This window comes from Streptomyces microflavus, assembly GCF_014650075.1.
Lineage (GTDB): Bacteria > Actinomycetota > Actinomycetes > Streptomycetales > Streptomycetaceae > Streptomyces > Streptomyces microflavus.
The window spans coordinates 625757-682738 of record NZ_BMUG01000002.1 but is presented as its reverse complement, the minus strand read 5'-3'; the positions used below and the strand labels follow the sequence as shown (position 1 = coordinate 682738).

The following is a 56982-nucleotide window of genomic DNA, read 5'->3' as shown; positions in this document are numbered from 1 at the left end:
TACGCCCCCTCGGCGCCGGGACGGCACATCCGCGCGGTACCCGCATCCAACTGAAGGACTTCACCACCAGCGCCTGCCCCGCCCCTGACGGCCAGGTCCTCCCCGTCACCGACTGGCCGACCGCCGTGCAGGAGACGTTCGCGCCGTTCGCCGAAACCATGGCGGGCGATGGTCTGGTCTTCCTCCACACCCAGATGCAGGCCGGCCAGTGCGGCCCGGTCCTCGCCACGGTCATCGAGGACCACGTCGTGGGCGCGATCGGCCCCATGGACGTACGTCCTGACGCCATCGGACGCCCCCAGCTCATGCCCCAGTACTTCGCTGTCCTGCCCGAGGCCCGAGGCCAAGGGCTGGGCAGGCTCCTGTGGAGGGCCGCGATGCACTGGGGTCAAGGCCACGGCGCCGCCTACCAACTGCTCCAGACCGAGGTCGGCGGCCCCTCCGACAAGCTGTGCCTGTCCGAAGGGCTGACCTCCCTCGGCTTCAGCCATACGACTCACGTGTAGACGCTGAGACGGTCGCTGTACTTCGCTGCGGTACGGGCAACGCGAGAGGCCCCCAGGATTTCTCCTGAGGGCCTCTGGCTTGATGTGCACTCGGCAGGATTCGAACCTGCAACCTTCTGATCCGTAGTCAGATGCTCTATCCGTTAAGCTACGAGTGCTTGGCGTTCCGGGCTTTTCTGCCTGGTCGGCGTTGCGAGAACAACATTACATGACCTGCGCCGTGACGCGAAATCCATTGCCCGCACCGCATCTGACCTGCGGAAACACCCTTCTGGGGCAATTCTCGACCGCCCCCTTGACCACCCTCCGCCCCGCGGCCCGCGCCGGGAACGGCCGAAGCCCCGTGCCAGGGGCACGGGGCTTCGGGGTGGAGCGGAGGCGGAGGGATTTGAACCCTCGATGGGCTTTAAGACCCAAACCGCATTAGCAGTGCGGCGCCATAGACCGGACTAGGCGACGCCTCCTCCACACACCTCGCGCGGACGCGAGTGGTGCGTGCAGATGATGACACAGTCGAACGGCGTGCCACCAATCGCCGCTCACGTTACTAGCCATGCGGGGGCCAGGGCAAAGCACTTCGGCGTGGTGGCGCAACGTCCGGGCGGACGGCGCGTTAGAGAGGCGTGGGGGCTTCCGCCTCCGTCGGTCGGGAGCGGCCGGGAGCGGTCGGAGGGTTCGGCCCGCCGCCCGCCACCCCACCGTCCGTCATCCGTCGCATCCGCCGCATCCGCGGTCGCCCGCGATGGCCCGTGATGGCCCCAGATGGCCCGCGGTCGTCTGCGTTCGCCCGTGATGCAGAGATACAGGAGCCCGCATGCTGCGCCGTCTCGCCCTCACCGCCGTCGTATCGCTCGCCGCACTGTCCACCACCGCGCCCGCCGCGACCGCCACCGGTCCGGTGCCCTCCGCCCTGCCCACCGCCGGGCCCCTCTCCGCCGTCCAGCCCGCCCTCGGGCCGCTGCCCGTGCCGCTGCCGCCCCTGCCCTCGTTCCTGGACGGCGGCAGCGGTGTGGGCCAGGAGAAGCCTGCCGAGCGGACCCGGCTCACCGTGACCGTGGAGCGTTCCGGGATCGTCGGGGCCGACGGGACGTTCGAGCTGACCTGCGGGCCGACCGGGGGCACCCACCCGGAGCGGCAGGCCGCCTGCGACCGGCTCTCGGAGGTCGGCGCCACCCGGGCGGGGCAGGAGCTGTTCCGGGCGACGCCCGAGGGCACGATGTGCACCATGATCTACGGCGGTGACGCCTCCGCCCGCATCGTCGGAACGTGGGAGGGCCGGGCCGTGGACACCACCGTGACCCGGGGCGACGGGTGCGAGATCGCCCGCTGGAACAACCTCGTGCCGGTCCTCCCCGACCTCCGCTAGGGCTCTGGCAGGACCCGCTCCGCTTCGCGTCCGCGCACGTCACAGGGTGCGCGGACGCTCACGTCATAGGCCGGTGGCGTACACCGCTTGCACAGAACCTTGGTGAGAGCTCCCCCTCATCCGCCGCCCCTGGGCCCTCCCCTGGCCTTAGACTCCTCCAGTGACAGTCTGCGGCCCGAGGGGCGAGACGGGGCCCACTGTCGGCAAGGTGCGGTAACCAGGGAGGAAGCGTCGTCGTGAGCAGCAGGCCATCCCGAGGCACTGCTCGCCTCGCAGCCATACTCGATGCCCTTCCGGACGGGCTTCTGCTCGTCAATTGCAACGGCACGGTCGTCAACGCCAACGCCATCGCCCTCGAAATGTTCGAGACCCCGGGCACCGCGCTCGTCGGTCGCGGACTGCTCGATCTGCTGCCGGAGTTCGACTCCAAGCTGATCCCGGGATCGATGCGCCGGCCCGAGGCTGCGGACGAGCAGGGCAGGACCAAGCCGACGCGCATGATCGCGCGGCGCACCGACCGGCACGAGTACCCCGTCGAGGTCACCAGCGCCAGCCTGGACAGCGGCCAGGCCGCCTACAACGACATCCACTCCAGCTACACCGGCGACGAGCTCCTCATGATCGTCGTACGGGACCTCTCCGGCACCGTCGACACCGAGGCCGAGCTGGCCCGTTCGCAGCGCCAGACCGAGATGATCCTGCGCGCCGCATCCGAGGGCGTCGTGGGCACCGACACCGACGGGCGCGTCGTCCTCGTCAACCCCGCCGCCGCACAGATCCTCGGCTTCCGGGCCAGCGACCTCGGCGGCCAGGAGCTGCACCCGCTGATCCTGCACTCGCGGGCGGAGGGCGAGCCGTTCCCGTACGAGGAGTCACCGCTCGCCGACACCCTCAAGTCCGGGCGCAAGCACCGCGTACGCGGCCAGGTGCTCTGGTCCAAGAGCGGCGCCCAGGTCCCGGTGGACCTGACGACCGCGCCGGTACGCGACGGGGACCAGCTCGTCGGCGCCGTGATGACCTTCACCGACCGCAGGCCGTACGAGGAGCTCTCCGCCCAGCACACGTCCGTCGTCGCCGAGCTGACCACGAGCCACTCCGACGAGGTCACCGCGCTGAAAGAAGCGCACGCCACCGAGCTGGCGGCGCTGAAGAAGGCCCACGCCACCGAGGTCGCCGAACAAACCGAGCGGTACGAGACCGAGCTGGCCGACCGCACCGAGCGGTACGCCGCCGAGCTGGCGGAGCAGGCCGAGCGCATCGCCGCCCTGGGCGCCCAGCACTCCCAGCTCACCGCCGTCCTCGGCGGTTCGCTGCGCGGGCCCCTGGAGGAGCTGCGCGGTGAGCTGTCCATGCTCGCCGCCGACCCGGCCGGGCAGCTGTGGCCCGAGGCCAACCAGATCCTGCACCACCTCGCCGCCGGGTACGCCCGGATGACCACCCTCGTCGACAACGTGCTGGGGTACCAGCGCCTCGACGCGGGCGTGGAGGGGCTGCACAAGGCTCCCGCGCTGGTCGACGGGATCGTCACGGGCGGTATCGACGGGGCGGTCGAGCTGATCGGGCCCGGACGCGCCCAGTTCGCCGTGCACGCCCCGCCGATCGAGGCCGAGGTCGACGCGCGTCAGCTCGCCACCGCCCTCGCCCACCTGGTCGCGGATGTGGCCGGGGTCGACTCGACCGGCAAGACCCGGGCCGTCCCCGGGGGCGGATACGTCGACTCGACGGTCGTCGTGGCCGCCGCCCAGCGCGGTGACGTGGTCCGGATCGAGGTGCGCGGGCCGTTCGCCGGGGGAGACCCGGTGCACGAGCCGATCGTGCGCGGCATCGTCCAGGCGCACGGCGGAGTGCTCCAGACCCACGAGATGCCCGGGATGAGCGGCAGCGCGTACGTCCTCGACATCCCGATCGGCGCCGGTTCGGGCGCCATCGCGCCTCCGGAGGCCCCGGTGGACCCGGCCCCGGCCCCCTCCCCCGAGGGTGTCGGCGCGCCGGGCGTCACCAGTGGCGGGCGGCGCCGGGCGCGCCGGTCGTCGACCGACGCGTTCCTGGACAGCCCCGGCGGTGCGCCCGAGGCCGAAGGTGCGGCCGCGGCCGATGCGGTGAGCCAGGGCGACGGTCCCGCCGCCGAGCCGACCGGGCGGCGCCGGGCGCGCCGCGGGCCCGCCGCCCCCGAGGAGCAGGCGGCTCCCGAGCTGATCCCGGCCCAGCAGGGCGAGGGCTCCGGCCGCAGGCGCGGACGTCCCAGCCCGGCGGAGACCGGGGCGGGGGCTAGCGGGAACGGGCCGGCGGAGATCGGTCCGCCGCAGATCGGGCCTCCTCAGGCCGGTGCGCCGCAGATGAGTCCGCCGCAGGCCGGTGCGCCTCAGATCGGTCCGGCCCAGATCGGTCCGGGCGGGCCCGGAACGTCGGGTGCCGGCCAGGGTGCCGTTCAGCAGCAAGCCCAGCAGCAGCCGCAGCGGCAGGCCCTCGCGCTGACTTCTGCCGCTCCCTCCGCACCTTCCGAAGGGTCCGTCGTCACCGCGGCCGAGGGCGCCCAGGGCGCCGGCGGCCGTCCCCAGCGCGGGCAGACCGTGCCGCCGCAGGGTGTCCCGGCGGACCCGCAGCAGCCGGTGCCGCCCACCGGGCGGCGGGCGCGGCGCGAGGGGGAGCACCGCCCGGCGCTCCCCGCCCTCGCGGCCGGCAACGGCAGCACGGGGCCGGAGCAGGGTCAGAACGGCCAGGGCGGCCAAGGCGGCCCGAACGGCCAGGGTCGGCCCCAGGAGGAGGCGCACGCCCTCAGCCCGGCCCAGCAGCCCGGTGGGCGTCGGGCCCGCCGAGCGCTGGCCGCGGCCCAGGAGCGCACGGCCGCCGACGCCGGTCCGCGTACCGCCTTCGCCCTGCCTCCCGCCGACGCGGACCGGGCCCCCGACGCATCCCTTCAGGCGCCCGGCACCGCACCCGTGCCCGTACAGGCGCCCGGGTCCGTTCCCGTACCCCCGGCCGGCGACGAAGGCCACCACGGGCGCACCGCTCCGGAGGCCGGTCACACACCCCCGCAGCCCCACCCCGTGGCCGCGCACGCCCCGGATGCCCCGCACACCGACTGGCCCGTCCCGGCCCCGGGCGACCGGGACGGCGTACCGCACTCCGGCCCCGGCGCGGTGCCGGACGAGCAGCCCTGGGGCGCCGTACCGCAGGGCCCGGACGCTCAGCCGCCGGGCGCACGGCCCGCGCCGGACGACCGTTCCTGGGGCGGCAACGGGCAGACCGCCCACACCACCGGCACCGCGGCCGTCCCCTCGGCGCACCAGCCGCTGCCCGCCGAGGAGCCGATGCCCGGCGGCAACCCGGACTCGACCCAGGGGCGGGCGTTCAGCGTGCGGACGCTGGGCCAGGGCGTGCCGTTCGCCCAGCACCTCGCCCAGCAGCAGAACCCGCAGCCCGGTCAGGCCGGTCAGGCCAACCCGCAGCACCAGAGCCTCGGCGGTGCCGGCCGGCGCCGTAAGCTCGCCGCCCCGCCGGAGGGCGAGCGCGCCACCGCCGCGGGGGGCACGGACTCCGACGCCCCGGACCGGCAGCAGGGACAGCACGGCGCCCCGGCGCCCCAGCAGCCCACCACCGCGGGTCCCGGCTCCGGCCAGCTGATGGCACCGGCGGTGGCCGAGGGGCGCGCGTACGCCATAGGGGCGCCCGACGAGGGCGCCGAGGGTCCGGAGCCGCTGGACGGTCCCGGTGGCGCGGTCGAGGTCGCCAACCGTCCGCAGCCCCGCCCTCTCGACGACGAACTGCCGCCCGAGCCGCTGGACAACCCGCGCAGGCTGCTCGTCTGGCCCGCCCCCGACGTACCGACCCAGCAGGCGCTCAGCGACCGGGGTTACCGGCCGGTGATCGTCAACTCCCGTGAGGAGGTCGACGCCCAGATCGCCGCGTTCCCCGCCGCGCTCTTCGTCGACCCGCTGACCGGGCCCATCACCCGTACGGCGTTGCAGTCGCTGCGCCAGGCGGCCGTCGCCGCCGAGGTCCCGGTGCTGGTCACGGCCGGTCTGGGGCAGGCGACCCGGGAGGCCGCGTACGGCGCCGACCCGGCCGTCCTCCTCAAGGCCCTGGCCCCCCGCGACAGCGAGCAGCACCCGCCCCGCGTCCTCCTGATCGAGGAGCACGAGGAGATCGCGGCGGCGCTGGCGCAGACCCTGGAGCGGCGCGGGATGCAGGTCGCCCGGGCCGCGACCGACAGCGAGGCCGTCGATCTGGCGGGCCGGATGCGGCCGAACCTGGTGGTCATGGACCTGATGCAGGTACGCCGTCGGCGCGCCGGGATCATCGACTGGCTGCGGTCCAACGGGCAGCTCAACCGCACCCCGCTGGTCGTCTACACCTCGGCCGGGATGGACCCGTCGGAGCTGCCCCGGCTCGCTTCCGGGGAAACCGTTCTCTTCCTGGCGGAGCGGTCCACCAGCGACGAGGTGCAGTCCCGCATCGTCGACCTGCTGGCGAAGATAGGGACCAACTAGAACAACACGTGCAGCACAGCACGCGGAACAGGGCGGGGGCGGTACGGGAAATCCGTACCGCCCCCGCCCTGTCCACTCCTGCGCCCTGTTTCACGTGAAACACGCGGCGCAGGGCCTCAGAGCGCGGTGCAGGGCCTCAGAGCTGCGTGACGTCCAGCTCTCCGGCCGCGTACTGCTTCCGGATCACCTTCTTGTCGAACTTGCCGACGCTCGTCTTCGGCACGGCGGCGATCACCGACCAGCGCTCCGGCAGCTGCCACTTGGCGATGCCCGACTCGGCGAGGAACGCCTTCAGCGCCTCGTAGTCGGTCCCGGTGGTGCCCTCCTTGAGGACCACCGTCGCGAGCGGGCGCTCGCCCCACTTCTCGTCCGGTACGGCGACGACGGCCGCCTCCGCGACGTCCGGGTGGGCCATCAGCGCGTTCTCCAGCTCGACGCTGGAGATCCACTCGCCACCGGACTTGATGACGTCCTTGGCCCGGTCGGTGAGGGTGAGGTAGCCGTCGGTGCTGATCACGCCGACGTCACCGGTCTTCAGCCAGCCGTCCTCGCTGAACTTGTCCTCGGGGCGCAGGTGCTCGCCGTCGGCCCCGCCGTAGTACGCGGCGGCGATCCAGGCGCCCCGGACCTCCAGCTCACCGGCCGACTCGCCGTCCCACGGCAGGTGCTCGCCCGCCGGGCCGACCAGCCGCGCCTCCACACCGGCCGGGAAGCGGCCCTGGGTGATGCGGTACGGCCACTCCTCCTCGGCGCTCAGTCCGGCGGGCGGGTGGGCCATGGTGCCGAGCGGCGAGGTCTCCGTCATGCCCCAGGCGTGGCAGAGCCGGACGCCGAGCTTGTCGTACGCCTCCATCAGCGAGGGCGGACAGGCTGCGCCGCCGATGGTCACGTTGGCCATGGAGGTGAGGTCGCGCGGGTTGGCGGTGACCTCGGCGAGGAGGCCCTGCCAGATGGTGGGGACCGCGGCCGCGTGGGTCGGGCGCTCGCGCTCGATCATCTCCGCGAGCGGAGCGGGCTGGAGGAAGCGGTCCGGCATCAGCATGTTGACGCCGCTCATGAACGTGGCGTGCGGCAGCCCCCACGCGTTCACATGAAACTGAGGGACGACAACGAGCGTGGTGTCCTTGTCCGTCAGCCCCATCGACTCCGACATGTTGACCTGCATGGAGTGCAGGTAGATGGAGCGGTGGGAGTAGACGACGCCCTTGGGGTCCCCGGTGGTGCCGGAGGTGTAACACATGGCGGCGGCCTGGCGTTCGTCCAGCTCGGGCCAGTCGTACGTGGTCGGGCGGCCCGCGATCAGCTCCTCGTACTCATGCACGCGCGGCGCGACCCCGGCGAGCGCCGAGCGGTCGCCCGGCCCGGAGACGACCACGTGCTCGATGCCCGGCAGGTGGGGCAGGAGCGGCACGAGGAGCGGCAGCAGCGTGCCGTCGGCGATGACCACCTTGTCGTCCGCGTGGTTGACGATCCAGGCGAGCTGCTCCGGTGGCAGCCGGAGGTTGAGGGTGTGGAGCACGGCCCCCATGGAGGGGATCGCGAGGTAGGCCTCCACATGGACGGCGTTGTTCCACATGAGGGTGGCGACCCTCTGGTCGCCGTCGATGCCCAGCTCGTCGCGGAGCGCGTTGGCCAGCTGGGTCGCGCGGGTGCCGATCTCGGCGAAGGTGCGTCGGTGCGGCTCGGGTTCGCCGGTCCAGGTCGTGACCTGCGACTTCCCATGGATCGTCATCCCGTGGTGCAGGATGCGGGTGACAGTCAGCGGTACGTCCTGCATGGTGCTCAGCACGGCGTCCTCCCGGTGGGCGCTACGCGGCAGTAAGGTTGCGCTGATTCTGCGCACATACCAAGCGGTATGTCACTACTCGCGGGAGAAAATTCCTGTCCGGGGGCCGTGTGGGGGACTCTTCCGGATCGGTCGGCTTCAGCGGACCGGTGTCAGCTCCGGGTCCTCGCGGAGCTTGCCGAGGGCGCGGGAGACGGCGCTCTTCACCGTACCGACCGACACACCCAGCACCTCGGCCGTCTGCGCCTCGCTGAGGTCCTCGTAGTACCGCAGGACGACCATCGCGCGCTGGCGGTCCGGGAGCTTGAGCACCGCGCGCCACATCGCGTCGTGGAGCGACTGCTGCTCGGCCGGGTCGGGCGCCGGGGCGCCGCCCTGTTCGGGCAGCTCCTCGCAGGCGAACTCGTCGACCTTGCGCTTGCGCCACTGCGAGGTCCGGGTGTTCAGCAGCGCCCGGCGGACGTATCCGTCCAGCGCCCGGTGGTCCTCGATCCGCTCCCAGGCGACGTACGTCTTGGCGAGCGCGGTCTGCAGCAGGTCCTCCGCGTCGCACGGATTCGCGGTGAGCGAGCGCGCGGTGCGCAGCAGGACCGGGCCCCGGGCCCGGACGTACGAGGAGAACGACGCGTACGGCGTGTACGCGTGGTGGCCGGCGGCGGTGGCGGTGGCCGCCCTGGAGGCGCCCGTGCAGACTGGCGTGGTCATGTACTCAACGCTAGGAGCGGAGCCCGCCCGGGGGATCGCCCCCAGGTCCCGAAGCGCCGTCCGCCTCAGGTTGTAGGGGCGGCTCACCCTCCACCTCCTGAAGGTGGACGGGCCGTCGTCCGGCCTTAAGGGTCCCGCCGCCCCTCCGTAAGGGTCCGCGCCCGGCTCCGTCCGGGACGGTCACCCGTCCGCCCCGAGGATCAGCCCGGACGTCGGCACCCCCGTACCGGCCGTGACCAGGGACCTCGCCGCCCCCGCCACCTGGTTCACCGACGTACCGCGGATCTGCCGGACGGCCTCCGCGATGCCGTTCATACCGTGGAGGTAGGCCTCCCCCAGCTGACCCCCATGGGTGTTCAGGGGCAGCGCGTCCGCCGCGACGAACGCCCCGCCCTCCCCCGGACCGCAGAAACCGAACTCCTCCAGCTGCATCAGGACGAACGGGGTGAAGTGGTCGTAGAGGATGCCCACATCGATGTCGGCCGGGGCGAGACCCGAGCTCTGCCAGAGCTGCCGGGCGACCACACCCGTCTCCGGCAGGCCGGTCAGCCCGTCCCGGTAGAAGCTCGTCATCTGCTCCTGCGACCGGCCCGCCCCTTGCGCGGCCGCCACGACGACGGCGGGCGGCCGGGGCAGGTCGCGGGCGCGCTCCACGCTGGTGACGACGAGGGCCTGGCCGCCGTCGGTCTCCTGGCAGCAGTCCAGCAGCCGCAGCGGTTCGACGATCCAGCGGGAGGCGGCGTGGTCGGCGAGCGTGATCGGCTTCCCGTGGAAGTACGCCGCCGGGTTCCGCGCCGCGTGCCTCCGGTCGACCACCGCCACGTGTCCGAAGACCTCCGGTCCGAGGCCGTACGCGTGCAGATAGCGCTGGGCCGCCATCGCCACCCAGGAGGCGGGGGTGAGCAGCCCGGACGGCAGGTTCCAGCCGAGTGCCGCGCCCTCGGCGGTGGGCTCGCGCCGCTGGACACCGGAGCCGAAGCGGCGGCCGGAGCGCTCGTTGAACGCCCGGTAGCAGACGACGACGTCGGCCACCCCGCTCGCCACCGCGAGGGCGGCCTGCTGGACGGTGGCGCAGGCCGCGCCGCCCCCGTAGTGGATGCGGGAGAAGAACGACAGCTCCCCGATGCCCGCCGCCTGGGCGACGGTGATCTCGGGGCTGGTGTCCATGGTGAAGGTGACGAGGCCGTCGACGTCGGCGGGGGTGAGACCCGCGTCGTCGAGGGCGGCGCCGACGGCTTCGACGGCGAGCTTCAGTTCGCTGCGGCCGGAGTTCTTGGAGAACTCGGTGGCCCCGATGCCGACGACGGCCGCCTTTCCGCCGAGCGTGTCGGGCCTGCGGATGCTCATGCGCCGCCTCCCTCGGTGATGGCGACGGTGACCGCCCCGGGGATCGCCCCGGGGATCGCGACGGGGATCGCGACGGTGACCTTTCCGGTGACGTGACGCCCTATACGGTTGTCGCCGGTGACCGCGACCTCTATAAGGGAGCGGTTTTCGCCTTCCAGGGCCACGTCTTCCAGGGCCACGATCCGGCCGGTCAACCGGAGCACGTCCCCCGGGTAGTTGGGAGCGCCGAGCCGGATGGCGACCTTGCGAAGGACGGCGGCGGAACCGAAGTGGTCGGTGATGTAGCGGCCGACGAGCCCGTTGGTGGTGAGGATGTTCATGAAGATGTCGGGTGAGCCCTTCTCCCGGGCCAGTTCGGCGTCGTGGTGCACGTCCTGGTAGTCGCGGGAGGCGATGGCGCCCGCGACGATCAGGGTGCGGGTGACGGGGATCTCCAGGGGCGGCAGCTCGTCGCCGACGCGGTACGCCTCCGTCATGACGTGCCCTCCGTCCGGCCGCTCCCGATCAATCGGCCCAGCTCCTCCAGTAGTTCGGCCCCGCCCCCCAGGTACGCGTCGAGCTGACGCCCCCAGAGGAAGTGCCGGTGGACCGGATGGTCGAGGTCGGCCCCGGTGCCGCCGTGCAGATGCTGCCCCGCGTGCACGACCCGCCGGCCCGCCTCCGATGCCCACCAGGCGGCCGTCAACACCTGAGCCTCGTACTCCAGTTGCTGATCCCGGCGCCAGGCCGCCTCGTACGCCGTGACCCGGATCGCCTCGGTGTCCATGTGGGCGTCGGCGGCGCGGAGCAGGACGCCCTGGTTGGTGGAGAGCGGGCGGCCGAACTGCTCCCGGGTGGTGGTGTGCTGGACCGCACGGGCTAGGGAGCCCGCGCAGACGCCCGCCTGGAGCCCGGCGAAGGCGGTGCGGCTCGCGGCGAGGACCGCGGCGCAGGCCCCCGGGCCCGTACCGAGGGACTCTCCCCGTACGCCGTCGAGGACGAGCCGCCCCGCCGACCAGGGCGCGGTCGTCTCCACGGGCACCACGGTCACCCCCGGCGCCCCCGCCTCGACGATCCACAACTCCCGCTCGGCGTCCGCGACCAGCACATGGGTGGCGTCCCGCAGCCACGGCACCCAGGGCACGACCCCGTACAGCGCCCCGTCCACCGCCTTCACGCCACCCCGCGCCGGGAAGGCCCCGGTCGCCACCGTCGTACCGTCGCGCAGACCGGGCAGCAGGCGCTCCCACTGCTCCGCCGTACCGTGCTCCGCGACCGCGAGGAGCCCGTACACACAGCTCACGGCCAGCGGGACCTGCGCGGTGGTGCGGCCCTGTTCCTCCAGGAGCAGGACCAGGCCGAGGAGCCCGATGTCCTCGACCGCACCGGGCAGCCCGGCCGTGCACAGCTCTTTCCACAGCCCCGCGTCCGTCCCCGTGCCCGCCGCCACCAGCCGCTCGTGCGTCGACAGGTCACCGAAGATCCGCGCGGCCAGACCCTGCGCCGCGGCCTGCTCCTCGCTCGGGGTGAAGTCCATCTCAACCGCCTTCGCTCGCCCGGAAGACCGGAAGTTCCAGATCGGGGTCCGTACGGAGGAACTCCAGCCGTACGGGCAGGCCGACGCGGACCTTGTCGTACGGCACACCGGTCACGTTGCCGACGATCCGGACGCCCTCGGCGAGCTCGATGAGCGCGACGGCGTACGGTCCGCCCTCGCCCGACGGGTCGAAGGCGGGGAAGGACGGGTGGTGCATCACGACATGGCTGAAGACCGTGCCCTCGCCGCTCGCCTCGACCGTGTCCCACTCCTGGCCGGCGCAGGCGTTGCAGCCGGGGAGCCAGGGGAAGCGGAGGGTGGCGCAGCCCGTGCAGCGCTGGATGAGGAGGCGGTGCTCGGCGACCCCGGCCCAGAAACCGGCGTTGTCGCGGTTGATTACGGGGCGGGGGCGGAGGGCTGGTTCTTTCTCCACCTCCGCAGTTCTCCGTTGCGCGGATTTTCGCTGCGCGGATTTTCGCTGCGCGGGGCGGTACTTGAGGATCCGAAAGCGGTGCGTCCCGGCGAGTTCACCGTCTGCGCGGACGTCCATGCAGGTGGTGACGAAGTACCCGGTGCCGAGCTTGGTCGTCTTGCGCCGGGAGACGGACTCGATGACGGCGTCGAAGGTGATCAGGTCGCCGGGGCGGAGCGGCCGCAGGTACTCCTGCTCGCAGTCGGTGGCGACGACGGAGGTGTACCCGGCGCCGTCGAGGAGCCCGAGGAGTTCGCCGTACGCCGCCGAGCGGCCCGTACCGTCGTCGGGCTCCGGGTCTGCGGAGAGGCCGCGCATCGTCCAGGCCTGGAGCATGGTCGGCGGGGCGACGGCGTCGGGCCCCCGGTAGGCGGGCGAGGTGTCGCCCATGGCCTCGCACCAGTGGCGGATCATGGGCGCGTTGACGGGGTCCCGGCCCGTGCCGGCGGTGGCGGCGGGTCGGCCGGCGTAGGCGCTGAGCCGTTCGTACAGCTGATCCGAGGCCTCGGCCCCGTGCGACGGGGAAGCTTCCTGCGCATCGGCCTGCCCCGCCCGGGTGCCCGGCTTCACCGCTTGCCCCGCGTCATCCCGAGCCGCATGGTCGCGACGATCTCGCGCTGCACTTCGCTGACGCCGCCGCCGAAGGTGTTGATCTGCGCGGCCCGGTTCATCCGCTCCAGCTCACCGCCTCCGCCACCACCACCCCCGCCATCACCTCCACCGCCGTCCGCCCCGAAGCAGCCGGGCGACCCACCCCGGAGGAGGGCTGCCTCCCCCACCACCTCCTGGCACATCCGGTAGACCTCCACGGCGCTCTCGGTCCCCGCGAACTTCACGCCGCTCGCCTCGCCGGGGGCCAGCGCGCCCGCCCCCACGGCGCCGACCAGCCGCCAGTTGAGCAGCCGGGTCGCCGCGAGCCGGGCGTACGCCTCCGCGAGCCGGGCGCGTACCCACGGCTCGTCGATCCGGCGGCGCCCCGTCGCGGGGTCGGGGGTACGGGCATGGGCGAGGGCCTCCTCGTAGAAGTCCTCGGCCTGCATGCCGATGGCGGCCAGGGCGACACGTTCATGGTTGAGCTGGTTGGTGATGAGCCCCCACCCCTCGTTCTCCGCACCGACGAGGTTCGAGGCGGGGACGCGTACGCCGTCGTAGTACGTGGTGGTCGTCGTCAGCCCGCCCACCGTCTCGATGGGCGTCCAGGAGAAGCCGGGATCGTCGGTGGGCACGAGGATGATCGAGATGCCGCGGTGCTTGGGGGCGTCGGGGTCCGTACGGCAGGCGAGCCAGATCCAGTCGGCCTGCTGGGCGTTGCTGGTGAAGATCTTCTGCCCGTCGATGACCCAGTCGCCACCGTTGCCGTCACCGTTGTCGCCGTCCCGCACGGCACGGGTCCGCAGGGCCGCCAGGTCCGTACCGGCTTCCGGCTCGCTGTAACCGATCGCGAAGACGAGGTCGCCGCTGAGGATGCGGGGCAGGAAGTACGCCTTCTGCTCCTCGGTGCCGTACTTCATCAGGGTCGGGCCGACGGTGTTGAGGGTGACCATCGAGACGGGGGCGCCGGCCCGGTACGCCTCGTCGAAGAAGACGAACTGCTCGTCGGGGCCCCGGCCCTGTCCGCCGTACGCAGCGGGCCAGCCGAGACCGAGCATGCCATCGGCGCCGATCCTGCGCAGCAGCCGCCGCTGTTCCTCCGGATCGTCACGCCACTGCCCTCCGCCTCCTGCGGGCAGCACGGCCGCGAAGTACGCGCGCAGTTCGGTACGGAGGTGCTGCTGGCGCTCCGTCGGGGCGAGGTGCACGGCGGGCCTCCAGGGGCACGGATCACGACAACCGAACAGTTTCTGACTGTCCGTCAGATCCACTCTCCCTGTCAAGGGTCGAGGGCAACGCCGACAGCCCGCGCGGAGCACCGAAGTGCCGCCGCACGGGCTGCTGTTCGACGTCCGGGGCCCACCCCCCGGAAGGTCCCGGACGTCTGATCACCGAGGAGGCGTGGCCGCCGGGATCATCACCAGAAGAACGGGGTGAAGTTCACGTCGACGCTGTGGTCCGACTGGTCGATGGCGGTGAAGGCCGAGCCGCTCACCTGGGCCGAGGTGTTCTGGTTGGACGCACCGGAGCCGACGGCCTGCTGCTGCGTCGTCGAGGAGTTGCCGGTGTTGTTGCCGCCGACGCCACTGCCGCCGATCGTCGCCACGGCCGCGTTCGATCCGTCGTTCGCGAAGGAGCCGTTGTCCGCCAGGGCCACTCCGCCGCAGAGGGCGATGGTGAGGGGCAGCGCGGCGACTGCGGCGAGAACACGAGCGGTACGGATGCTTGCCATGTCAATTCCTCCAGGAACCGGAAGTCCGGCTTCAGTTGGTTCATGTGCGGCTGGTTCCGGGGAAGTTGGCCGACCGCCCCGGTGCTGGTCACGACGTCGCGAGACCAGAGTTGCCCAGCACATCCGCGTCGAACCATGCCGTGCCACCTGATTCCCCCGCAAGCATGAAGAAGAGGCGACAAACCTTCTATGGGCCGGAAATGCCCAGTCGGGCGATATGGCCACACCACCCGCTGACCCGCAAGGGAGGGAGCACCACCTTGGCCCCTCCCGGCAGCCGGACCAGGACGATGCCGTGTTGATCGAATCGTTGCCCCGTCGCGTACAACCGCGCACCGCCCTCCCCTGTCCCACAGTCAGCCGTGAGGATCAGCCTCTGGCCGGTGCGCCGACGCGCGCCCGGTCCTGGCTACAGGGGAGAGGGCGGGGTTCAAGGGGATGGGGAAGACGATGTGGAGAGCGGCGGTGGCCGGTGGAGCGGCGGCCGTGCTCACAGCGATGGCGGCCGTGCCGGCCGGAGCGGCGGAGGGCGGGGTCGCCTTCTCCCGGGTCACGGTGAACGGCGGAAAGCCGATCGTGATCGGAGTCAAGGAGGAGGTCAAGGTGTACGTGACCTTCCGGATGACGACCAAGCTGAAGTACGACTCCGGACCGACGGTGTTCCCCTACCGGGGCAAGACCGACTCCGGGGACGAGTTGTGGAACACCATCTACGGCAGTGACTGCAAGGTGGTGAACAAGGCGAAGGGCATCTGCGACTTCGACGAATGGCTGCACATCGAGCCCCGGCACATCGACTTCGGGAACGAGGACGCCGGAACCTGGAAGACCGCCGCGCGGGTCTACCTGCCCGGCGACGCTCACGACACCGATGACAAGAACCTGCCGTTGCAGGTCAAGCGGGCCACCCGCGTCACCGTGAACGCCTCGCCGGAGCCGGTCAGGAAGGGCAAGACCATCACCGTGACCGGGCGGGTCACCCGGGCGAACTGGGACACCCACACGTACCAGGGTTACGCGGGCCGCTCGGTGAGCCTCCAGTTCAAGGCGGCGGGCTCCTCCTCGTACAAGACGATCAAGAAGGTGAAGTCGAGCGGCTCGGGCGCGCTCAAGACCACGGTGAAGGCGACCGTGCCCGGAACGTGGCGGTGGACGTACTACGGGAACACCACCTCCGGAGCGAAGTCGTCGACCGGGGACCACGTCGCCGTGCGCTAGCCACCACGAGACGGGCGCCGCAGAACCCAGAGCGCGCTGCTCGGCCGGACAGGCCGAGCAGCGCGCTCAGTCGCACTCCCCCTCCCCCTCCCAGCCCTCCCCACCCACCCCCACTTCCCATATTCGAACTCATGTACGAAACTAGAACCATGGCCACCATCGACCGGCAGACCGCCACCCTGGCCCTCGCCCACGCCCTCGCCGCGGCCGGGCGCGGGCTCCCCGTCTTCCCCCTGTCCGCCACCAAGCTCCCCGCGCTGCGCTCCCCCCACCACGGCGAGCAGCCGCCGGTCCACTGCCGGGGCGAGTGCGGTCTGCCCGGCCACGGGGTGCACGACGCCACCGCCGACCCCGCGGCCGTGCGCGCCCTCTTCGCCGCCGCGCCCCGGGCCACCGGTTACGGCATCGCCTGCGGACGCGCCCCGCACCGGCTCGTCGGCATCGACCTGGACATCGACACCGCGCACGGCAACGACTCGGTGGGCGCACTCCAGCAGCTGGCGCTCCAGCACCTGTTCACGATCCCGCCGACGGTCACCGTCCTCACCCCGAGCGGCGGCCGCCACCTCTGGCTCACCGGCCCCGCCGACACCACGGTCCCCAACTCGGCCGGCCGCCTGGCCCCCGGCATCGACGTCCGCGGCAGCGGCGGCTACCTGGTGGGCCCCGGCTCGGTCACCGCCCACGGCCGCTACCGCCTGGCCCCCGGCACCGCCCACCTGCCCCCGGCCCCCTGCCCGCGCGCCCTCCTCCGCCTCCTCACCCCACCACCGCGCCGCCCGGCCGGGGCTCCCGGCAGCACGGCCCCGACGGAGACTCCGGGCCGCCGGGGCGAGGGCCTGATCCAGTTCGTCCTGGCGGCCCACGAAGGCCAGCGCAACACCCGCCTGTTCTGGGCAGCCTGCCGCGCCTACGAACACGGCTTCGGCGACGCTCTGGCCGACGCCCTCACCGCCGCGGCGGTCCGCACGGGCCTCACGGAGCAGGAGGCGCGTGCGGCGATCGCCTCGGCGGAGCGGCTGACGCGGGGGCGGGGATGACACCACTGAGCTGCCGACCACTGCCCAACCAGCCGGATCGAGCCACGACCAAGCCGCCCGCTCGGAGCGAACAACATCACTTGAAGACGAAGTCGGCGCAGGCGACGATCGCCGACAGCACCCCGACGGCGACACCCAAGGACGCGCTCATCTGCTGACGATCCTGAGTCATCACGCTCCCGGGCCCCTGCGCCTCGTCCCCGGCTCCCCTCAGCGCCTTGAAACCCTGCCACTTGTGTTCCCGGATCCAGCATCCCCGCAGAAGCCCCTGGGCATTGTTGCGGCACCGCCCCTGACGCCCCAGCGCGATGCAGCGCAGCGGCGCGGACAACAGGAAGTAGGCCACGGCCACCCCAGCAGCCAGCAGGAGCAGCCCCGGACCGATCATCTGCGCGGCCCAGGCCAGGATGCCCAGAACGAGCACCACGACGCCCCACCGCTTCTTGAGAAACTTGCCCAGTCCGCCCATGGCCAGGGACCGTAGATCGTCCGGAAGGCCGAGGGTAGGGCGCGAATCGGCCAGACGACGGAGCCTCCGCCGATCACCTTTCCCGGCAGCAACCACCGCGGGGATGCGCCTGCCCGTGATCGACGAGGCAGCCCCACGGAGACCTCGCGGGGCGAAACACATGCGGGCAGTGCAGAAGTCAACAGCCCAACCAATCCGCCCTGTCAGGGTCAAGAGAGTGCTGCGGAATGCCTCTCCCACGTGGCTGACCTGCCAGTTCCCCGCCATCCTGGCCCCTCCGCGCCTCCGGCGGTCCACACCTGGCCTGTTGGAGGCGTTCTGAAGGGGGTCAGCGCAGCTCGCGTGTCATACAGGCGAAGACAGGGGAGTCGGAGAACGGCTGCTGCTTGCCGATCGTCCGGTAGCCCCACGCCTCGTACACGGCCTGGACGGCGCCGTTGCCGTTGGCAGGGTTGACCAGGAGGGTGACGCGGGACTCGGTGCGGCCTGACAGCCACTCCTCATGGATCTGCCAGGCGATGCCGCGCCCGCGCCAGGGCTTGCGGACGACGATCTCGTTGAGGGCGACCGTACGGACGCCGTCCTCGTCGGTGTAGCCGTCCGGCAGCTCGGTGATCATGGAGGACCACCACCGGGTTTCCGCCGGGAGAGGGCAGCCGAAGGCGAACCCGACGGGCTCACCATTCTCGGTGGCGAAAACAGCGCTCCAGCCGGGACGAGAGGCGTAGGTGGACAGCCGCTCGTCGAAGCGTTCCACGTCATAGAACGGTCCGGTGAGGCCGAAGTCTCGGTGCCTCACCTCGGCGTGAATGCCGAGGATGTACTGCCTGATTTCCGAAAGCTGCTCGGCGGTGTAGTGCCGGATCTCGGCGGTCATTGCAGCCTCCTCGGGCGGTACTGGTCCATCCACTCGGTCGTGCACCGAGCCCTGGGCGCCACAGAGTTCAGCTCTGCTGTGAACTCCGTGAGCAACCGGCTGGTGCGCTCGGTCAGTGAACCACCCGGCTGTGTGGGCAGTACAGAGAGGGCTGTCGTGCATGCCTGCTCAGCCTCGCCCTGCCGCAGTTGAGCCAGTGCGAGGTGGGACCGGTAGTACGAGCGGTTGCGGTTGAAGCCAGGGCGCAGCAGGGACAGCGTGTGGTGGAGGTGAGCCTCCGCCTCGTCGTGACGGCCGACGCCGGCGTGGACGAGCGCGGACAGACCTTGCAGCTCCGCCCGGTCGTAGAAGCCCATCCAAACAGGCCTGTCGGCGTGGGGGTCGGCGCCGTCGAACGCCTTGATGGCGTGTTCGAGGGTCCGCAGGGCGGCGGTGGGCTGCTTGGCTCCGGCATACGCGCTGGCGAGGCGCGCATGGGCGAGCGAGCGGAATCGCGGGTCCCTGCGGCAGGCCGCAGAAGCCCGTGCAGCGGTCGCTGCGGCGATGGCGTCATTGAACTCTCTTGTTTGGCGGGCGAGGATTCCGGCGTGTCCCCACAAGCGCAGGGTGATCTCGGCACTGCCGGACAGACCGGCCAGGGTCATCGCCCGTTCGAGATGGCGCTGTGCTCGCTCCGGTTCGCAGGAGTCCACCGCGGCCCACAGTGCGGTCCCGGTGAAGGCGGCGGCGAGTTCGTAGAGGCGGGCGCGGACCCGCTGAGTGGCGGACCCGACGGCCTGAAGCTCCATCGCGTGGTGGGCGAAGGCGACGGCACGGGTCTCCAGGCTGGGCGTTCCTCCAGTCGCATTGTCAGACGCGACGAGTTCGGCGAAAGCTACCCGGAGACGTTCGGTATCGCTCATTCCGATGCGACGGTACGACGCGGTGGGCAGGGGCGGCAGTGCGGTAGCGGCAACGAGGCCGATCACCTTGCCGGCGAACGTTCGTCGCCGCACGGATTCCTCCGGTGGTACTGAGGGCGGTGGTGTGGAACGTGACGGCGGGATGAAGCCGAGCTCTTGAGCGGTACATCCGAATACTGCTTCGAGAGCACGCCGTTGTCGTTCCTGCGGCCACCTGGTTCTTCCGGTCAGCCAGTTCCGTACGTGACGGTCCTGAAGGGTGCCGGGCCTGCTGGTGAGGGTGCCGATCTCGTCGTTCAGTGCCTGGGCGAGTTCGTGCTGTCTCAGGCCCGCCGCTGCCATCCTGGCGGCGAGTAACTCGTTCCCCGTCATGCGATCACGGTAGCGGTGGGCACAAGAATGTGATGCCTGGTCAGGTAAAAATTGCCGGTCGGCAGCAGGCTCCCCGGTGGTGGAATTGCCTGTGCCTCAACTGGTGGGCGGCGGTTCTCTGGTGGTGCGGCGGTCCGAGGAGACCGCAGCTTGGACCGCCAGCCAGGAGGAACCGTGACGGTGGCCTCGATCGAAGACCCGCAGACCGTGGCTCCTGTGGAGCAGGAGTGGTCCCTTGGATACTCGATGGTGAGGGGCAGCGTGCCCCTGGCCCGTATCCACACCCGCCGGATGCTCACCCTGTGGCAGTGGGACGGCGATATCGAGGACGCCGTCCTGATCCTGTCCGAACTGGCCGCCAACGCGGTCAGGTACGCCAGGAAACCGGACGCTCTGGTCGGTGTGCGGCTCGCGCTGCTTGAGGACCGGATGCTCCTGATCGACGTGTCCGACCCGATGCCCGCGTTCCCCGGCTTCGGGTCGATCGTCGCTCCGACCCCGGCCCAGGTGTCCGGCCGCGGGATCTTCCTGGCCCGGGCCTTGGGCGCCCGCGTCGGCTGGTTCCTGAGCGCGGGCGGCAGCGGAAAGACCGTACGGGCCGAACTGCTTCCTCGGGACGGTGTGTGATGCAGTGCGCGCACTGGTACCGGGTGCCCGTCGACCTGATGCGGGAAGCGCAAGAGAAGTGGACCACCCCGTACGTCGACGGGGCGGTGCAGTGCCAACTGTCGGCGCACGACGACGGTGACCACTTCGGCCTCCTCACTGATACCTGCGCGTACGGGACCGCTTTGTGGCTCCGCTGGCACGGAACGACCGACGCGGAACTTGTCGTACTGCCGGACTGCCCGGTGGCTGCCCCGGGGCCCGACGGTGGCGGCTGCTGCCTGTTCGCCGGCCACGCCGAGCAGCACACCTGGGAGGACACCCCGGAGGAGGTCCCGTGCACCGGCTGATCGCGAGCCCGTACAACGGAACGTTCCTGATCGCCCGCCCCGGCTCCAAGGGCGGCATGCGCATCCCCCGAACGCTGTACGAAGAGCTGGCCTCGACCGCCGAAAGCAGCAGCCCCCTACCGGCCTGGCTGCTCGACCACGCGCGCACGGCCTGGGGCCTGGACCTGGAGGGCACGGTGATGCGGGAGACCGTCCTCGTACGTCCCGAGACCCGCCTCGGCTACGGCCGGGCGACGTACGAGATCAACAAAGGCTGCAACTTCAACTGTGAGCACTGCTACCTCGCGGAGCGGAAGTTCGAGGGACTGTCCTGGCCGGACAAGGTCCGGCTCCTGCACCTGCTGCGGGATGCCGGGGTGCTGTGGCTCCAGTTCACCGGAGGCGAGCCGCTGATCGACCGGGACTTCACGGACGCGTACACGCTCGCTCACCGCTCCGGAATGCTGATCGAGATCCTGACCAACGGCTCCCGGCTCCACCGCCCCGAGATCATCAACCTCCTGCGCGACCTGCCACCGCACAAGGTGACCGTCTCCCTCTACGGGGCCACCCCGGACAGCTTCGACACGCTCACCCGCAAACCGGGAGCGTTCAAGCTGGTCGAAAAGGGCCTCATCGCGGCGCACGAGGCCGGTCTCGCACTCGAACTGGCCCTGATCATCACTCGGCACAACGCCCACGAGCTGAACGCCATGCACGCCCTCGCGGAGCGGTACGGGGCGGGCCGCCAGGAATACAGCACCATCTCCCCCACCTACACCGGCACACCCGAACCCCTGGCCGCACAGGCCCCCGGCTTCCTGGACAAGACCAGCGTCTTCAAGGGCTGCCCCGCCGGCCACACCTTCTTCCACGTCGACCCGCACGGCCTGGCGACCATGTGCAAGGTCGGCCGCGAGAACCCCGTCGACCTCATGACCGAGGGCCTGGACGGACTCCTCCGTCTGCCCGGCATCGCCGACGCCCAGATGCTTCGCACCGGTGGCTGCGGCGGCTGTCAGCTCTCCGGCACCTGCCGCGTCTGCCGACCGCTCGCCAAGGCGTACCAGGAGGCGAAGGCACCACGGAACACCTACTGCCAACACGGAGAAGAGGAAACGCAATGACCGCTGTCATGGTCGAGATCAGCCCCCGACCGCCGGCCCCGCAGGAGCCCGAGGGAGTGATCCTCCTGGACGACCTGGAGGTGCTGACCGAAGGCGCCGTCCCGGGCTGCAACGACGACAACCCGTACCGGTAGACAACCGGCCACACAGAACCGCGGGGGCTCCGGAAACGTTCTTCCGTCCGAAGCCCCCGCACCACGGCACACCCACACCCGCACCCGCCTCCGTGGAAGAGTGAGACCCCATGGCGACCACCCGCATCGGCCTCGACCAACTGCCACCCGCCACCCGCACCGCCGTAGAAGAACACACCGGCCCCCTCCTCGCGGTCGAGGAGAGTACCAAGGGCTTCAACAGCGAGATCGCGGCCCGCGTCACCTCCGCCACGGGCACCTGGCACATCAAGGGCCTGCGCACGGATCACTCCCGCGCCTGGACCCAGCGCCGGGAGGCCACCGTCGCCCCCTTCCTCACCAACCTGGCCCCCGCCCTCCGCTGGCGCGTCGAAACCGCCGGTTGGGACCTCCTCGGCTTCGAAGCCCTGGACGGCCACCACGCCAACTACGCCCCCGGCTCCCCCGACCTCCCCGAAGTCGCATCTCTCCTGCGCCGCCTCAACGAGACCCCCTGCCCCGACATCGAACTACGCCGAGCCGAACAACGCCTGGAGCACTACGCCGCCCACCCCGACGACCTCCACTACTTCGCCGGAACCCACCTGCTCCACACCGACCTGAACAACACCAACGTCCTCGTCAACGCTCGCGCCCCCCAAAGCAATCGGGCCCGCCTGGTCGACTGGGCCTGGGCCACCCGCGGAGCAGCCTGGCTCGACGCCGCCTACTGGACCATCTGGCTCATCGCCGCCGGACACACCCCCACATCCGCCGAGCACTGGGCCGCCGAAACCCCCGCCTGGCACACCGCCCCCGCCGAAGGCATCACCGCCTTCGCCGCAGCCAACGCCAACATCTGGTCCGAAATCAGCAACGCCGACCCCGACCCATGGACCCTGCGCCTCGCAACCGCCGCAAACGCCTGGCACGCACACCGCAAGGGGCCCCCACTCACCTGCACTCCGTGTCCGTCGCCGGAGTAGTGGTGCGCGAGGACGGCCGCCTCCTGGCGATCCGCCGAGCCGACAACGGCACCTGGGAGCTCCCCGGCGGCATCCTCGAACTCAACGAGACACCCGAGGCCGGCGTTGCCCGCGAGGTCTGGGAAGAGACAGGCATCCACGTCGAGGTGGACCAACTCACCGGCGTCTACAAGAACACGACCCGAGGCATCGTCGCCCTGGTCTTCCGCTGCAAGCCCTCCGGCGGCACCGAGCGCACATCAAGCGAGTCGACAGCCGTCTCCTGGCTCACCCCCGACGAGGTCAGCGAGCGCATGGCCGAGGTCTACGCAGTCCGCCTCCTGGACGCCCTGGACGGCAACGGCCCTCACGTGCGGAGCCACGACGGCAAGCAGCTCATCACAGCGGGATAAGACTTTCTCTACTTCATCAAGGCACCCGGCTGCGCTTCGCTCCGCCGGGCGCGCTTCCCGGCTCTGGCTGCGCCCGCGCTCCTGCCTTCGGCCCGCTCGGCGCTGCCGCCGCCGACGCGCGCCCGCAGTGGATAGGCCCGTGGGGCATGAGTCGAGAACCAAGCCCGCGGCTTCAAGAGGATGCCTCCGGCGGGGGCGCTCAGACTCCGGGATGGGACGGGGCGCCGTTCGCGAGTGCCGGCCGGAGCGTGGCGAGCGTCGTGGGGCTCCCATCCCGACCACCTTCGACCCAGGCAGAGCCGAGCAGTCGCGGCCCAGGGCGTCAAGGTCGTTCGTACAGTGGCGCGCTCCACCTTGACGCCCTGAACCACGACCGCTCCACGACGTGTGGGTCGAAGGCGGACGGGATGGGAGGCAACGGTGTGGGGTGGCGGGCCGTATCGCTGAAAAGCAGGGATACCCGCATCAACAAGTCTTAGACTGCTGAAGTCGAAGACGTAGGGTGTCCTACCCGCTAGCAAGATGATCTTGTTTTTGGAGGGATAGAGGATGACCGTCAGCGAAGGAACTGAGCTGTCAGTTAAGGGCGAAGGACTTCAACAGCTATATACGGATTATATCCAGAATCGCTTCCTCATTAACCGCCGCTATCAACGTAAACTAGTTTGGGCGGTGGAGGAAAAGCAGCGCCTTATCGATTCGGCCTTGAAGAAGCTTCCCATCCCTCTCATTCTTTTGGCAGAAAGCCAATACGAAGGAAGCGCACGGCTGGAAGTTATTGACGGCCTGCAACGCTTGGATGCGATCTTCTCTTTCATCGAGAACAAGTATCCGGTTGATGGGCGTTATTTTGATCTCGAAACCTTGGCAGATACTAAGTTTTTCGCGGACAGCGGGACACTGGAACAAAAAACCCCCGTCTGGGACCGGGCAACTTGCCGAGACTTTACCAACTATCACCTGCCTGTCTCGACGTACCGTTCGGCTAGCGAGTCATCCGTTGATGAGGTTTTCAGAAGGATCAATTCTTCCGGTAGGCACCTGAGCCTCCAAGAGATTCGACAGGCTGGATCAACGGCAGAGATCGCCGGTCTGGTCCGGCGCCTGAGTGCTGCCATTCGAGGAGATTCCTCGTTGACCGATTATGTGAACCTTCAGGATATGCCGAAGATTAGCATCACTAACAAAGATCTCGATTACGGAATCTATGATGGTGATATCTTCTGGGTCAAGCAGGGGATCTTGTCTCGTGATGCAGTCAGGGAATCGCGGGACGAAGAGTTGGTCCTAGACCTCCTCCTTGACCTAATCTTGCGCCCCTTTGCGTCCAGCGGGACCGAGTATCGCAATGCTGCATACAGCGAGGAACGGGTATCGCATTCCACATCTGCGCTTTCAATTCGCGCTCGCCTGTTGACAATTGGAAAAGATGAGATCGAGCGTCGCTTTATGGGGACACTTGATCTGATCAAAGAGACTCTCGATGTGGCGGGGGCACCGTACTTTACTTGGACTGTCACGCAGCAAAATCCGCGCGGCGTACCACGCCATTTCCATGCATTGTTTGTTGCTCTTGAGCAGATTCTGCATGAAGAAAATCTCGTACCGAAGAGTAAGAGCGAATTGGCGAAAGCTTTGAAGGGATTTTGGGACAAGGACCTTAGTGTGCCTGGAGGCGGCAACTGGGGAAGTGCGCGGAAGAGTGACCTCGTGGAAGCTGTAAAGGGCTCCTTGAGGAGGGTATTCGAGCCCACAGAGGACGAGAATGCTTTGAAACTTCAGGAGCACGCCCTGCGGTTCGAATCGACGCTCCGGATGGCCCTTACAGAGGATGCGCTATTTGAACTTAAGCAAGGGTTTTGCCAGGTGAGCAACTTGTCGAAATTCGACGATGCGAGCTTCGAGAAAATTTTGAAGATCGCCTCAGCTATGGCAAACGTTCACTCCAAGGCTAAGGGCATTATCTTCATCGGTGTCGCGGATGGGGATGGTGATGCAGAATCCATCAGACGCTTCACGGGCGTGGAAAGTCATAAGGTGGACAAATTCTGCGTTACTGGAACTCAGCATGAACTCGATGCTATGAGTAAGACGATCGATGAGCACTTCCGTTGGCTTGTGGACAGAATTAAATCATCGAAACTTGAGCCAAAATTCGCGAATTCCCTCGCAGCGACCCTTTCTCCCTTTCGGTATCGAGGATACCTTCTCTGGAAGCTAGAGCCGCAGGCTGGTGAATCTCCTGTAATGCACGACGGCCGCTTCTTTGTCCGCAACGGACCATCCACAAAAGAAGTGTCCGGGGCAGCTCTAATCGACCTTGTCCGTCGGTTCCCCGCGCGGTAGACCTCTGGCTTTCGCGTGTTTGGCTTCCCTGCTGAGGTTTTCCAGCCCCTACAAAAACTAAAACTTCGTTAGGTAGAGACTCGTATGGACGAACCAAGGATCACGGAGATTCCATGGGAAACGATCAAAGGAGAGCAATTAGAGTCACTTGTGAACGAGCTCATCGAAGCTATGGGCGGAATGGATTTAGCTTGGAGAAAGGGAGGGGTCGGCGATGGCGCTCCAGATGGCGGGCGCGATTTGGAAGCAACATTCATGCATGCCACACCAGAAGGAGACGTGGCGCAAGAACGATGGTGGATCGAAGTCAAAGGGAGAAACAAGTCCGTAGAGTCCAATGCAGTTAAGTCCGCGGTCATCAACGCGGCAGCGCATCAAGAGGTCGATGTTCTTGTTATAGCAACGAACAGTGTATTTACCAATCCTACGCGGGACTGGCTTCGAGAGTGGTCTCGGACAAATAAGAATCCGAAGGTAAGACTGTGGGACCGCGCCACGCTAGATAGACTGGTAAGAAAACATCCCGTCCCTTCCGCCCGAGTGATTCCTGAGATTATTCAAGGTAAGGATCGTCTCGATCTGCTAGTTGCTCAGTTCGAGGAGGTAGGAAGAACACCTCTAGAGGCTGACTTGAGTTACTTCTGGGAACACCAGGAATGGGTGAAAAATAGTGCTGACATTTCATGTCTCGCCTACGCCGAGGTCGTACTAGGTGATTTGACTCATCGACCATGGGGAACGTTGCTCAGCGAGTCATATCCCCTCGAACTCGTCGTAGAGGCGCTTGTAGGTCTGCCCATGGCTAATATGCGAACTAGGGTCCTTTCAGACGATAAAATTTCTGAGACAGCTGCTCATCTTATTCAGTGCGCCCTGCCCTACGCCCCCAGCGACGACCTCGCGTCAATTATTAATAATCCTTTCGAATTTCTGGAAGGTGATGAGTGGAAGGGCCTGGCCCGCAAGATTGACCCGTACGTAGAGCATGTGATTAAGCCGCTGTGGAATGCCGCAAGGGGACAACTCCTTGATGCATGCTCAGAAGACTGCGCTCGGATCTCCGTCAGTCCGGCAACTACACTCGGAATCGATCCTCGCGGTGCTCATTTCTGGCGTCGGTTGAATCCTTCCCTGCCCATGCCGGATAGTAGAAGTCTGATTATTGAATATCGCAAAAAAGGCTGCGCCGTAGGTCTTAACCTTGGCGAACACCCTTGCCCTCTCCTTGAAAGCGATGAAGATGATGGCAAGGTGGTAACAGGTGTCAGAGTTGAAGATGTGCGCAGAGTAATCGAATTTCGCAAGAGAAATCCCACTGACCAGTATTTTAAGTTTTCCGGAGATTAGCGCCGCAGGCAGCGGTCAGCGTCCGAGGACGCTGAAGTGAACTGCTGAGGCCCATGGCATCTGATCTGGTCAGAGCCATGGGCCTCTCCAGCTGTTTGGTCGGCGGGACCGCAGATCAATAGGCGGACTCACTCGGATCGCTCGTGGCCCGGAGGCGGCTGCGGCTCGTTGCGACGCGGTAGACGTCCCGTAGAGCCCCGGTCAACTCTTTGACCAGGCACCGCATGTCGTCGAGTGACGTCCTCTGATTGTCGAGAGCCTCTGCGGCTTCGTCCAACAGTTCGCTCGCCGTGCCGAGTTGGATTGCTTCGATGCTGTCAGCGAGGCGGGACATGTAGCCGTCCGGGTCGTCGGTGCTCAGGTAGCAGGGCTTGTCCCCCGGGCCCGACCACGGGAGGAGCCGAAGTTCGTTCGGTGTTGTCATCCTTGGGTGGGCCTCTCGTTGAGCACGTGGTGGGCGGTGAAGACCGCGTCGACTCGGTCTCCCGGAAAGGCCAGGAGCGCGGCCTCAACGACCCGGCCGGTGGCGTCGGTGGCGATGCGCGTGATCGCGAGAACGGCCATGTTGTTCCCGATCCGTAGGGCCGACGCTTCGTCTGGGGTGGGAGAGCGGGCGCAGACCGTCTCTCGGATGGTGGCCGACGACGGGCCGAGGACTGCGAATCTCGTAGCTGCCTCCCGGCACACGGAGTCGTCGTCGAGCACTCCGGCCGGGGCCAGGTCGCGCGGGATGTAGATGCGGGCCAGCCCGTGCGGTGACCCGTGTTCGAGGCTGAGGCAGGTGTACTCCGCGAGGGGACTGCCCGTTGGCACCTTCAGCAACGTCGTCAGGTGCACGGAGGCCGGAACCGTGATGCGCAGCGTTGGCTCAGCGGCGGTCCAGGGGGCCAGCGTGCCCCAGCCTCCGACGTACATGATCTTGCGGCGGGGGTGACGGACGTAGTTCCCCTTGCCGTGGATCTTCTCGACGAGTCCTTCGCCCTGGAGCACGGCGAGAGCGCGTCGCAGGGTCACGGTGCTGACCCTGTACCGGGCGGCCAGGCCGGCTTCGGACGGGAGGCGTTCGCCAGGCTTGATGCTGCCCGTCGTGATCTGGTGGCGTAGGTCGTCGGCGATGTCGTGATGGCGTCTGGGCCACGAAGCCGGTCACCGCCTTCTCAGCAGTCGCAGGGCGGTGAGCCGGGTACGGGCGTGTATGGCCAGCAATTCGCCTGACTCGAAGACCAGTTGCTTGGCCCCTTGGGGGAGCTGAAAGAGGTCGCTCACCCGGCAGGCGTGACCGCCGAGTTGGATGATGTCGCCGCGCTGCACGGTGGCCGCAGTGACCTCGACGGGGGAGACCAGTGCACCACCGGGGGCTGGGGCCCTCATGCCATCACCTTCACGGGCATGGGCGGGTCCGGGGTCGAATGGCACGGACAGATGCACTCCTCGTAGGTCACCGGTACGTCGTCCGTCGCCGCAGGCGGGGACGGCTCGGTGCAGGAGTCGTGTGTGCCAATCCGGCAGGCGATCGAGCGGTAGGGGACGGAAGCCGTGCCCGTCGGGGTGCGGTTGTCGGTGAAGAGGCATCAGTGGGCCCCCGCGAGTCCAGACCAGGCATCGGCCGGCAGGTGCGGGGCGACGAGCACTGTGCGCGTCCGTGCACGCTGCTCTTCCCACGCCAGCAGGTACGGACGGACAAGCGCGACGTCCTCTCCCCTCAGCGGGTACCGGTGGACCGTGCCGACCAGAGCCCGCCCCAGGGCGACGGTCGAAGCGTCAGCGAGCGTGGAGCTGGTGAGAGGAGCCAGCAGCCGGGAGGACGATAGGGGGCGGCGGTGCCGACCGTTGGGGAAGCACCGCACTCTGGTGCGCGCGATGGCATGACGGATACGGTTGAGCATGCTGCTCAGCTCGTATCACTGATAGCCCGGTCCCCCAACGTCGCCTGTCGCGGGGACCGTTTTGCGTATGACCGCCCATAAGTGCGGCCGTTCAGGCTGGTGGCCAGGAGCCCGAATCGATAGCCATCGGCCACCGCGTCCAGGACCGCCCGCCAGGCATCGGCGGAGAGCGTGTCCGGTACTTCCGCCTCAACCGTCGTGAACCTGGTGTGCTCCTGCACGCGGGGGGGCCAGCGGCGGACAAGCGGGCGGCGGGAGCCGCCGCGGTCATTCCCGAAGCGGATCCAGCGCATCCTCCATTGTCAGCGATCACTTTCAGTGAAGCTAGTGGACTAGATTTTTCATACGCCTAAGCAACCGCCGTACCTCCGCATCGCCGACGAACTCCGGCAGCGCATCGCGGAGCACGTCTGGGAACCGGGTGACCGCCTCCCATCCCGCGCGCAGATCGGCCAGGAGTGCGGCGTGGGCGAGAACGTGGTGCGCAGGGCACAGGAGTTGCTGATCTCCCAAGGCGTGCTGGAAGGCCGAGCCGGATCGGGGACCTACGTCGCCGAGCCCCGGGAGCGCGTGAGGGTCGTCCGGTCGTCGGCACGTGAGCAGCCCAGTGGATCCCCGTTCCGCCAGGACATGAAGGCCCTTTGCCGACAGAGCGACTGGGAGAGCCGGACCGACGCCAAGGTGCCGGCCCCGGCGGAGATCGCGACGCGGCTCGGCGTCGCTGAGGGGGAGCTGTGCGTGCGGACGACGTACGAGTTCCTTGCGGACGGGAAGCCGGTTCAGCTGTCGACGAGTTGGGAGCCGTACGCCGTCACTGGCGGTACTCTCGTCGTGCTCCCGGAGGGAGGGCCCCACGCGGGAGCCGGGGTCGTGAACCGCATGGCCGCGATCGGAGTCACCATCAGCCACGCGGTCGAGCAGCCCGAACCCCGGCACGCGACCGCCGAGGAAGCATCGCTACTCGGCATCCAGAAAGCCGCACTCGTGACGCACATCCGGCGGACGTACTACAGCGCCGACGGCCGTCCCGTGGAGACAGCGGACATCGTGGTGCCCGCAGCGCACTGCGAGATCGTCTACGAGATCCCGATCAACCGCTGACGAGCAGCCCCGGCACCTTCAAAGCCGTGGCCCAGCCGTGCCCCCCGCGTGCCCGGCGGGAAACAGGCATGGCAAAGGCCCCCGACCATACGTACTGGCTGGTCGGGGGCCTCTCGCCTGCGGTGGGTGTGGGATTTGAACCCACGGTGACATCGCTGCCACGACGGTTTTCAAGACCGTTCCCTTAGGCCGCTCGGGCAACCCACCCCGCGTCGGCGGCCCCGGGCCGTGATGGCCGATGGGGCGTCACGGTCCCGTGGGGCCGGTTCGACGCTTGGGACAGCCTAGCCGGTCAGCTGTCGCCCTCGCGCTGGCCCAGGGTGACTTCGGCCGTTGCCGTCTTGCCGTCGCGCTCGTACGTCAGGGTCACCTTCTCGCCGGGCTTGCGGGTCCAGATCTCGCCGATCAGGGTGGGGCCGCTGTCGATCACGGTGTCGTTGAACTTGGTGATCACGTCGCCCGCCTTGAGGCCCGCCTTGGCCGCCGGGCCGTTCGGGGTGACGGCGGGGGTGCCGGCCGCGCCCTCGGAGGAGATCGCGGCGCCGCCGGTCTTCTCCTCCATCGTCACCGTCGCGCCGATCACCGGGTAGACCGGCTTGCCCGTCTTGATCAGCTGCTCGGCCACGTTCTTCGCCTGGTTGATCGGGATGGCGAAGCCGAGGCCGATCGAGCCCGCCTGGGACTGGCCGAGGCCGCCGCCCGTCGACTGGATCGCGGAGTTGATGCCGATGACCGCGCCCGTCGCGTCCAGCAGCGGCCCGCCGGAGTTGCCCGGGTTGATCGAGGCGTCGGTCTGGAGGGCGCTCATGTACGAGTTCTTGCTGCTGGAGCCGTCCCCGGAGGCGACCGGGCGGTTCTTCGCGCTGATGATGCCCGTGGTGACCGTGTTGGACAGGCCGAAGGGGGCGCCGATCGCGATCGTCGAGTCGCCGACCGCCACGCTCTCCGAGTTGCCGAGAGGGAGGGGCGTCAGGCCCGCCGGCGGCTTCTTCAGCTTCAGCACGGCCACGTCGTAGCCCTGCGCCCGGCCGACCACCTCGGCCGCGTACTTCTTGCCGTCGGAGAACGTCGCCGACAGCTCGCCGGACTCCGCCGCGGAGGCCACCACGTGGTTGTTCGTGAGGATGTGGCCCTCCTTGTCGTACACGAAGCCCGTCCCCGTGCCGCCCTCGCCGTCGCCGCCCTGCGCGTCGATCGTGACCACGCTGGGCAGCGCCTTCGCCGCGACCCCGGCCACCGTGCCCGCCGGACGCTTGAGGTCCCTCGGGGTGTCCGATGCCGAGACGGTGGTCGAACTGCCGGAGGAGCCGTTGTCGTTGCGGTCGGCCGCCCAGTAGCCGAGTGCGCCGCCGACGCCGCCCGCGACCAGTGCCGCCACCGCGACCGCCGCGACCAGGCCGCCGGCGCCCCGGCGCTTCCCGTTGCCGGGGGAGGGGTCGTGGCCGGGCTGAGGTACACCCCAGACCGGGCCGTTGCCGCTCCCGTTGCCGATGCCGCCGCCGTGCGTGGGGGCGGGGCCCCCTGCGTACGAGGGGACAGCGGGCGGGGGCGGGGGCCAGGAGGCGGCGCCCGCGGGGGGCTCGGGCGCCGCCCCGTACGGGGAGTGCGGAGGTTGGTGGGGCTGCTGGGGGGTGTGGGGCTGGTGGGCGGCGGGGTACGCCGGAGGGTCCTGGTGGGTGCCCGCGTGCGCCGGGGAGCCCTGGTGCGTGGGGGTGTGGCGCGGTGCGTCCGCGTGCGCCGGAGTGGGGGGCGCGATCGGGGCGGCCGGGGACGGTGTCCCCGTACCGGCGCCGTCCGTGGACCCGTCCCGTACGCCGTCCGTGGGCTCGTGTCGTACGCCGTCCGCCACCGGGGAAGCCGGGCGCGCCGGATCCGGCGCAGTCGCAGCCCCGTCCGCCGTCGGGTCAGGAGCGGTGGCCGGCACGGGAGGTGCGGGCGGAACGGACGGCACGGCCGGTACCGCGTTGCCCTCGGTGCCCTCGTTCTCGGTGCTCACAGCTCTTTACTCCTCGGTTCCACTCGGCATCCAGTCGGCATTCGGCAAGAAATCCGCTGTGCACGTGTCTGCGGTCAGCTTTTCCCACAGCACGTCGGGCCACTGTAAGCAGGACCTGTGCATCCGCACACCAATCTTTACATCAGACAAAACGGACCTCCAGGGTGACATGTGCTCACCCACCCCCGTGGCGGTGACACCATGACGCGGGTGACCCACGCACGGCAGCGCAGCCCGCACACCTCGATCCAGGTCGTCGCCCATCGCGGGGCCTCCGACGACGCCCCCGAACACACCCTGGCCGCCTATCGCAAGGCGATCGAGGACGGTGCCGACGCCCTGGAATGCGACGTCCGGCTGACCGCCGACGGCCACCTCGTCTGCGTGCACGACCGCCGGGTGAACCGTACGTCGAACGGGCGCGGCGCCGTCTCCGCCCTGGAGCTCGCCGATCTCGCCGCCCTCGACTTCGGCTCCTGGAAGGACCGCGAGGAGTCGCCGGACTGGGATCCGGTGCCGGGCGAGCTCACCTCCGTACTCACGCTGGAACGGCTCCTGGAGCTCTTCACCGAGGTACGGGCCACCGGGCGGCCGCTGCAGCTGGCCATCGAGACGAAGCACCCCACCCGCTGGGCCGGGCAGGTGGAGGAACGGCTCCTGCACCTGCTGAACCGCTTCGACCTGGCCGCGCCGCCGGCCGACGAGCCCTCGCCCATCCGCATCATGAGCTTCTCCGGACGCTCCCTGCACCGCGTCCGGGCCGCCGCGCCCGCCCTGCCCACGGTCTACCTGATGCAGTTCGTCTCGCCCCGGCTGCGTGACGGACGGCTGCCCGCCGGTTCCCGGATCGCCGGACCCGGCATGCGGATCGTGCGCAGCCACCCCGGGTACATCGAGCGGCTCCACCGGGCGGGCCACCGGGTCCATGTGTGGACCGTGAACGAACCGGCCGACGTGGAGCTCTGCGCCGAACTCGGTGTCGAAGCGATCATCACCAACCGCCCGAAGCAGGTTCTGTCCCAACTGGGGCGCATTTAGCGCACAACGGCACCCCACTGGCACGCAACAGCGCCCCCCGCACCACCATGACGGGGAGTACACCGGCGCATTCACTGCGCGTTCAGTTGTGTCGAGTGCGTCACCGGCAGCCCCTTGGCCGGTTTCCGGTGCAGCTCAGTGGGGCATCCAACCCGTGGCGTGGGGCAAAGGAGGTCTCGGGGGTGGCGTTGGTGGTGGCACAAGAGGTGCCTGCGTCGTCGAGCATGGCCGTTCCCCATGGCCCTGCGGGCGTGGGGCAGGCACGGCACCGGATGCGTGAGCAGTTGCGCAGCAACGGGGTGTCGGACGCGGTCGTGGACGACGCTGTTCTCATTCTTTCCGAACTGCTCAGCAACGCCTGCCGGCACGGCAGGCCGCTGGGATGGCACACGGATGCCGGTGACGGCGACATCCGTGCCGCCTGGCGCGTGGAGACGGGCGGCGGGCTGACCGTGGAGGTCACGGACGGCGGCGGGCCCACCCGCCCGGTTCCGGCCACCCCCTCGGTGACGGCACGCGGCGGCCGGGGGCTCAACATCATCAGCGCCCTGGCACAGGAGTGGGGTGTACGGGACGACTCCTCGGGCGAAGTCACCGTCTGGGCCCACGTCCCTTCCCCGAAGCCACCCGAGCTCGGCGCGGTCGGCGGGCTCACCGGGTTCGAAGGGCTCGACTTCTCCGACGTCCTCGACGACGCCAGCTGACGGGCTGCGCGAGCGACGGCCGACAGGCCGGCCGATGAGCTGGCAGGCAACCGGTCGGCTGATCGACGGCTGACGGGCGGCTGAAGCGGCGGTCCTGACGACGCCGGTCGGCCAGGGCGGCGGCGGGCAGGGTGTGCGGCGGCGGTGTCGCGGGCGGCTAGGCTCGCGCCGAGACCGCACTGTCGCAATCGGGAGAATGCCCACCATGGCCAAGAAGCGCCCTCAGACCAAGGCCGGGAAGCAGCAGCTCAAGGACGGTGAGATCCCGGTCGTCGGGGCCCGTGAGCCCTGCCCGTGCGGTTCGGGCCGTCGCTACAAGGCGTGTCACGGACGCGCCGCCGCCCAGGCCGTCACCGAGCTCGTCCACCGCCCGTTCGAGGGACTGGCCGGCGAGTGCGACTGGGTCGCCCTGCGCGAGCTGGTGCCCGCCGCCACCGTCGAGCTGACGCTGAAGGGCGGGCTGCCCGAGGGCGTTCCGTCGGTGACGCTCGCGACCGTTCTGCCGATGGCCTGGCCGGCCCTGCGCCGCGACGACGGTTCCGTCCTCCTCGCCCTCCAGAACGACACCTCCTCCGGCGACCTCAGCCGCGACCTCGCCGACACCCTCCAGCGCGCGCTGGAGGTCGAGCCCGGCACCCCGGTCGCCGCCCGCCGCGTGCCGGCCGACGGGCCGCGCCTGCAGGATCTGCTGGACCCGGACGCCGCGTTCGAGCCGGTCGTCCACACCGGGTTCGAGTTCTGGGTCCCCGACGCGGAGAACGCCACCCCCGAGGTGTCCGCCTCCCTGGAGCGCGCGAACGCCGCCGCGATCCCGACGGTGCTGCTCTCCGGCGTCGACTCCGCGTACTGGTGCGAGACCCCGGAGAAGAACCACCTGCGCTGGGTCATGCCGCACCCCGAGGAGCAGCTCCTCGACGCGCTCGCCCGGCTGCACGCCGCCGGCACCTCCTCGCTCGGCGAGGACACCCGGCTGGTCGGCTCGTTCCGGGCGCACGGTCTGGTCGTCCCCGTCTGGGACCTGCCGAGCTCGATGGGCGCCGAGGCGTGCGAGAAGCCGGCCGTCGCGTTCGCCGAGCGGCTGGCGACGGCGCTCGCCTCCGACACCCCGCTCACAGCCGAGGAGCGCCGTGCCCGCGGCGGCCTCACCAACCGCCAGGTGACGCTCAGCTGACCCCGCCGGGAGCCGCTCCGAGTCGGTGACTCGCGTCACAACTCACCGTACTCACAAGTAAATCGCCGTCCCCGTAGGCGAGATCGAATTTGCGAACGGCAGATCTCTTGTTACCGTTCTAGAAGCCCGGTCGCTGGTGCATCCCCCGTCGCCAGCGACCGGGCGTCTTCGTTTCCGGCTGCGGCCCGTACCGTCCGGCCCCCCGGAACCCCGCGCCCCCGCCGCCCGGAACCCCGCGCCCCCGCCGCCCCGCTTCCCCAGGATTCAGTCCGCTGCGCCCGGCGCCCGGTCGGATCCGGCGCGCAGCAGCAGCGGCGCCTCCTCCACCGGCCCCGCGCCCGCGTACTCCGCCACCGCCGCATAGGCACCGGGACCGCCCGCCGAGGGCCCTCGCGGGGTCTCGCAGCTGCCCGGCTCGTCGTGGGCCGCCAGGACGCAGTGCAGCTCCACCGTCCGCCCGCCCGGCCCCATCAGCGTGAGTACGGAACGGAGTTCGGCGCCGGAGGTGTTCCGGTAGTAGGCACGCGCCCAGGTCTCGCCGCCCCCGGTCATGACACAGGTCTGCGCCTCAATGCCCGCCGGCGAGGCCAGCTCGGGACCGCACCGGGCCGTACCGCCGGATCCGCTCGCACCGTCCGCACTCATTCCCGGCGGCGATGTCGACGATGTCGGTGATGTCGGCGCAGATTCCGGCTGCGACGGAGAAGGAGAATCGAGCTCATTCACGGGTGGTTCGGACGGTTCATCAGAAAGCTTTTTCTCATGGCTTTCTGATGAACCGTCCGCAGATTTTTCGTCAGCCGGTACGGCATCCAGGGAACGCCCGGGATCCGCGGAAGCAACGATCGGAATCAGGCACGCGAAAGCGACGACAGCCGTGAGACCGATCATGCGGAGATTCATGGTGGCGCCCCTTGCCGACCACGCGGGCAAGCCGACCGCGCGCGTATATGGGGGCGACGATATCGACGCGGGACGCATGGCCGGGCCGTCCCGCACCCGTTCAACGCGAATACGGCCCGGCTCACACCCGAACGAGTGAGCCGGGCCGTCCGACGGACGGTCGGGAAACGTCGTTGCGCGGGACGTCAGTACGCGAGCCGGCTGCCGCCGTCCGGCGCGCTGGTGCTCGCCTCGACCAGGGCGTCCAGGACCGCCTCGACATCCGGCAGCCAAGGAGCCGCCGCCACCGGAGCGCCGGAGCGCCTGGCGGCCCGGCGGAAGACCGGGCCCGCCGGAGCCGGGGCCGCCGGAGGCGCAGGGGCCCGCTCCCAGCGCACCTGGCCCGCGCCGATCTCGGACGGCGGCAGGACGAGATAGCCGCCCTCCCCGTGGAACCGGAGCGAGCTGGGCACCCAGTCCTTGCTGTACAGCAGCTCGCCGAGCCGTTCCAGCGTGTACGGGGCCACCAGCAGCGACCACCGGGTCGGCGTCGCCACGACGGGGCCCAGCCGCATGCCCATGCGGTCGAGGGCGACCAGGGCCTTCGCCCCGGCCAGGGCGGGCAGGCTCACCGCGCAGGGGGCGCGGCCGCCGGTCGCCAGCATCACCGGGGCCGTGGGGCGGTTGCTCCACCACCAGCGCACCATGCGCTCGTCCGTGGTGGCCGCCAGCAGTGCGGGATCGAAGGGGTGTGCGCCGGGAACGGCGCAGTCGGGGTCGGGGCAGGCGCAGCCGAGGCCACGCCCGTCGCGCAGGGCGGCCGGTGCGGTCCCGGCTCCGGGGAGCACGGGCCACTGCCATGCGGTGGCGAAGGTCAGGGCCGCGTCGAGCCGGGCGGCACCCTCCTTGCGCCGGAGCCGGAACCTGCGTCGCCTTCCGAGGATCTCGCGCATGAGCGCTCGTTCCTTTCCGTTGAACGCCGAGTCCACATGACGCCACGCGTGTGGGACACCGCGTGTACGTCTCTTCGCTGTGCGTACGTGCTCATCAGGTTCTGCGGTACGGGCGTGCCTTCGGTACCGAGCGTGAGCCGAGCCGAGCCGAGTGGAACCGATCCGAGTGGAACCGATCTGGGGTGGTGCCGAGCTGCGGGGAGCCGGGGGCGCCCGTCACGGGCGCCTCGTGCCTGCCGGCCCGGGCCCGAACCCCGCCACGTGGGGCGGGGGCGTGACCGTCACTGATCGCGACCGTCACGGGTAAGGACGTCCGGACCCGCTGTCAGGTTCCTGGGCGATCACATCCGCCCCTGAGCGTCGGCCCCGGGCCGCTGCCCCGGGCATCCGCTCCGAGCGTCTGCCCTGAGCATCGTCGATTACGTACCCAGCCTGCCCGGAATGACGCCGCCCCTGGGCTTTCACCCCGGAGGCACCCCTTGTAGAGCTGCCCCAGTCGACCGCAAATAGCTCCCGGAGGGTGCATTTTTCGGCCAAGTTGACTAACACTGGAGGGGCGCGAATCCGGCGAGCCTCCAGGGGACAATGCTGGACATCGGGTTACTTGTGCGTGTACATGTGGATGCATTGATAGTGGCGCAGAATCACATGGGGGTTTGCGATGCTATTCGACGAATCGCACCGGCCTGAAAGCTGGCTGCCATGAGCGCCCCACACCTGCCGAAAGTGGCTGGAATCGATCCGGAAGTTCCGGTTTCAACGCACACTGCCGCTCCCCTGAGAGAGGTTCCGGCGGCGCCCGGCGCCTTCATCCAGGACCGGCTCGCGGGCTGGGTCTCGGATCTCACGACGCTGCACGAACTCACCGAACGGCTGGCCGGCACCGCCACCCTCGACGCCGCCCTGAACGAGCTGCTGCACGCCGGAGCCGCCCTCGTCGGCGCCCGCCGCGGGCTCCTCGTGCTGGAACCGGCGGGCCCCGGAACCCCTTCCACCACCCTCGGCCTCGGGCTCAGCCACGCCGACCTCGGGCACCTGGAGACCGTGGAGCGCGGCGCCACCGCCCTCGGCCGGGTCCTCGACGGAGTCCCGGGCACCGCGGACGGGATCGCCGGCCCCGACCTGCTCGGCGACAAGGACCTGGACCCCCGCCACCGCGAGGTCGCCATCCGGCTCGGCTACGCCGCCAGTTACGCCCTGCCCCTCGCCTCCGAGCAGGCCGGACGGCTCGGCGGTGCCGCCTGGCTCTACGACGAGCCCGGGGAGCCCTCGGAGAAGCAGCGCCACCTCGTCGGCCTGTACGCCCGGTACGCCACCGAGCACCTGGCCCGCCTGATCGAGCTGGAGCGGGCCCGCGCCGACGTCGCCACCGTCGCCGAGGAGCTGCTGCCCAGCCGGCTGCCCCGCATCCCCGGCGTACAACTGGCCGCCCGGCACCGGACCGGCCCCAGGGGCGGCGGCGACTGGTACGACGCACTGCCGCTGCCCGAACACACGCTCGGGCTCGCCGTCGGCTCCGTGGGCGGGTCGGGGCCGAGCGCGATGGCCGCGATGGGACGGCTCCGTGCGAGCCTGCGGGCGTACGCCGTGATGGAGGGCGAGGACCCCGTCGCCGTACTCTCCGATCTCGAACTCCTGCTGCGGCTGACCGAGCCCGCGCGGACCGCCACCGCCCTCTTCGCCTACTGCGAGCCCGCCGCCCGCAAGGTCGTGCTCGCCGGGGCCGGGCACACCCCGCCGCTGGTCCTCGGCGAGCGGCGCTGCGAGTTCGTCGAGACCACGCTCTCCGCCCCACTGGGGATGCTCGCCTGCTGGGAGGCGCCGAGCGTGGAGTTCTCCCCCGCGCCGGGAGAAACGGTGCTCCTCTACACGGACGGCCTGCTGCGCCGCACCGGCGACCCGATGGACCGTGCCTTCGCCCGTCTGCACTCGGCCGCCGCCTCGGTACCGAAGGCGGGCCGGCACGATCCGGCCGCCGTCGCCGACCACGTACTGCGCATGATGCTGCCCGACGGGCTCGACCGGACCGACTCCGCCGAGGACGTGGTCATCCTCGCCGCGCATTTCGACTGAGCCCGCACGCCTCTCCTGTAACAGGTCCTTCGGCCCTGTGCCCCCTTCCGTACGCCCGTACGATGGGTGCTGGTCCAGTGTCGTATCAAGGAGAGACAAATCGTGTCTGAGGAGCTCATCCCGGAGACCCCGGAGCAGGAGACCGAAGAGAACGAAGCGGCTGAGCCGATCAAGCAGCGGAAGAACGGCCTGTACCCGGGCGTCTCCGACGAGCTTGCCGCGAACATGAAGTCGGGCTGGGCCGACACCGAGCTGCACGGGCTCGAACCGATCGCCCAGGCCGAGCACACCGCCGCCCGCCGCGCCGCGCTCTCCGCGCGCTTCCCCGGCGAGCGCCTGGTCATCCCCGCGGGCAACCTGCGGACCCGCTCCAACGACACCGAGTACGCCTTCCGCGCCTCCACCGAGTACGCGTACCTCACCGGCGACCAGACCCAGGACGGCGTCCTCGTCCTGGAGCCCACCGCCGAGGGCCACGAGGCCACCATCTACCTGCTGCCCCGCTCGAACCGGGAGAACGGCGAGTTCTGGCTGGACGGCCAGGGCGAGCTGTGGGTCGGCCGCCGGCACTCCCTCGCCGAGGCCGAGCAGCTGCTGGGCATCCCCGCGAAGGACGTCCGCGAGGTCGCCGCCGCACTGACCGAGGCCACCGGCCCGGTCCGTAACGTGCGCGGTCATGACGCGTCCATCGAGGCCGCCCTCACCGACAAGGTGACCGCCGAGCGCGACGAGGAGCTGCGCGTCCACCTCTCCGAGGCCCGCCTCGTGAAGGACGCCTTCGAGATCGCCGAGCTGCAGAAGGCGTGCGACGCCACCGCGCGCGGCTTCGAGGACGTCGTCAAGAGCCTGGACAAGGCCGAGGCGACCAGCGAGCGCTTCATCGAGGGCACGTTCTTCCTCCGCGCCCGCATCGAGGGCAACGACATCGGCTACGGCTCGATCTGCGCCGCCGGACCGCACGCCACCACCCTGCACTGGGTCCGCAACGACGGCGCCGTCCGCGCGGGCGAGCTGCTGCTCCTGGACGCCGGCGTGGAGACCAACGAGCTCTACACCGCCGACGTGACGCGCACCCTGCCGATCAACGGCACGTTCTCGCCGCTCCAGCGCAAGATCTACGACGCGGTGTACGAGGCCCAGGAGGCGGGCATCGCCGCCGTGAAGCCCGGTGCCACCTTCCGCGACTTCCACGACGCCTCGCAGCGCGTGCTCGCCGAGAAGCTCGTCGAGTGGGGTCTGCTCGGCGACCTGTCCGTGGACAAGGTCCTGGAGCTGGGCCTCCAGCGCCGCTGGACGCTCCACGGCACCGGTCACATGCTCGGCATGGACGTCCACGACTGCGCCGCCGCGCGGACCGAGGCGTACGTAGACGGCATCCTGGAGCCGGGTGTCTGCCTGACCGTGGAGCCGGGCCTGTACTTCCAGACCGACGACCTGACCGTGCCCGAGGAGTACCGGGGCATCGGCGTCCGGATCGAGGACGACATCCTCGTCACCGAGGACGGCAACCGGAACCTCTCCGACAAGCTGCCCCGGCAGGCCGACGAGGTCGAGGCCTGGATGGCTCAGCTGAAGGGCTGACCCGCTTCCGCCGGATGACAGGGCGCGCTGCTCACACCATGAGCAGCGCGCCCTCCCGCCATTTCAGGACCTTGTCGAAGCTGACCACCGCGCCCCGGCCGGGCCGGTTGCCGAACTGGACGTGGTCGGCGAGCTGCTCGATGAGGTCCAGCCCGCGGCCGCTCTCGGCGACGCAGGGAATGTAGGCGGCGAACGTGGGCTGCGCGCCGACGGGCTCCGGATGCTGAGCCCGCTCGACGTGCTCGGCGCGCTCAACGTGCTCGGCGCGGTCGATGTCCTGGGCGCGGTCGATGTGCTCCGCGTGTTCGGTGTGCGCGGCAGGGCGAAGCGCGCGCCGGGCGGGAAAGCCCGGCCCCGAGTCGGCCACCTCGATACGGCATTTCTCGCCGTCCAGATAGGCCGTGACCCGGTACTGCCCGGAGTCCGCCGGGGGCCTTTCGGCTCCGCAATCCCCGTACTCCCCGAGGCCCGACCGGTCGCCGCCGTGTTCCACGGCGTTGGCACAGGCTTCGCTGAGCGCGACCGACAGGTCGAAGGAGATATCCGGATCCACCCCCGCGGTTTCCATGGTGCCGAGCAGAAAACGACGGGCGAGCGGAACGCTCGCAGCTTCGCGCCGCAAATGGAGTGACCACCAGATGCTCATGCTCCAGCCTCCTGGCTGCGGCTCGACGTACCGATACGTATTGCCGCACAAGGCACTTCGTAAGCACGGATCGGCTGTGAGAGCCCTCATTCGGCGGATGCGGATATTCCGCGCCCCGGTGTATGGCCGCCCCGGGGACCACCCCGGCGGAGACCGGGGCGGGTCCGGAAGCGGCGCGTCCACAGTCCGTACATCCCCCGCGAACAGCCGCAACAAGCGCGCTTGCGGACGGAGGCTGATGTTCCGGACCTGCCGTACCGCGGAGGGGGGCGCAGTGCGATGATGTCCCGGCCATGTCCACGCCTGTCGCACACGCCGGAGCCGGTCTGCGGCTCATGAGGGCCGCGGTGTTCACCGCGGTCTGCGTCGTGCTGTCCGCGGCGGGGCACGCCTTCGCGGCAGGTACGCCGGTCCCCGCGTGGACCCTGGTCGCCGGATTCCTCGGCGTCCTCGCCGTCGCCGCCGCCCTCGCCGGACGGGAACGTTCCCTGCCGTCGATCGCGGGCGCGCTGGCGGGTGGGCAGGTCGCCCTGCACGTCCTCTTCGCGTACGGCAGCCACGGCAGCGCACAGGCCGTCGCCGCCTCCGCACCCCGGGGCAGCGGCGAGAACCCCTTGATCCGCTTCGCCGCCGGGCTCGTGTGCGGTGGAGGGGCGGGGCAGCTCGACGCCGCCGACGCCCACCGCATCGTCACCACGGCGGGCATAGACCCCTCGACGCTCTCGCAGGGCCACGGACACCTCGCGTCGGCGGGAGCGGCCACCGCGGCGGCTCCGGACGGCGGACCGGGCCTGGCGTCGGCGGTCGCGGACGGGGGATCGGGCCTGGCGTCGGCGGTCACGGACGGCGGGTCGGGCCTGGCGTCGGCGGTTACGGACGGCGGGTCGGGCGTGGCGTCGGTGTACGCCTCGGTGACCGCGCTGCTGCCGGCGCTGCCGATGTTCCTGGCGCACCTGCTGGCCGCGCTCGCCGCCGGCTGGCTGCTGCGGCGCGGCGAGGCCGCTCTCTTCCGGCTGGCCCGGCTCTCGGCGTACGGCGCCCAGGAGTTGGCGGCCGGCGCCCGGCTGCGCTCCCTGCGCGCCGCGCTCGCACTGGTACGCGCCCTGCGCGCTGGAGCGCGCGAGCAGCTCGTGTGCGGCCCGCGCGCCCTGCGCACGGCCGACGACGAACCGGCACCGGCCACCGGAGACCCTCTGCAGCACCTGGTGGTCAGGCGCGGGCCTCCGGCCCCGTACGCCCTCGCAGCCTGACGCGACACCTGCGCCCACCGCCCGTGACGGACCACCGTCCGGGACGGGCCGGCCCGGCAGTTCCCGGGCGGCTCTCCTGCGGGCAGGGCCGGATTCCTCACGGACCGGACGAGGTGTCGTGCTGCCGTCGCGCACCCGCGCACCCGCGCACCCGCGCACCCGCGCGTCGAACGACCGTGTCTTCCTCTTCCTGCGTGTTCCTCTTCCTCCGTGGAGTGATTCCTGCCATGAACGCCATCCGCGTCTCCCGTATCGCCATCGCCACCGGCGTCGCCGCGTCCACCGTCCTGCTGCTCGCCGGGCCCGCCGCCGCGCACGTCAGCGTCCAGCCGCAGGGCGAGGCCGCCAAGGGCGGTTACGCCACCCTCAACTTCAAGGTCCCCAACGAGCGCGACCAGGCCTCCACGGTCAAGGTCGAGGTGAACTTCCCGGCCGACCACCCGCTCTCCTCGGTCACCCCCGAGGCCGTGCCGGGCTGGAAGATCGACATCACCAAGGGCAAGCTCGACAAGCCTCTTGAGGTCCACGGCAAGAAGATCACCGAGGCGGTCTCCAAGGTGACCTGGACCGCCGACGGCTCCAAGATCGCGCCCGGCTACTTCCAGCAGTTCCCGGTCTCCGTCGGCCAGCTTCCCGAGGACGCCGACCAGCTGGTCTTCAAGGCCATCCAGACGTACGACAACAAGGAAGTCGTCCGCTGGATCGAGGAGCCCACGGCGGGCGGCGACGAGCCCGACAGCCCCGCCCCGGTCCTGAAGCTCTCCGCCGCCTCCGAGGACCACCACGGTGGCGGCGCGGCCGCCAAGGCCGGCGACGACAAGGCCGACGACAAGGCCGCCTCGGCCGAGGGCGACAAGAAGGAGACGCACGCCGCGTCCTCCTCCTCCAGCGACACCACTGCCCGCACCCTGGGCATCATCGGCATCCTCATCGGCGTCGCGGGCGTCGCGTTCGGCGTGCTCGCCGGCCGCCGCCGTAACGCCTGACCAGCCGGTTCCACCACCCGCACCACATTCAGGACACCCTTCATGCGCAACAGAAAAGCAGTGACGGCCGTGGCGTTCGCCGCCGCGGCCGCACTGGCCCTCTCGGCCTGCGGCAGCGGTGACGACAAGGCGGGCTCCTCGTCCATCGCCGATGTCGAGGCCTCGCCGAAGACCAAGGCCGCGACCGTTCTCGACCGCCCGTTCACCAAGCCGAACCTCGTCCTCACCGACACGAACGGCAAGGAGTACGACTTCCGTGAGGCGACCAAGGGCAAGCCGACGCTCATCTACTTCGGCTACACCAACTGCCCCGACGTCTGCCCGCTGACCATGAGCAACATCTCCATCGCCAAGCGGGGCCTGCCCAAGGCCGACCAGGACAAGCTCCAGGTCGTCTTCGTCACGACCGACCCCGAGCGCGACACACCCGCCTCGCTCGGCACCTGGCTCAAGGGCCAGGACCCCACCTTCACCGGCCTCACCGGCGACTTCCCCACCATCCAGGCGGGGGCGCGCCAGATCGGCATCGGTATCGAGCCGGCGACGAAGGACAAGAACGGCAAGCCGGTCTCGATGCACGGGGCGCAGGTCGTCGCCTTCTCCCCGAAGACGGACGGCGGATATGTGCTCTACGGCGAGGACACCTCCGCCGAGGAGTACGCGAAGGACCTCCCCAAGCTGATCAAGGGGGAGACCCCGTGAACCGCCGTACGGTCCTCGCCGGCGTCCTCGCCCTCACCACGGGGCTGGCGCTGGCAGGGTGCTCCACGGGCAGCGACGAGCCCGAGCTGAAGGTCACCGGCGCGTATCTGCCGCAGCCCGTGAGCGACATGGCCGCCGGCTTCCTCGTCGTACAGAACAGCGGGTCGTCCGCCGACCGGCTCACCTCGGTGACCAGTCCGCTCTCCGACGACGTCACGATCCACGAGACGAAGAACCAGCAGATGCGCGAGGTCTCGTCGTTCGAGGTGCCTGCGAAGGGCGAGCTCGACCTCGAACGCGGCGGTAACCACATCATGTTCATGAAGCTCAAGCAGAAGCCCAAGCAGGGCGAGAAGGTCTCCGTCGAGCTGCACTTCGAGAAGGCCGACCCCATCACGGTCGACCTGCCGGTGAAGGAAACCACCCACAACCCGAAGAAGCAGTGAGGGACCGACTGTCATGACTGCCACCGCCCCGCGCCTCGGAGCGTCCCCGATACGGCGGCCGTTCGCCACCGCCGCGCTCGTCGCCGCCCTCGTCAGCCTGCTGTTCGGGCTGATGCTGGCCGGCGCCGGCCCGGCGTCCGCGCACGCCGCCCTCACCGGGAGCGACCCGCAGGACGGGGCGGTGGTGGCCACCGCACCCAAGGAGGTCACCCTCACCTTCTCCGAGGCGATCGCCGTCGGCGACGGGTCGATCCGGGTCCTGGACCCCAGCAGCAAGCGCGCCGACACCGGCGCCGAGCCGAAGGACCTGTCCGAGGGCTCCACCGTCCGGTACGGCGTCGAGCTCAACCCCGGCCTGCCGGACGGCACCTACACGGTGGCCTGGCAGGCGGTCTCCGCCGACAGCCACCCCATCTCCGGCGCCTTCACGTTCTCCATCGGCGCCCCCTCCGAGACCACCGTGGCCCTGCCCTCCGAAGAGGTGGGCGGCGGCCCGGTCGGCGTCGTCTACGGCATCGCGCGGTACGCCGCGTACACCGGGTTCATCCTGCTCGTGGGCGGCGCGGCCTTCGTGCTGGGCTGCTGGCCCCGGGGCGCGTCCGCCCGGCCGATGCAGCGGCTGGTGGTGCGCGGCTGGGTCACGCTGACCGCGGCGACCCTGGTCATGCTGCTGCTGCGCAACCCGTACACCGGCAGCGGGAAGTTCGCCGACGCCTTCGACCTGGACGGGCTCCAGGCCGTCCTCGACACCAAGCCGGGCGCCGCCCTCGTCTCGCGGCTGCTGCTGCTGGGGGCGGCCGCGCTGTTCATCGCCGTCCTGTTCGGTACGTACGCCCGGCGTGAGGACGCGGTCGAGAAGAAGGACCTCACCTTCGGCCTCGCCGTCGGCGGCGGGGTCGTCGCGGCGGGCATCGCCGCCACCTGGGCCATGTCCGAGCACGCGTCGACCGGCCTCCAGGCGGGGATCGCCATGCCGGTGGACGTGCTGCACCTGCTGGCCGTCGCCGCCTGGCTCGGCGGTCTCGTCTCGCTCCTGGTGGCGCTGTACCGGACGCCGGACATCGGGAGCCGTGCCGTACGGCGGTTCTCCCGGGTCGCGTTCGGCAGCGTGCTCGTCCTCGCGGCGACCGGGATCTACCAGTCGTGGCGGCAGGTCGGCTCCTGGTCGGCACTGACCGGGACGCGGTACGGACAGTTGCTGATCATCAAGGTCGCGCTGATCGCGGTCCTGCTCGCCGTCGCGTGGTTCTCCCGGCGGTGGACGGCACGCCTGACGGATACGGCTGCCGCATCCGGAGGTGCGGAGGCGACGGATACGGCCGCTCCCGAAGACGCGGAGGAGGTATCCGGAACCGAGGAGGCCCCGGACGGCGTCGATCCCGCGCGGGCCGCGCAACTGGCCCGGCAGCGGGCCGTCCTGACCGCCACGAAGAAGAAGCGGATACGGAACGCCGACCCGGAACGATCCGGGCTGCGCCGCTCGGTGCTGGCCGAGGCGGCCGTCGCCGTCGTCCTGCTGGCCGTCACCACCGTGCTGACGTCGACCGAACCGGGCCGTACGGAGGAGGAGGCCGGGGCCGGAGCCGCGGCGACCGCTCCCGCCGCGACGGGGCCCGTCAACCTGAGCATGCCCTTCGACACCGGCGGCCAGAACGGCAAGGGGACCGTCCGCATCGACATCGACCCCGGGCGCACCGGCTCCAACGAGCTGCACGTGTGGGTCGACGGGAGCGACGGCAAGCCGATGGACGTCCCCGAGCTGAAGATCGCCCTCACCCTGGAGGCTCAGGAGATCGGCCCGCTGCCGGTCGTACCCGACCGGCTCGCCGAGGGGCACTGGTCGGCGAGCGGCGTCCAGATCCCGATGGCGGGGGAGTGGAAGGTCGATGTGACGGTCCGGACCTCCGACATCGACCAGGTCACCATCGACGAGAACGTAAAGATCGGCTGAGTACGGTGAGCAAGACCAGGAAGCAGGACCCGGCCCCCACCGGTGCGACCGTTCCCCCGGACCCCGGCCCCGCCGGTGTCTCGCGGCGGCGGCTGCTGGGCGGCGTGGGTGCGGCGGGCGCCACCGGGCTGGTGCTGGGCGCCGGAGGCGGGGCGGCCGGGTATGCCGCGACCCGCTCCGACGCGCCTACCGCCCTGACGGCCGTCGGCTCCACCGAGGCGATGTTTCACGGGAAACATCAACCGGGGATCACCACTCCGCTTCAGGCCCGGGGCCACCTCGTCGCCTTCGACCTGGTGGCGGGGGCGGGCCGCAAGGAGGCCGTGGCCCTGATGCGGCGCTGGTCGGCGCTGGTGCGGGAGCTGATGGCGGGCCGCCCGGCGGGAGGCTCGGCGGACGGGCCCGGCCACGACACCGGGATCGCGCTGGACGCCGGCCCCTCCTCCCTCACCGTCACCTTCGGCTTCGGCCGTACGTTCTTCGCGCGTACGGGCCTCACCTCCCGGCTGCCCGCCGCCCTCGACCCGCTGCCCCCGTTCTCCTCCGACCAGCTCGACGCCAAGCGCTCCGACGGCGACCTGTGGGTGCAGATCGGCGCCGACGACGCGCTCGTCGCCTTTCACGCCCTGCGGGCCGTACAGAAGGAGAGCGCGGGAACAGTAAAGGTGCGGTGGCAGATGAACGGCTTCAACCGCACCCCTGGGGCCACGGCCCGGCCGATGACCGCCCGCAATCTGATGGGCCAGATCGACGGGACCGGCAACCCGAAGCCGGCCGACGAGGACTTCGACCGGCGGATCTTCGTGCCCGCCTCCCCCGGCACCCCGCAGGAGTGGCTGGAGGGCGGTTCGTACGCCGTCGTCCGTCGGATCAGGATGCTGCTGGACGACTGGGAGAAGCTTCCGGTGGACCGGCAGGAGCAGGTCATCGGGCGGCGCAAGGCGGACGGGGCCCCGCTGAGCGGCGGGAGCGAGACCACCGCGATGGACCTCGACAAGGCGGGCCCGGACGGACGGCTCGTGATCCCCGACAACGCCCACGCCCGGATCTCCTCCCCCGAGAAGAACGGCGGGGCCGCCATGCTCCGGCGCCCGTTCTCGTACCACGACGGGATCTCGGAGGACGGCACTCCGGATGCCGGGCTGCTCTTCGTCTGCTGGCAGGCGGACCCGTTCCAGGGCTTCGTACCAGTGCAGCGCAAGCTCGACCGGGGCGACGCCCTGTCGCCGTTCATCCGGCACGAGGCGAGCGGCCTGTTCGCGGTACCGGGCGGGGCGGCGGAGGGCGAGTACGTGGGGCAGCGGCTGCTGGAGTCCTGAGGCCGCGAGCAGGCCTCATGGGGGTCCGGGGGCGCGTGCGTGGCGCCTTCCGTGGGGCTCCTCGGGGGGCGCGTGCCGTGGCGCCTCATGAGGCCGGGGGGCGCGTGACCGGCGGGTCCCGAGCCCTGCGCGCCCGGCCCCCGACCGGATTCTGAGACGGCGAGGCCCCCGTCGTACGGCGCAATAGGGTGAGCGTATGTCAGCCACGCGCTACGCCTATCTCGGTCCCGAAGGGACCTTCACCGAGGTCGCCCTCCGCACGCTCCCGGAAGCCGCCACCCGCGAGCTCGTCCCGATGGTCTCCGTACCGGCGGCCCTGGACGCCGTACGCAACGGTGAGGCGGCGGCGGCTCTCGTGCCGATCGAGAACTCCGTCGAGGGCGGCATCACGGCCACGCTCGACGCGCTGACCAGCGGAGAGCCGCTGATGATCTACCGCGAGGTGCTGCTCTCCATCACCTTCGCGCTGCTCGTGCGGCCGGGCACCAAGCTCTCGGACATCAAGACGGTCACCGCGCACCCGGCCGCCCAGCCGCAGGTGCGCAACTGGATGGCGGCCCACCTCCCGCAGGCCGCGTGGGAGTCGGCGGCGTCCAACGCGGACGGCGCCCGGCTGGTCCAGGAGGGGCGCTACGACGCCGCGTTCGCCGGTGAGTTCGCCGCCGCCACCTACGGCCTCGAACCGCTGGTCACGGAGATCCATGACGCGGAGAACGCCCAGACCCGCTTCGTCCTGGTGGGCCGCCCGGCCCGGCCGTCCGCCCCGACCGGGGCCGACAAGACGTCCGTCGTGATCTGGCTGGGCGACGACCACCCCGGTGCGCTGCTGGAGCTGCTCCAGGAGTTCGCGGTGCGCGGCGTCAACCTGATGCTGATCCAGTCGCGCCCGACCGGCGAGGGCATCGGCAACTACTGCTTCGCCGTGGACGCCGAGGGGCACATCGCGGACCGGCGGGTGGGGGAGGCCCTGATGGGGCTGAAGCGGATCTGCCCGAAGGTGCGGTTCCTCGGTTCGTACCCGCGGGCGGGGGTCTCCGCCGACGAGGTCCGGCCGTTGCGTGCGGGCACCTCGGACAGCTCCTTCACCGAAGCCTCCGACTGGCTGGCGCGCAGCCAGGACGGGCGGATCTGAGAGCGGTCGCTGCGGCTCACCGCGGAGCGGAGTGCCCTGAAGCAGAGTGCCCTGAAGCGGAGTGCCCTGAAGCGGAGTGCCCTGAGGCGGAGGGCCCTGGAGTGGAGTGCTCCGCTCCGGGGTGCTCTGTGCGCTCCGCTCCCGGGGCGCTCTGTGCGCTCCGCTGTGGTCCTACCTACAGATAGTCATCCACCCACAGAGTTATCCACAGGATGGCTTCTCGACCTGGGGACAAGTCGACACCCTCATGCGACATCATCGACAAATCAACGCAGTGACCCTGGATGCACCCACAGGCGGCCGACTCGGCACGACCCCTCCCGAGTCGCGCGAATTCCCTTGATCAACTCACCAGAGCGACGAATTGCCACCCGAATGAGCGTGCGGGGCAGGTTTCGACTGCGAAGACAGGGGATCGGCGCACCTTCGTCCCCCTCCCGGAACATTCTGTTCCGACATCCACAGAACTTCTTCACAGCCTGTGGATAACTATCCCAGCACACCCCCTCCTGTGGACAACACCGGAGAAGGGCGGCCCCAACTCCCCCTCCCCCAAGGCTCGTACGTCAAGAGAGCCTGCACCTTCTGTCCTGTTCAGGGGAGTTAACCGCCGTTATTGACGCAGACGCCGGATCGCACCTCGCGATTCCCCCTCAGGAATATCAATTCCGGCAATTCGGTCAAAGTGACACGCTCGGCAATATCGGTTCGAGTGCGAGATCCGCGCACCGGTAGCCTGGAGGGGTGATTGACCTTCGCCTGCTCCGTGAGGACCCCGACCGTGTTCGCGCCTCCCAGCGCGCCCGTGGAGAGGACGTCGCGCTCGTCGACGCCCTGCTCTCCGCCGACGAGCTGCGCAGGTCGTCCGGCGTCCGCTTCGACGAACTCCGCTCCGAGCAGAAGCAGCTCGGCAAGCTGATCCCCAAGGCCACCCCCGAGGAGCGCGCCGAGCTCCTCAAGAGGGCCGATCAGCTCAAGGCAGACGTCAAGGCGGCCGACGCCGCCCAGGACGAGGCAGACGCCGAGGCCAAGCGGCTGCTCCTCCTGCTCGGCAACATCGTCCACGAGGACGTGCCGGTCGGCGGCGAGGAGGACTTCGTCGTCCTGGAGACGCACGGCACCATCCGTGACTTCGGCGCCGAGGGCTTCGAGCCCAAGGACCACCTGGAGCTCGGCGAGGCGCTCGGCGCCATCGACATGGAGCGCGGGGCCAAGGTCTCCGGTTCGCGGTTCTACTACCTGACGGGCATCGGCGCCCTCCTGGAGCTCGCCCTCGTCAACGCGGCGATCGCCCAGGCCACCGAGGCCGGCTTCATCCCGATGCTGACCCCCGCGCTGGTCCGCCCGCGCGCCATGGAGGGCACCGGCTTCCTCGGCCAGGCCGCGGAGAACGTGTACCACCTGGAGAAGGACGACTTCTACCTGGTCGGCACCTCGGAGGTGCCGCTCGCCGCGTACCACATGGACGAGATCGTGGAGGCGGACAAGCTGCCCCTGCGGTACGCCGGGTTCTCCCCCTGCTTCCGCCGGGAGGCCGGGACGTACGGCAAGGACACCCGCGGCATCTTCCGCGTCCACCAGTTCGACAAGGTCGAGATGTTCTCGTACGTCGACCCGGCGGACGCCGAGGCCGAGCACCGCAGGCTCCTGGAGTGGGAGAAGCAGTGGCTCACCGGCCTCGAACTGCCCTTCCAGGTCATCGATGTCGCCACCGGTGACCTCGGCGCTTCGGCCTCGCGCAAGTTCGACTGCGAGGCGTGGATCCCGACCCAGGGCAAGTACCGCGAGCTGACCTCCGCGTCGAACTGCGACAGCTTCCAGGCCCGCCGCCTCTCCGTCCGGATGCGCGAGGACAGGAAGGTCCGGCCGCTGGCGACGCTGAACGGCACCCTCTGCGCCGTACCGCGCACGATCGTGGCGCTCCTGGAGAACCACCAGCTGCCCGACGGTTCGGTCCGGGTCCCCGAGATGCTCCGTCCGTACCTGGGCGGCCGCGAAATCCTGGAACCGGTCTCCAAGTGACCTTCCCCTACAAGCTCGTCGCCACCGACCTCGACGGCACACTCCTGCGCGGGGACGACACGGTCTCCGAGCGCACCCGCGAGGCACTGGGCGCCGCCACGGCGGCCGGTGCCGCGCACATCATCGTCACCGGGCGGTCGGTCCCCTGGACCCGGCACATCCTGGACGACCTCGGTTACGACGGCCTCGCCGTCTGCGGCCAGGGCGCGCAGGTCTACCACGCGGGTGAGCACAAGCTGCTGACCTCGCTGACCCTGGACCGGCAGCTCGCCGGGCTCGCCCTCTCGAAGGTCGAGGCGGAGGTCGGCCCGCTGGCGCTGGCCGCCAGCCGCGACGGCCTGGAGGGCGAGGTGCTGGTCGGCCCGGGCTACCGGGTGCAGGAGGGGCCGCTCCCGTACGTCTTCGTGGACGACGCCGCCGAGATGTGGGCCGCCCCGCTGAACAAGGTCTACCTCCAGCACCCGGAGCTCGACGACGACGCCCTGGCCACTGCCGCGCGGGCGGCCGTCGGCAACCTGGTCGACGTGGTCATGGCGGGCCCCGGAGTGGTGGAGATCCTCCCGCTCGGGCTGAGCAAGGCGACCGGCCTCTCGCTGGCCGCCCGCCGGCTCGGCGTGAAGGCCGCCGACACCATCGCCTTCGGTGACATGCCGAACGACATCCCGATGTTCGGCTGGGCGCGGCACGGGGTGGCCATGGCCAACGCCCACGACACCCTGAAGGCCGTGGCGCACGAGATCACCGCGTCCAACGAGCACGACGGCATCGCGGTGGTCCTGGAGGAGTTGCTCCGCACGGGGGCCGTGCCCGCACCCCACTGACGTAGCACCGCTGTCGGCCCTGTCCGCCGCCGCTGGATCCCAACGGCGGCGGACAGGGCCTTCTTCATCTGCCGTCAGCCTTCATCTGCCGTCGGCCCGGAGAGCTCAGCGGCGCCCGCTACGGCGCCGCAGGTCCTTCAGCTGGTGCGCGAAGGCCTCCATCCGCGCGTCGAACCGCGCGTCCATCCGTACGACGTCCTGAGACAGGTCCGACAGCCGCACGCTCATCGCGCCGACCAGCTGCTGCGTCACCTCCACCTTCCGGTCCAGGCTGTCCAGCCGCTCGGACATCCGGCAGAGCACCGGCCCGAGCTCCTGGAGCGCACTGCCGACATCGGCGAGGCAGCTCTCGATCCGGGTGACCCGCGCATCGAGCGTGTCGTACTGGGCCCGCAGGGATTCCTCGGCGTCGAGGAGGTACGTACGGACGCAGCGGGCGATGTCGCTGTCGCGAAGAAGCATGGCGACGTTGAGGACGGTTCTGCGGGTGTACAGGGTCAGCTGAGTGGCCGCCTGTGGATAACTTTCCTCCTTGCCGCCCTTCCATAGGGACAACATGTCCCTATGGAAGACCTGCAGCTCAGAGCCTCGGAGCAGCTTGAGACCGTTCTCCGTCACCTCTTCCCGATGGCGCTGGGTGACCTTTTTGACGACCTCTGTGGATACTTCGAAGTAACGTGCCACGTCCTCTGTGCGAACGTGAATTCCGTCTGGGAGCATGACAAGGCTCTTCACCTTGTCGAGGATGTCGACGCGCCCCATCTGCTCGACGCGCAGCGCGCGCGATTCGAGCAGGGCGACTTCCGTGGGCATGGGCATGCCTTCCGTCCGAGGGAATGACAAGGGACGGCCCCTACCCCGGGCTGCGGGGGTGGAGGACGCTCACGGTTGCCACTCACTCGATGACCGGACCGGTGGGCTGAGCCTCACCCGGGTCCGGCACTCCCCGATTTCACGAACGCTACGACGCCACGGATTCCAGTTGCCTCCACGCACCCTGCCCAACGACCCGATAAACGTATGGTTACGCGCATATCTGCCCCGGTCATACGACAACCCCCGCCCGGAATTCCGGAGGGCGGGGGCTGCGTGGCAGGCGTACCGGATCAGGCCGGGCTCACTCCTCCCCGGCCAGCTTCAGCGCGCGCAGCTTCTGGCCCGCGTACCAGGTGGCGGCCACGGTGACGGCGGCCAGCAGGACCGTCGCGAGCGGCAGTCCGACCTCCGAGGTGACCATGCCCTGGCCGGCCACCTTCTCAGCGACGGCGAGGGACCACTGCTGGACGCTGAGCGTCCGCGCGCCCGGCACCAGGCTGCCGAAGAGGGCCTCCCAGACCAGCGCGTACACCAGGCCGATGACGACCGCGTGGCGGCTGATGGTGCCCAGGAGCAGGAACAGCGCGCTGTACGCGATCGAGGCGACCAGCGCCGCGATCGTGTAGGCGATCGCGATCTGCTGCCCGTTGCCGTTCAGGATCAGGCCCGCGAGCAGGGTCGGCAGGGCGGAGAAGACCATGGTCACGGCGATGGCGACGATCAGCTTGGTGAAGATGATCGTGGGCCGCTTCACCGGCTTGGCCAGCAGATAGACGATCGAGCCGTCGTCGATCTCGGGGCCGATCGCCCCGGTTCCGGCGATCACGCCGATCAGCGGCACCATCGTGGCGATGGCGAAGCCGCCGAGGACGTTGGCGGCGACCTGGTCGTCGGCTCCGGCGAACATGCGGACCGCCGCCGCGATGACCAGCAGCAGCGCGGGAAGGACGAACAGGATGGCGGCCCGGCGCCGGCCGAGCAGGGCCCGGTAGGTGAGCCGGGCGACTGTGGGGTCGTACATGACGGTGCACAGCTCCTTTCAGGCCACTACTCAGGCCGCTACGAGGTAGGAAAAGACCGATTCGAGGGATTCGTCGGACGGGGAGACGGTCAGCAGCCGGATGCCCTGTTCACGGGCCACCTTCGGCAGCAGTTCGGTGAACCGTCCGAAGTCGACGGCCTGGATGCGCAGGGCCTTCTCGGTCAGGTCGACCTCGATGCCCGCCGTCGACGGGTCGGCGATGAGCGCGGCCGCCAGCGCCCGGTCGTCGCTGGAGCGGACCAGGTAGCGGTGCGGACGGTCCGTCATCAGGCGGCGGATCTTCCGGAAGTCGCCGGAGGCGGCGTGCCGTCCCGCCACGATCACCTCGATGTGCGAGGCCAGCTGCTCGACCTCTTCGAGGATGTGGGAGGAGAACAGGACCGTACGGCCCTCGGCCCCCATCCGCCGCAGCAGATCCATCAGCTGCATCCGCTGGCGCGGGTCCATCCCGTTGAACGGCTCGTCCAGCAGCAGCACCGAGGGCTCGTGGACCAGCGCGGACGCCATCTTCACGCGCTGGCGCATGCCCTTGCTGTACGTGGAGATCTTGCGGTCCTGCGCGTACTCCATCTGGACCGTGGCCAGCGCCTTCTGCGCCTCCGCGCCTCCCAGGCCCTGGAGTTCGGCGTTGGCGACGACGAACTCCTTGCCGGTCAGGAAGTCGTACATCCCTTCCCGCTCCGGGACGATGCCGATCTCCTTGTAGACGCTCTCGTTGCGCCAGATCGGCCGTCCGCCGAGCGTGACCTTCCCCGTCGAAGGGGCGAGGAATCCGCCCATCATGTTGATGAGCGTGGACTTTCCGGCGCCGTTCGGGCCGAGCAGCCCGGTGACGCCGGGGCCCACCGTCATGGAGACGTCGTTGACGGCGACCACATTGCCGAACCAGCGCGAGGTGTGGTCGATCTCGATGGTGGTCACAGCCCGACCCTCCGGTAGCGGCGCATCAGGACGGCGTACGAGCCGGCGACGAGCGCGAGAACAACGAACAGGTAGACCACGCCCGTACCGGCCCCCGGGCCTTCCCCTCCGGGGAAGGCGGAGGTGGCGCCGAGGAACGCGGTCTGTACGCCGTCGATCAGCGTGATCGGCGAGAAGAGGCCGAGCCACTCCACGGCGCCGGGCGAACCGGTCTCCCAGGCGATGGCCTGGACCGTGGAGACGGCACCGTAGGAGATGGTCAGCACCGCGATCACCGCGGCGACACCGAAGCCCCGGCGCGGCGTCAGGGCGGCCATCACCAGGCCGAGCCCGGCGAACAGCACGGAGAGCAGCGCCACCGAAACCAGCCCCTGGCCGAACCACTTGGTCTGGTCGACGAAGTCGAACTTCGCGAGCAGAGAGCCCACATAGAGGACGAGCAGCGGCGCCCCGGTGAGGATGAAGAGCGCGGACGCCGTGGCGGCGAGCTTGGCGACGACGTAGTCGGCGCGTTCGATCGGCCGCGAGAAGTACAGGGGGACGCTCTTGAAGCGGAGGTCCCTGGAGACCGCCTGCGGGGCCTGTGCGGCGATGAAGAGGCCGATGACCGCTTGGAGGTAGATCGCGTACGAGGTGTACTTGACCACCAGCTTGGAGGCGTCCGGTGCGGCCATGGAGACGGCCACCAGGATCGCCGCCACCAGGGTCATCACGCCGAACAGCAGCATGGGCAGCACCTTGGACTTGGCGGAACGGCCGAGTCCGAAGGAGCCGCGCAGGGTCTGCGAGTAGAGGGAGCGGCGGGCGTAGGCCCGGCCGAGCCGCTTGCCGTCGTAGGAGCGGTAGCCGATGTTGTGGATCCGGGAGGTGTCGCGCCCGGTCGCGGTCCCGGTCTCAGTGCTCATCGCGACCGCTCCCCTTCTGCTGTGCGGCCCCGGCGGTGGCGGCCTGGGCCGGGACGGCGGCGGTGCGCGCCGCGTCCTGTTCGGTACGGAAGACCTCGGCGATGTGGTGGCGGCGCTGCTCCATGCGGACCAGGCCGAGGCCGAGCCCGGCGACGCTGTCGCGGACCAGGTCGTAGGTCTCCTCGCCGGTGGCCTCGACCAGCAGGATGTGGCCCGCGCCCGGCAGCCCCTCCGCGTCGAGCCCGTCGTGGCCGACCAGGGCGACCCCGGCCTTCGTGAGGATCCGGCGCAGGGCGTCGGTGCCGTCGGGGTGGGTGTCGCTGTCGGTCACCTCGACCGCGAGGGTGGTGGTGATCTGGGTGAAGTCGCTGGTGGAGCTGGAGCGCAGGAGGGCTCCGCCGTCGATGACGACGACGTGGTCGCAGGTGCGTTCCAGCTCGCCCAGGAGGTGCGAGGTCACCAGGACGGAGATGCCGAAGTCGGTGTGGATCCGGCGGATCAGGCCGAGCATCTCGTCGCGGCCGACCGGGTCCAGGCCGTTGGTCGGCTCGTCGAGGAGGACCAGCTGGGGGTCGTGGACCAGGGCCTGGGCCAGCTTCACCCGCTGCTTCATACCGGTCGAGTAGCCGCCGATGGGGCGGTAGCGCTCCTCGTAGAGGCCGACGTGGCGCAGGGTGTCGGCGGTGCGCTCCCGGGCCGCGGTCGGCGGCAGCCCCGACATGCGAGCCATGTGCACGACAAACTCGGTGGCCGACACATCGGGCGGGAGGCAGTCGTGTTCCGGCATGTACCCCACCCGCTCCCGGATGGCGGCACCGCTCGTCGCCACGTCGAGCCCGAGCACTGCGGCCCGGCCCTCGGTGGCGGGGGAGAGACCCAGAAGGATCTTGATCAGTGTGGACTTGCCGGCTCCGTTGGAACCCACCAGACCGGTCACACCTGGTCCGATGTCCAACGTGAGCCGGTCGAGCGCGGTCACCCGGGGGAACCGCTTGCTCAGGGCTTCGGTAGCGATAACGGCAGTCACGAGTACGACGGTAGTGGCGCGGGCCACAGGGATCGTCAGCCTTGACGGCTGGATCGGCATCAGACTCCAGTCGTACGGCCCCGTAGGGGGACCCCGCGAAGGAGGAGTTCCGGCCTCCGGGTGCGGGCCTGGGTGGCGGCGGTTTCGCCGGCGCCGGGAGTTGTCCACAGGCCTCGCACACCCCTTGACGTAGCCGCTGGACATTGTCACATTCATCAGTGTCACGTTACGGGCACGTACCGCACACGGCAGGGAACGGACGGTGGCATGGTCTCGGCAGTGCAGGACGAAAGCGCGCCGGAGCGGCGGGGGTTGAGCGCCCCGGAGCTGCGGGGGTTCAGAGAGGTGCAGCGCCTGGCCTACGCCTGCGCCGAGGCCGTCGCCGGTCAGCTCAGGTCGGGGGTGACCGAGCGCGAGGCGGCCCGGATGCAGCGGGTGTGGCTGCGGGAGCGCGGTGTGCGGGACTGGTTCCACCTCCCCTTCGCCTGGTTCGGGGACCGCACCGCGTTCGCCGGGTTCAAGGTGCCGCTCCAGTTCTTCCCCACCAACCGGAAGCTGGAGCCGGGCATGCCGTTCATCCTCGACATGGCCCCGGTGTACAAGGGATATACGGCCGACATCGGCTATTCCGGCTGCCTCGGCCTCAACCCGCTGCACGACAGGCTGCTGGCGGACCTGGAGGCGCACCGCGAGCTGATCCTGCGGGAGGTGCGCGAGCGCCGTTCGCTCCGCGAGATCTACGAGGACGTCGAACGCCTCATGACCGCACAGGGGTACGCGAACAGGCACCGGGCCTACCCCTTCGGCGTCATCGCCCACAAGGTGGACCGAGTCGCCGAACGGCGCTGGTCCCCGCAGGTGTTCGGGTTCGGGACCCAGTCCCTCAAGGGGCTGGTGAGCGACGCGGTGCACGGCCACCGGGACGGCTGGTCGCCGCTGTGGAGCCCGTACAGCTTCTCCGACCATCCCCCGCAGC

General features: G+C 70.0%; 52 protein-coding genes, 3 tRNA genes and 1 pseudogene (2 of these 56 only partly in view). 29 read left to right on the top strand and 27 right to left on the bottom strand.

Annotated features, from left to right (window positions below):
• On the top strand, positions 1-506 hold the 3' portion of the coding sequence (locus IE264_RS08150; RefSeq protein ID WP_032760289.1) for a GNAT family N-acetyltransferase. It extends 361 nt beyond the left edge of the window; 506 of the gene's 867 nt are visible here — the last part of the coding sequence; the start codon falls outside the window, past its left edge; the stop codon is at positions 504-506.
• A gap of 85 nt (positions 507-591) precedes the next feature.
• Here the strand turns inward: IE264_RS08150 and IE264_RS08145 are convergent.
• Together IE264_RS08145 and IE264_RS08140 are read right to left on the bottom strand one after the other, a co-directional pair.
• Positions 592-664, bottom strand: a tRNA-Arg gene (locus tag IE264_RS08145).
• Between the two features lie 215 nt (positions 665-879).
• Positions 880-970: transfer RNA gene (locus IE264_RS08140), tRNA-Ser, on the bottom strand.
• Positions 971-1320: 350 nt separating this feature from the next.
• Between IE264_RS08140 and IE264_RS08135 the strand changes: the two genes are divergently transcribed.
• Together IE264_RS08135 and IE264_RS08130 are read left to right on the top strand one after the other, a co-directional pair.
• Positions 1321-1872: an SSI family serine proteinase inhibitor gene (locus tag IE264_RS08135; protein WP_032760909.1), complete on the top strand. Its 552-nt coding sequence runs from the start codon at positions 1321-1323 to the stop codon at positions 1870-1872.
• Positions 1873-2108: 236 nt separating this feature from the next.
• Positions 2109-6362, top strand: a complete 4254-nt coding sequence (locus IE264_RS08130; RefSeq protein WP_032760910.1) for a hybrid sensor histidine kinase/response regulator — start codon at positions 2109-2111, stop codon at positions 6360-6362.
• Positions 6363-6498: 136 nt separating this feature from the next.
• Here the strand turns inward: IE264_RS08130 and IE264_RS08125 are convergent, their stop codons facing one another.
• From IE264_RS08125 to IE264_RS08090, 8 genes are all read right to left on the bottom strand, one after another.
• Positions 6499-8151 carry a long-chain fatty acid--CoA ligase gene (locus tag IE264_RS08125; RefSeq protein WP_015609944.1) on the bottom strand — a complete coding sequence of 551 codons (1653 nt, stop codon included), beginning with the start codon at positions 8149-8151 and terminating at the stop codon, positions 6499-6501.
• Between the two features lie 135 nt (positions 8152-8286).
• Positions 8287-8853, bottom strand: coding sequence for a SigE family RNA polymerase sigma factor (locus IE264_RS08120; RefSeq protein ID WP_015609943.1), 567 nt, complete (start codon positions 8851-8853; stop codon positions 8287-8289).
• A 180-nt stretch (positions 8854-9033) separates the two neighbouring features.
• Positions 9034-10200 (bottom strand): lipid-transfer protein, encoded by a 1167-nt coding sequence (locus IE264_RS08115; RefSeq protein WP_032760911.1) that lies wholly within the window; start codon positions 10198-10200, stop codon positions 9034-9036.
• Positions 10197-10676 carry a MaoC family dehydratase gene (locus tag IE264_RS08110; protein ID WP_032760913.1) on the bottom strand — a complete coding sequence of 160 codons (480 nt, stop codon included), beginning with the start codon at positions 10674-10676 and terminating at the stop codon, positions 10197-10199. The genes IE264_RS08115 and IE264_RS08110 overlap by 4 nt, the downstream gene beginning before the upstream one ends.
• A complete protein-coding gene (locus tag IE264_RS08105; RefSeq protein ID WP_032760915.1) occupies positions 10673-11716 on the bottom strand; it encodes an acyl-CoA dehydrogenase family protein in 1044 nt (347 codons plus the stop codon). The genes IE264_RS08110 and IE264_RS08105 overlap by 4 nt, the downstream gene beginning before the upstream one ends.
• Before the next feature lies 1 nt (position 11717).
• Positions 11718-12758, bottom strand: coding sequence for a bifunctional MaoC family dehydratase N-terminal/OB-fold nucleic acid binding domain-containing protein (locus tag IE264_RS08100; RefSeq protein WP_032760917.1), 1041 nt, complete (start codon positions 12756-12758; stop codon positions 11718-11720).
• A complete protein-coding gene (locus IE264_RS08095) occupies positions 12755-13987 on the bottom strand; it encodes an acyl-CoA dehydrogenase family protein (RefSeq protein ID WP_032760919.1) in 1233 nt (410 codons plus the stop codon). Before IE264_RS08095 ends, IE264_RS08100 begins: the two co-directional genes overlap by 4 nt.
• Positions 13988-14196: 209 nt before the next feature.
• Positions 14197-14511 (bottom strand): hypothetical protein, encoded by a 315-nt coding sequence (locus tag IE264_RS08090; RefSeq protein WP_031122608.1) that lies wholly within the window; start codon positions 14509-14511, stop codon positions 14197-14199.
• 438 nt (positions 14512-14949) lie between these two features.
• Here IE264_RS08090 and IE264_RS08085 point away from each other — a divergent pair, with 438 nt between their 5' ends.
• A complete protein-coding gene (locus IE264_RS08085) occupies positions 14950-15729 on the top strand; it encodes a hypothetical protein (protein WP_032760920.1) in 780 nt (259 codons plus the stop codon).
• Positions 15730-15878: 149 nt separating this feature from the next.
• A complete protein-coding gene (locus IE264_RS08080) occupies positions 15879-16769 on the top strand; it encodes a bifunctional DNA primase/polymerase (RefSeq protein WP_032760922.1) in 891 nt (296 codons plus the stop codon).
• Positions 16770-16845: 76 nt separating this feature from the next.
• On the opposite strand, the gene IE264_RS08075 is transcribed toward IE264_RS08080, so the two are convergent.
• The 3 genes from IE264_RS08075 to IE264_RS08065 form a co-directional block, all read right to left on the bottom strand.
• Positions 16846-17238 (bottom strand): hypothetical protein, encoded by a 393-nt coding sequence (locus tag IE264_RS08075; protein WP_051822094.1) that lies wholly within the window; start codon positions 17236-17238, stop codon positions 16846-16848.
• 328 nt (positions 17239-17566) lie between these two features.
• Positions 17567-18115, bottom strand: coding sequence for a GNAT family N-acetyltransferase (locus IE264_RS08070; RefSeq protein ID WP_032760923.1), 549 nt, complete (start codon positions 18113-18115; stop codon positions 17567-17569).
• Positions 18112-19389: an NsdA family TPR-like regulatory protein gene (locus IE264_RS08065; protein ID WP_329346328.1), complete on the bottom strand. Its 1278-nt coding sequence runs from the start codon at positions 19387-19389 to the stop codon at positions 18112-18114. The genes IE264_RS08070 and IE264_RS08065 overlap by 4 nt, the downstream gene beginning before the upstream one ends.
• Positions 19390-19569: 180 nt before the next feature.
• Between IE264_RS08065 and IE264_RS08060 the strand changes: the two genes are divergently transcribed.
• From IE264_RS08060 to IE264_RS08025, 8 genes are all read left to right on the top strand, one after another.
• Entirely contained in the window at positions 19570-20016 is a 447-nt protein-coding gene (locus tag IE264_RS08060) for an ATP-binding protein (protein WP_229887439.1), read from the top strand.
• A gap of 38 nt (positions 20017-20054) precedes the next feature.
• Positions 20055-20345 carry a hypothetical protein gene (locus IE264_RS08055; protein WP_308428494.1) on the top strand — a complete coding sequence of 97 codons (291 nt, stop codon included), beginning with the start codon at positions 20055-20057 and terminating at the stop codon, positions 20343-20345.
• On the top strand, positions 20333-21451 hold the full coding sequence (locus IE264_RS08050; protein WP_032760925.1) for a radical SAM protein: 1119 nt from the start codon (positions 20333-20335) through the stop codon (positions 21449-21451). Before IE264_RS08055 ends, IE264_RS08050 begins: the two co-directional genes overlap by 13 nt.
• On the top strand, positions 21448-21585 hold the full coding sequence (locus IE264_RS08045; RefSeq protein WP_190167600.1) for a hypothetical protein: 138 nt from the start codon (positions 21448-21450) through the stop codon (positions 21583-21585). Before IE264_RS08050 ends, IE264_RS08045 begins: the two co-directional genes overlap by 4 nt.
• A 110-nt stretch (positions 21586-21695) precedes the next feature.
• The gene (locus IE264_RS08040) at positions 21696-22550 is read left to right on the top strand and encodes a protein kinase family protein (RefSeq protein ID WP_190167599.1); all 855 of its coding nucleotides are present in this window, start codon (positions 21696-21698) and stop codon (positions 22548-22550) included.
• A 2-nt stretch (positions 22551-22552) separates the two neighbouring features.
• Complete coding sequence (locus IE264_RS08035) at positions 22553-22942, top strand: NUDIX hydrolase (RefSeq protein ID WP_010060543.1); 390 nt, start codon at positions 22553-22555, stop codon at positions 22940-22942.
• 549 nt (positions 22943-23491) lie between these two features.
• On the top strand, positions 23492-25288 hold the full coding sequence (locus IE264_RS08030; protein ID WP_078657408.1) for a GmrSD restriction endonuclease domain-containing protein: 1797 nt from the start codon (positions 23492-23494) through the stop codon (positions 25286-25288).
• Positions 25289-25372: 84 nt separating this feature from the next.
• Entirely contained in the window at positions 25373-26635 is a 1263-nt protein-coding gene (locus IE264_RS08025) for a restriction endonuclease (RefSeq protein WP_078657409.1), read from the top strand.
• A 115-nt stretch (positions 26636-26750) separates the two neighbouring features.
• Here IE264_RS08025 and IE264_RS37880 read toward each other — a convergent pair whose 3' ends face one another.
• The 4 genes and pseudogenes from IE264_RS37880 to IE264_RS37875 form a co-directional block, all read right to left on the bottom strand.
• Positions 26751-27059 carry a hypothetical protein gene (locus IE264_RS37880; protein WP_032755812.1) on the bottom strand — a complete coding sequence of 103 codons (309 nt, stop codon included), beginning with the start codon at positions 27057-27059 and terminating at the stop codon, positions 26751-26753.
• Positions 27056-27751 carry a GntR family transcriptional regulator gene (locus IE264_RS08020; RefSeq protein ID WP_032755814.1) on the bottom strand — a complete coding sequence of 232 codons (696 nt, stop codon included), beginning with the start codon at positions 27749-27751 and terminating at the stop codon, positions 27056-27058. The genes IE264_RS37880 and IE264_RS08020 overlap by 4 nt, the downstream gene beginning before the upstream one ends.
• 30 nt (positions 27752-27781) lie before the next feature.
• Positions 27782-28006: a hypothetical protein gene (locus IE264_RS08015; protein WP_032755815.1), complete on the bottom strand. Its 225-nt coding sequence runs from the start codon at positions 28004-28006 to the stop codon at positions 27782-27784.
• 530 nt (positions 28007-28536) lie between these two features.
• Positions 28537-28792: pseudogene (locus IE264_RS37875) on the bottom strand (hypothetical protein).
• A 65-nt stretch (positions 28793-28857) separates the two neighbouring features.
• Here IE264_RS37875 and IE264_RS08010 point away from each other — a divergent pair.
• On the top strand, positions 28858-29622 hold the full coding sequence (locus tag IE264_RS08010) for a GntR family transcriptional regulator (RefSeq protein WP_032755817.1): 765 nt from the start codon (positions 28858-28860) through the stop codon (positions 29620-29622).
• Positions 29623-29742: 120 nt separating this feature from the next.
• Here IE264_RS08010 and IE264_RS08005 read toward each other — a convergent pair.
• Positions 29743-29829, bottom strand: a tRNA-Ser gene (locus tag IE264_RS08005).
• Positions 29830-29914: 85 nt separating this feature from the next.
• Positions 29915-31618: a S1C family serine protease gene (locus IE264_RS08000; RefSeq protein WP_032755819.1), complete on the bottom strand. Its 1704-nt coding sequence runs from the start codon at positions 31616-31618 to the stop codon at positions 29915-29917.
• 201 nt (positions 31619-31819) lie between these two features.
• On the opposite strand from IE264_RS08000, the gene IE264_RS07995 reads away from it, so the two are divergent.
• From IE264_RS07995 to IE264_RS07985, 3 genes are all read left to right on the top strand, one after another.
• The gene (locus IE264_RS07995; RefSeq protein ID WP_190167598.1) at positions 31820-32656 is read left to right on the top strand and encodes a glycerophosphodiester phosphodiesterase; all 837 of its coding nucleotides are present in this window, start codon (positions 31820-31822) and stop codon (positions 32654-32656) included.
• Positions 32657-32751: 95 nt separating this feature from the next.
• Positions 32752-33360 (top strand): ATP-binding protein, encoded by a 609-nt coding sequence (locus tag IE264_RS07990; protein WP_078618699.1) that lies wholly within the window; start codon positions 32752-32754, stop codon positions 33358-33360.
• Between the two features lie 205 nt (positions 33361-33565).
• Positions 33566-34531: a DUF5926 family protein gene (locus IE264_RS07985; RefSeq protein WP_032755820.1), complete on the top strand. Its 966-nt coding sequence runs from the start codon at positions 33566-33568 to the stop codon at positions 34529-34531.
• A gap of 264 nt (positions 34532-34795) precedes the next feature.
• On the opposite strand, the gene IE264_RS07980 is transcribed toward IE264_RS07985, so the two are convergent.
• Complete coding sequence (locus IE264_RS07980) at positions 34796-35176, bottom strand: hypothetical protein (protein WP_051821771.1); 381 nt, start codon at positions 35174-35176, stop codon at positions 34796-34798.
• 443 nt (positions 35177-35619) lie between these two features.
• Positions 35620-36366 (bottom strand): bifunctional DNA primase/polymerase, encoded by a 747-nt coding sequence (locus IE264_RS07975; protein WP_032755822.1) that lies wholly within the window; start codon positions 36364-36366, stop codon positions 35620-35622.
• A gap of 702 nt (positions 36367-37068) precedes the next feature.
• Between IE264_RS07975 and IE264_RS07970 the strand changes: the two genes are divergently transcribed.
• Positions 37069-38439: a PP2C family protein-serine/threonine phosphatase gene (locus IE264_RS07970; protein WP_078657411.1), complete on the top strand. Its 1371-nt coding sequence runs from the start codon at positions 37069-37071 to the stop codon at positions 38437-38439.
• A gap of 102 nt (positions 38440-38541) precedes the next feature.
• Positions 38542-40020, top strand: coding sequence for an aminopeptidase P family protein (locus tag IE264_RS07965; RefSeq protein WP_015609917.1), 1479 nt, complete (start codon positions 38542-38544; stop codon positions 40018-40020).
• A 31-nt stretch (positions 40021-40051) separates the two neighbouring features.
• Here the strand turns inward: IE264_RS07965 and IE264_RS07960 are convergent, their stop codons facing one another.
• Positions 40052-40666 (bottom strand): ATP-binding protein, encoded by a 615-nt coding sequence (locus IE264_RS07960; RefSeq protein WP_032755824.1) that lies wholly within the window; start codon positions 40664-40666, stop codon positions 40052-40054.
• Between the two features lie 293 nt (positions 40667-40959).
• On the opposite strand from IE264_RS07960, the gene IE264_RS07955 reads away from it, so the two are divergent.
• From IE264_RS07955 to IE264_RS07915, 9 genes are all read left to right on the top strand, one after another.
• The gene (locus IE264_RS07955; protein WP_032755825.1) at positions 40960-41916 is read left to right on the top strand and encodes a hypothetical protein; all 957 of its coding nucleotides are present in this window, start codon (positions 40960-40962) and stop codon (positions 41914-41916) included.
• 236 nt (positions 41917-42152) lie between these two features.
• Positions 42153-42902 (top strand): YcnI family copper-binding membrane protein, encoded by a 750-nt coding sequence (locus tag IE264_RS07950; protein WP_032756159.1) that lies wholly within the window; start codon positions 42153-42155, stop codon positions 42900-42902.
• 42 nt (positions 42903-42944) lie between these two features.
• Positions 42945-43604: an SCO family protein gene (locus tag IE264_RS07945; RefSeq protein ID WP_015609913.1), complete on the top strand. Its 660-nt coding sequence runs from the start codon at positions 42945-42947 to the stop codon at positions 43602-43604.
• Positions 43601-44050 carry a copper chaperone PCu(A)C gene (locus IE264_RS07940; protein WP_015609912.1) on the top strand — a complete coding sequence of 150 codons (450 nt, stop codon included), beginning with the start codon at positions 43601-43603 and terminating at the stop codon, positions 44048-44050. Before IE264_RS07945 ends, IE264_RS07940 begins: the two co-directional genes overlap by 4 nt.
• Positions 44051-44063: 13 nt before the next feature.
• Complete coding sequence (locus tag IE264_RS07935; RefSeq protein WP_032755826.1) at positions 44064-46001, top strand: copper resistance CopC/CopD family protein; 1938 nt, start codon at positions 44064-44066, stop codon at positions 45999-46001.
• A gap of 5 nt (positions 46002-46006) precedes the next feature.
• Positions 46007-47320 (top strand): iron uptake transporter deferrochelatase/peroxidase subunit, encoded by a 1314-nt coding sequence (gene efeB, locus IE264_RS07930; protein ID WP_032755827.1) that lies wholly within the window; start codon positions 46007-46009, stop codon positions 47318-47320.
• Positions 47321-47516: 196 nt separating this feature from the next.
• Entirely contained in the window at positions 47517-48452 is a 936-nt protein-coding gene (pheA, locus tag IE264_RS07925; RefSeq protein ID WP_015609909.1) for a prephenate dehydratase, read from the top strand.
• Between the two features lie 744 nt (positions 48453-49196).
• Complete coding sequence (serS, locus tag IE264_RS07920) at positions 49197-50474, top strand: serine--tRNA ligase (RefSeq protein ID WP_032755828.1); 1278 nt, start codon at positions 49197-49199, stop codon at positions 50472-50474.
• On the top strand, positions 50471-51295 hold the full coding sequence (locus tag IE264_RS07915; RefSeq protein WP_015609907.1) for an HAD family hydrolase: 825 nt from the start codon (positions 50471-50473) through the stop codon (positions 51293-51295). Before serS ends, IE264_RS07915 begins: the two co-directional genes overlap by 4 nt.
• Positions 51296-51400: 105 nt before the next feature.
• Here IE264_RS07915 and IE264_RS07910 read toward each other — a convergent pair whose 3' ends face one another.
• From IE264_RS07910 to IE264_RS07890, 5 genes are all read right to left on the bottom strand, one after another.
• Positions 51401-52108 (bottom strand): hypothetical protein, encoded by a 708-nt coding sequence (locus tag IE264_RS07910; protein WP_032756162.1) that lies wholly within the window; start codon positions 52106-52108, stop codon positions 51401-51403.
• A 304-nt stretch (positions 52109-52412) separates the two neighbouring features.
• Complete coding sequence (locus tag IE264_RS07905) at positions 52413-53132, bottom strand: ABC transporter permease (RefSeq protein WP_031122588.1); 720 nt, start codon at positions 53130-53132, stop codon at positions 52413-52415.
• A gap of 30 nt (positions 53133-53162) precedes the next feature.
• Entirely contained in the window at positions 53163-54074 is a 912-nt protein-coding gene (locus IE264_RS07900) for an ABC transporter ATP-binding protein (RefSeq protein WP_015609904.1), read from the bottom strand.
• Positions 54071-54979, bottom strand: a complete 909-nt coding sequence (locus tag IE264_RS07895) for an ABC transporter permease (protein ID WP_015609903.1) — start codon at positions 54977-54979, stop codon at positions 54071-54073. Before IE264_RS07895 ends, IE264_RS07900 begins: the two co-directional genes overlap by 4 nt.
• Positions 54969-56066 carry an ABC transporter ATP-binding protein gene (locus IE264_RS07890; protein WP_015609902.1) on the bottom strand — a complete coding sequence of 366 codons (1098 nt, stop codon included), beginning with the start codon at positions 56064-56066 and terminating at the stop codon, positions 54969-54971. The genes IE264_RS07895 and IE264_RS07890 overlap by 11 nt, the downstream gene beginning before the upstream one ends.
• A 207-nt stretch (positions 56067-56273) precedes the next feature.
• Here IE264_RS07890 and IE264_RS07885 point away from each other — a divergent pair, with 207 nt between their 5' ends.
• Positions 56274-56982 carry the 5' portion of a M24 family metallopeptidase gene (locus tag IE264_RS07885; protein ID WP_051821772.1) on the top strand. It continues 167 nt past the right edge of the window, so 709 of the gene's 876 nt are visible here — the first part of the coding sequence; its start codon is at positions 56274-56276; the stop codon falls past the right edge of the window.

Excerpts from the sequence above, each read along its gene's own strand:
- IE264_RS08135 (WP_032760909.1), top strand. The coding sequence starts at position 1,321 with ATGCTGCGCCGTCTCGCCCTCACCGCCGTCGTATCGCTCGCCGCACTG.
- IE264_RS08120 (WP_015609943.1), bottom strand. The coding sequence starts at position 8,853 with ATGACCACGCCAGTCTGCACGGGCGCCTCCAGGGCGGCCACCGCCACC.
- IE264_RS08115 (WP_032760911.1), bottom strand. The coding sequence starts at position 10,200 with ATGAGCATCCGCAGGCCCGACACGCTCGGCGGAAAGGCGGCCGTCGTC.
- IE264_RS08110 (WP_032760913.1), bottom strand. The coding sequence starts at position 10,676 with ATGACGGAGGCGTACCGCGTCGGCGACGAGCTGCCGCCCCTGGAGATC.
- IE264_RS08105 (WP_032760915.1), bottom strand. The coding sequence starts at position 11,716 with ATGGACTTCACCCCGAGCGAGGAGCAGGCCGCGGCGCAGGGTCTGGCC.
- IE264_RS08090 (WP_031122608.1), bottom strand. The coding sequence starts at position 14,511 with ATGGCAAGCATCCGTACCGCTCGTGTTCTCGCCGCAGTCGCCGCGCTG.
- IE264_RS08085 (WP_032760920.1), top strand. The coding sequence starts at position 14,950 with ATGGGGAAGACGATGTGGAGAGCGGCGGTGGCCGGTGGAGCGGCGGCC.
- IE264_RS08080 (WP_032760922.1), top strand. The coding sequence starts at position 15,879 with ATGGCCACCATCGACCGGCAGACCGCCACCCTGGCCCTCGCCCACGCC.
- IE264_RS08075 (WP_051822094.1), bottom strand. The coding sequence starts at position 17,238 with ATGGGCGGACTGGGCAAGTTTCTCAAGAAGCGGTGGGGCGTCGTGGTG.
- IE264_RS08070 (WP_032760923.1), bottom strand. The coding sequence starts at position 18,115 with ATGACCGCCGAGATCCGGCACTACACCGCCGAGCAGCTTTCGGAAATC.
- IE264_RS08065 (WP_329346328.1), bottom strand. The coding sequence starts at position 19,389 with ATGACGGGGAACGAGTTACTCGCCGCCAGGATGGCAGCGGCGGGCCTG.
- IE264_RS08055 (WP_308428494.1), top strand. The coding sequence starts at position 20,055 with ATGCGGGAAGCGCAAGAGAAGTGGACCACCCCGTACGTCGACGGGGCG.
- IE264_RS08045 (WP_190167600.1), top strand. The coding sequence starts at position 21,448 with ATGACCGCTGTCATGGTCGAGATCAGCCCCCGACCGCCGGCCCCGCAG.
- IE264_RS08040 (WP_190167599.1), top strand. The coding sequence starts at position 21,696 with ATGGCGACCACCCGCATCGGCCTCGACCAACTGCCACCCGCCACCCGC.
- IE264_RS08030 (WP_078657408.1), top strand. The coding sequence starts at position 23,492 with ATGACCGTCAGCGAAGGAACTGAGCTGTCAGTTAAGGGCGAAGGACTT.
- IE264_RS08025 (WP_078657409.1), top strand. The coding sequence starts at position 25,373 with ATGGACGAACCAAGGATCACGGAGATTCCATGGGAAACGATCAAAGGA.
- IE264_RS37880 (WP_032755812.1), bottom strand. The coding sequence starts at position 27,059 with ATGACAACACCGAACGAACTTCGGCTCCTCCCGTGGTCGGGCCCGGGG.
- IE264_RS08015 (WP_032755815.1), bottom strand. The coding sequence starts at position 28,006 with ATGAGGGCCCCAGCCCCCGGTGGTGCACTGGTCTCCCCCGTCGAGGTC.
- IE264_RS07995 (WP_190167598.1), top strand. The coding sequence starts at position 31,820 with ATGACGCGGGTGACCCACGCACGGCAGCGCAGCCCGCACACCTCGATC.
- IE264_RS07985 (WP_032755820.1), top strand. The coding sequence starts at position 33,566 with ATGGCCAAGAAGCGCCCTCAGACCAAGGCCGGGAAGCAGCAGCTCAAG.
- IE264_RS07980 (WP_051821771.1), bottom strand. The coding sequence starts at position 35,176 with ATGAGTGCGGACGGTGCGAGCGGATCCGGCGGTACGGCCCGGTGCGGT.
- IE264_RS07975 (WP_032755822.1), bottom strand. The coding sequence starts at position 36,366 with ATGCGCGAGATCCTCGGAAGGCGACGCAGGTTCCGGCTCCGGCGCAAG.
- IE264_RS07970 (WP_078657411.1), top strand. The coding sequence starts at position 37,069 with ATGAGCGCCCCACACCTGCCGAAAGTGGCTGGAATCGATCCGGAAGTT.
- IE264_RS07960 (WP_032755824.1), bottom strand. The coding sequence starts at position 40,666 with ATGAGCATCTGGTGGTCACTCCATTTGCGGCGCGAAGCTGCGAGCGTT.
- IE264_RS07955 (WP_032755825.1), top strand. The coding sequence starts at position 40,960 with ATGTCCACGCCTGTCGCACACGCCGGAGCCGGTCTGCGGCTCATGAGG.
- IE264_RS07945 (WP_015609913.1), top strand. The coding sequence starts at position 42,945 with ATGCGCAACAGAAAAGCAGTGACGGCCGTGGCGTTCGCCGCCGCGGCC.
- IE264_RS07935 (WP_032755826.1), top strand. The coding sequence starts at position 44,064 with ATGACTGCCACCGCCCCGCGCCTCGGAGCGTCCCCGATACGGCGGCCG.
- pheA (WP_015609909.1), top strand. The coding sequence starts at position 47,517 with ATGTCAGCCACGCGCTACGCCTATCTCGGTCCCGAAGGGACCTTCACC.
- IE264_RS07910 (WP_032756162.1), bottom strand. The coding sequence starts at position 52,108 with ATGCCCACGGAAGTCGCCCTGCTCGAATCGCGCGCGCTGCGCGTCGAG.
- IE264_RS07905 (WP_031122588.1), bottom strand. The coding sequence starts at position 53,132 with ATGTACGACCCCACAGTCGCCCGGCTCACCTACCGGGCCCTGCTCGGC.
- IE264_RS07895 (WP_015609903.1), bottom strand. The coding sequence starts at position 54,979 with ATGAGCACTGAGACCGGGACCGCGACCGGGCGCGACACCTCCCGGATC.
- IE264_RS07890 (WP_015609902.1), bottom strand. The coding sequence starts at position 56,066 with ATGCCGATCCAGCCGTCAAGGCTGACGATCCCTGTGGCCCGCGCCACT.